The sequence below is a fragment of the Methylocapsa sp. S129 genome (assembly GCF_009765995.1).
Classification (GTDB): domain Bacteria; phylum Pseudomonadota; class Alphaproteobacteria; order Rhizobiales; family Beijerinckiaceae; genus Roseiarcus.
The window spans coordinates 1-53707 of record NZ_LMUI01000030.1 but is presented as its reverse complement, the minus strand read 5'-3'; the positions used below and the strand labels follow the sequence as shown (position 1 = coordinate 53707).

The window sequence follows — 53707 nt, the reverse complement described above, 5'->3', positions numbered from 1 at the left end:
GGAAGATAATCGCGCGCGATTTCAGGCGCAGGCGCTCAAGCTGCACAGATTTTACCGTCACGCGCCGGCCAGCGCCGCCTCGGACCCGTTGAGGGTTCTGGCGCTGGCGACGCCCGGCGATCTCATGGCCAATACGCCGATCGAATTTCTGCTAGAGAGCGCCAACATCGCTCTCGACGTTCTCTACATCGTCCCCGGATGCCCGCTGCCCGAAATCATTCCGCCGCACGATCTGGCCTTTGTCGTCGTGGCTGAAGGGGACGCGAATAAATCGGCGCTCGATCTACTGGCCAGCCGCGTCAAGACATGGCCGCGACCGGTTCTCAATGAGCCGGATCGGATCTCTCGATTGACGAGGGATGGCGCCTGGACTCTTCTGGCCTCCGTTCCCGGCGCTTACATGCCGGTCAATGCGCGCGTCGACAGGGCGAGCCTCATGAGTTTCAGCACAAGCGAAGTGCAGCCTGAACAAATCCCGCCGGACTGCCATTTTCCGATCATCGCGCGGCCGGTCGGCTCGCATGCAGGCGAAGGGCTGAAGAAGATCGACGATCGCGCGGCGCTTGTCGCCTACCTCACCCAATACGCCCAGGCTGAGTTTTTCATCGCGCCGTTTGTCGATTATCGCGGAACGGACGGCCTGTTCCGAAAATATCGCGTCGCCCTGATCGACGGACGGGCCTATGCCTGCCACATGGCGATATCAAGCCATTGGATGATCCATTATCTCAACGCCGACATGATCGATAACCCGCAAAATCGCGCCGAAGAAGCCAAATTCATGCGGGATTTTGACGAAGGTTTCGGCGCTCGTCACCAAAAGGCTCTGCGAGAAGTCGCCCGACGTTCGGGTCTCGACTATCTGATTATGGATTGCGCCGAGACGCGAGACGGCGAATTGCTGATCTTCGAGGTCGGGAGCGCCATGATCGTTCATGCGATGGATCCCGAAGACGTATTTCCGTACAAAGCGAGCCAGATGAAAAAGCTGTTCGGCGCTTTCCAGGCGATGCTGCGAAGCCGCGCGCTTGCCGCACGCACGGCGGCGCCTTCCTAGCGGACAAAGCCAAACGCCTGGCGCCTGGATCACTGGTTCAATCCGGGCGGAAAGCAGAGCCTAGCCTTTGACCCATTCGCGCGAGATCATCAGCGGCTTAAACCCGAGCCGGGCGTAAAGATGCTTGGCGCGTTCCGTCGCACGCGCGCCGATAAAGACGCTGCTGCTCCCCTTGCTGCGGCAATGCCCGACGCAATGGCCGACTATAGCCGATGCAATCCCGCGACCTCTGCATTGGGGCAGCGTGAAGAAATCTTCCAGCATCCCAAGATCATTTGGGCATACAATTGCGGAGCCATAGGCGCAGGGCTCGCGACTTGTCTCTGCGATAAAGAACTGGGCGATCCGGCTTTTTCGCCTGTATCCATCGACAATGCCGCGAACCACATCTTCCGGCAACCGCGTGCGCCCCGCGCGAAGACCCTCTTCGAAATTGATTTCGACCAGCCGGTTGAGATTGGCCCAATCCGCATCCGTGTTGACCGCGTGAAGGACAACGTCCGCCGATGCAACGTGCATCAATTCATCGGCAAGAACCATTTGAACGACCGGCGTTTGTTCTCGATAGTCATCCAATGCAAGCCGGGCGACGAAAGAAGGCGGGGTGAAACAATCCGCGACGACGGCGCGGTACTCACAATGAACGAAACGATCTTCGATTATCGCAAGGACCGCTTCGATCTCGGCCGGGGTCGAAGCGCTGACGCGGCTCACGTGGTTCGCGGACCAGACGCGGGGATGCGCCTCGTTGACGACAAACTTGGCGAGCGCCGTGTCGAAGCTCGCATTGCCGAAAGCGCGATGCCACGCATATGCGAAAGAAACGGCTCCAGTTAGCGCATCAGCGGACACGTGCTTTCAACCTTAAGCGTCGATATGGCTGATCGTCATAGTGCGGCGACGATGGGGAAATCGCAACGGATCGACGACGCCTATCTATCGAACAGGCGTCAAGCGTAGGATTTTTCCTCGACGATCGCGGAGCCAAGCAGCCGATTGATTTCGAGCTTCAACGCAGCGCGCTTGTCGTTGAGCTTATAGACGGCGCGCGCGAGCGCGATGAACGTCGGCCCGAAATCATCGTTCTTCTCGCAGATTCGAATGTTGTCCTCGGTCTCCCACAGCTCCGCATTCACCGCCTTTAGGCTCGTCCTCAGACCGTCGAGAGGCGGAGGATTCAGGTCTTCGTTTTTCTGCAGCGCGAGGAGAAGCCTCAGTTCGTTGCGGACATTGCGCAGTTTTCCCGCATCCGACATCCGCTCGGATTTGATCTCGAGTATCGTGATCTTGTCGATCAATTCGCCGACCGCGCCGGGAATGGCGATCGCTTGCCCGGGGATCGCAGGGCTCTCCTGTCTGACGAGCGGATCGAGAGCGGCCGTAATGCGCGCAAACAAACCGCTCCAGTCGCCCCGCTCGCTCTGGCGGAACAACCGCATGGACGGATACCACGGCGAATCCGCGCGCTCGCGCAGCCAACGCCACTCCGCCACGTGCTTCAAGGCCACCCAGACAGGCGCGCCCAACGCGCCGGCGAGATGGGCGATCGAAGTATCGCAGGTCACGACAAGATCGACATGGGCGATCACAGCCGCCGTATCGACGAAAGCGTCAGGGCCGGCGTCGAAATCCGCCCCCAGCGTTTCCACAGCCATGCCCGGAGGCAAATTGACGAGTTGTTCGGATCCCACGCCCTTCTGAATCGATATCAGACGCACATTGGGCAAAGCGGCCAGGCTGGCGAATGCGGCGAGCGGAACGGAGCGACCGATATCGGCCTCCGGATTGGGATTGCCCTGCCAACTGATCCCGATCTTGAAACCATGTGCGCCGATGCGCGTGGCCCATTTCGCGAGGAGCGCCTCTTCGGGCTTCAAATACGGAACAGGCGCTGGAACGCTCTCAAGCCGCGTGCCAAATGCGCGCGGCATGCTGCTGACCGCGATCTGCGCGTCGAATGTCTCCGACGCCTGTATCTCGTCGACAAGACGGACGCCGTCATAGGCCGCGAACAGGCGATGCAGTTTCTTCGGGCAGAGAAATGTCACTTCGGCGCCGGCCCGCGCCGCCAGCACGACATAGCGGGAAAACTGAATCGTATCGCCTAACCCATGATCGTTCATGACGAGAAGCCGCTCGCCTGCGACAACCTTGCCCGACCAGTCGGGAAATTTGACACCCAAAGCGTCTTTCAGCGACTTGCCCGCGAGCCATCGGCTTTCGTAGCCCTCCCATCCCTGTTCGAAATCGCCCAGCATCAGAAGCAGGCAGCCCCTATTGCTGATGGAGTCGACGTCGCCGAGCCGCACGGCCTCATCGAATGCGGCCAAGGCCTCGTCGAATCGACCGAGCGCTTTCAAAATCAAGCCTTCGCCGCACATAGCGACAGCAAAATCCTGCTTGAGCGCTTTGGCTTTTTGGTAGAACGGCAACGCTTCTTCGTGACGGCCGAGCTTCATCAGCGCGGTGCCGCAATTGAGAGTCGCCTCGGCAAAATCGGGGCGCAACTCCATCGCTTTCCGGCAAGCGAGGAGCGATTCCTCCAGGCGACCCAATTCGCGCAACGCGCCAGCGCGATTGTTCCAGCCGTCGGCGTTGGTCGGCGCGATGGCGGTCGCCTTGTCGAAAGCGGCGAGCGCTTCGTCAAAACGGCGAAGATTGAAAAGCAGTTTCCCCAGATTGGACAAAGCGACGAGATAGTCGGGTTTGAAGCTCAGCGCCTGGCCATAGAAACGCAGGGCGGCTTCAAATTGGCCGGCCTCCCCCAGGATGAAGCCGCCCAGGCACAAGGCCTCGGGATAATCCGGCCGCGCCCGCAGCGCGGCGTCCAGCATTTCGATGGCTTCGGGCGCGCGCCCGCGATTCCACAGAGCAGTCCCGCAATTATAAAAAATCTCAGCCGGCGCGGGCCCATCGAACTTTCCCACGATCGGCGTTTCCAGAAGCTGCTCGATGGAGTGGCGTCGGTCCAGTTTTTCCGGCCACACTGTCTTGTCAGGCACGAAAGACTGGGACGATTGGTTCATCGTTGCATGTATCCAGGCATGAGGAACAGCCCCGAGCCTCTGGGGCGACGGCAGGGGGCGATGAGACAACAAGATGCTTGCGCCAGACTGGCTCCGCGCCACCAAGGGACGGGCCGCCTTTTTGAGCTGGACGCCATTCCGGAAGGAGAGAGCGCCGAATTAACCGCCGAGCGTGAAGCTCTGCAGGCTTTCCAACAGGGCGTTGCTGAAGATGGAGCTGCTGCTGGAACTGTTCGAACTAATAATGCCGCTCAATATCGTGATGGCGGCCGAAGGCGTGGACGACGACGAAGATGACGACGACCCCGATACCGTCAGCGATGTCGTTGACGACGACGAACCCCCATAAGTCATGTCATAGGCGGCGGTGAAACGTTCGGTAAGCTGCTGCAGTTTGGCCGGATCTTGCAGATCCGATATTTTGAAGAGATTGTTGAGAGTCTTGGCCTGGACGTCGATATTCTCCGCGGAAAACGAGGACGGCAGGCCAAAAATCGTTTCGACGACTTCGAGCAAGTTCTGGTTCGCGAGAATGCCATACGCGTTTGTCACAGTCGGCGCGACGCGGTTGAAATAAAGCGCAAGCTGCACGCCAATGTCCTGCTGGCCCTCGTTGCTTTCCAGTTGCTGCTCGTCGTAGTTGCTTTCCGTCGTTGCGATGGCTGTCGACGTAGAGACCGACGAAGCGCCGTTCGCGGCGAAGTTGAAAGCCGTCGCGAAAGCCGTCCATTGCGGCAACGTATTGGCGAGGCTTTTCGAATTGCTGACGCCGCCCTCGAGGACCTGTTTTATCAGCGCCGTCGAATTGATTTGGTCGCCCAGCCCATAAGCGTCCAGGGCGTAGGACAAAAGCCGGTAATTGCCGACAAAATCATCGATCGACGTGACTTTGCCGATATTGGCGGCATAATAGGCGCTCGCCGTTTTGACAGCAGGATTGGCAGCCGTCATCGCCTGCATTTTGGGCAGGTTCTGCATGACCGTCAGATAGGTTGACGTGGTGTTCGTCATGTCAATTCATTCTCATCGCAGCCTCGTTCGCAGGCCCACGCGTCAACCCGCGAAAATCGGCGCTCGCCGCTCGCAAAGAAACAGTCAATAGTTACGCGGTCAAAATTGATGATTTCTTAAGAGACCCGCTCGCGTTCTCCCACGGCGAGACATGCGTGAGGCCTCTTGAGGCTCGCTTCGTCACCAACCCTGAGGCCACGCCGCCGCCCATTGCCCGGCCGGCGCGGCTCCTTTTTGACAGGCGGCTGGGGTCGGCAGTTTTTCCAGGCAATAGCCGAGGTAGCGCTTCGAATCGATCGGATCGAAGCCGAGGCGATGCTTCAGTTTCTTGCGGAGTTTGCTGATGTGGCTTTCCACAACGTTCTCATCGACGTTTTCGTCGAAAATGCCGTAGATCGAATTGAATATTTGCGACTTGGTTATTCTGCGGCCCTTGTTGCTCACAAAATATTCCAGAATGCGCCGTTCGCGCCTGGGCAGCGGCAGCACCTCGCCATTGACCTCCGGATCGCGTCCGTCGAAGTAGACGCACATTTCGCCGATGACTTCATGATCGACCTCGCCTTGATTGCGGCGGTTGATCGCTCCGACGCGGGCGAGGATCTCGCGCACATGAACCGGTTTGCGCAAGACGTCGTCGACGCCAGCGGCGAAAAGCTCCAAAGTCTGATCGAGCGATTGTCTTTCATTGAGGATAATGACAGGGGCTTTTGACCGTTCTCTGATCAGGCGCGGATAGGCCTCGCGTTCCACGCAGTCGCCGATCAGGAAGGCCTCGATGGCGAGAATGTCGTTCTCGCTGACCTTTCCGATCCAATCCCGGAATTCGGCGGGATCGATGCCGGCAGAAGATATCCCTTCGCGATCAAAACTAGAAGCATACCCGCCGGCAACCACTGTTCTTTCATCGACTATAACAAACATGATTAGGCCCCGCCGCACAATGAGCGATATGCGCATTCTTCATCGGCGAGACTGCCTATGCTGACAGTATCGCCTTTAAAGACTCTAATTTTTTGGAGATAATTCGCCCCCAGCGAATCATGAACTCGTTCTTTTTGATTTCCTTAACGTAATATACTGTAAAGCCAGGATGGTTAATTTTCAGTTAAGTAGTTGCCCCAATTTGAAAAAGAACGCCGCGCGCACGCGTTCGCTTCGCCCATGCGGCGTCAGCAGAGGCAGATTGTCGTCGATAGATCAGTGGAATTTGGCTCTTGGCCGCCGCGGGATCGGCGCAGATCGACTTATCGCCGCGAACCCAGCACGCGCGACGGCGCAAATATCGGCCAATCTATCAAGTATCCATGCCAGGATGAGCTCATCGCCAGCCAGCTCATGGGCGACAATCCCGCCGCTCGACAGCGAGAGCGCCGCCGCCGATATGATCGGCGATGAAGCAGCGATGGGCAAGGAAGGGCGGGTCGAAACCCTCGCCGGCCAGCGGCGTTCGAAATGAGCTACAAGGCGCCGACTGTATGATCGACCTGGTCGAAGGCGACAAGGTCGACGATCCGGTATTCACGGGCTTGGACGAATGCACGGCGGCGACCGCGGCCACCTGCATCCAGAAGTGATCGGAAATCTCCTGGCCGCCGTGCATAATGAACGAAATCCGGAGACGCTTCGGCGCCTCTTCTTTTTTAATCCCACGCCGCGGCTGATCTTATGGAGCTTGTCCGATGAAGCGCTACAGAATCGCAGCTATTCCCGGCGACGGGATCGGCAAGGAGGTGATTGCCGCCGGCATCGAGGTTCTCGCCGCGCTCGCCCGGCGCGATGGCGGATTCGATCTCGCCTTCGATCATTTCGACTGGGGCTCGGATTATTATAAAGCGACCGGACTGATGATGCCGCAGGACGGACGCGACCAGATCAAGAACCACGATGCGATCTTTTTTGGCGCCGTCGGCGCGCCCGACGTGCCCGATCACATCAGCCTGTGGGGATTGCGCCTGGCGATCTGCCAGCCCTTCGATCAATACGCCAATGTCCGCCCGACCCGCATCCTGCCGGGCATCGTCAGCCCGCTGCGCCACGTCGCCGGCCCCGAACTCGATTGGGTGATCGTGCGCGAGAATTCGGAGGGCGAATATGCCGGCGTCGGCGGGCGCGTCCATCGCGGCCTGCCCGAGGAAGTTGCGACTGACGTCTCGATCATGACGCGCGCCGGCGTCGAACGGATCTTCCGCTTCGCCTTCGCACTGGCGCGCTCGCGCCTGCGCAAACTTCTCACCATCGTGACCAAGTCGAACGCGCAGCGCCACGCCATGGTGATGTGGGACGAAATCGGCGCCGAAGTGGCGCGCGAGTTTCCCGATGTCGCGTGGGACAAAATGCTGGTCGATGCGATGACCATGCGCATGACGATGAAGCCGGCGACGCTCGACACGATTGTCGCCACCAACCTGCATGCCGACATCCTGTCCGATCTTGCCGCCAGCCTTGCCGGCTCACTCGGCATCGCGGCGACCGCCAATCTCAATCCTGAGCGGAAGTTCCCCTCGATGTTCGAGCCCATTCACGGCTCGGCCTTCGATATCGCCGGCAAGGGAATCGCCAATCCCGTCGGCGCATTCTGGACCGCGACGATGATGCTGGAGCATATCGGCGAGAGGCGCGCGGCCGACCGCCTGATGCGCGCGATCGAGCGCGTCACCGCCGATCCGGCGCTGCATACGCCCGATCTTGGCGGCGCGGCGACGACGCGCGCCGTCACGGATGCGGTCGTCGCCGCGATTCTCGGCGACAACGTGTAGCAAACACTCTCAAATCGCGATCTGCCGTCCGACTTCGACAAGCTGGTCGCTCGGCAGTTTCAGGAAATCGCTGATGCGCGAGGCGTTGCGCTCCATGACGGAAAAGACCGCCTCTTGCCAATGCGGCAGCCCTAGGCCGTCATCGCGCGACACGATGGTTTCGTGGCCGACATAATAGGTCACGTCATCCAGATCGATGTTGCAGCCCATCGCTCTGGTGTCGTGCAGAAGCCTGGGAACGTCGGGCGTCTCCATAAAACCGTAGCGCGCCTCGGCGCGCCAGAAATTCGGCTCCGTTCGCGTCAACGTCAGGCGATCCGCTTGGGCGACGCGCGGCGTCGAAACGACGACCAGTCTGAGCACGAGCACGAACTCATGCAACGCGCGATTGTGCTTCACATGCCACATCAGAACCGGCGGCGCGCCCTGCACCGTGCGCGTGAAGAAGACAGCGGCGCCAGGAACGCGCGGAATGGCGCCCGATTGCACTTTGGCGAGGAACGGCTCGATCGGCGTAAAGGTCTCCAGCATACGCGCGTGAACCGCCCCGGCGCCGCGATGCCATATCCACATCACGCCATAGACCGCGGCCGCCAGCAGTAGCGGCACATAGCCGCCTTCGAAAACCTTGGCCAGATTGGCCGCGAAGAACGCGGCGTCGACGATGAGAAAGCCGCCCGCGACCAGACCGGCCGCCCACAGGCTCCAGCCCCAAATCTCGCGCATCGCGATGAACAGCAGCACCGACGTCATCAGCATCGTCAGCGACACCGCAATGCCATAGGCGGCCGCCAGATTGTCGGACTTGCCAAAGCCCAAAGTCAGCCCGAGCGTGACGAGCATCAACAGCCAGTTGACGACGCCGACATAGATCTGGCCGTAGCCGTCGGACGAGGTCTGCTTGATCGCGAGACGCGGCATCCAGCCGAGTTGAATCGCCTGCCGCGTCATCGAAAACGCGCCGGTGATGATCGATTGGCTCGCAATGATGGTGGCGACCGTCGCCAGCACGATCAGCGGCATCAGCAATGGCGCGGGACACAGGCGGTAAAAGATATTGCCGTCTGTCGGGGCGCCTTCCAGCACCAGCGCCGCCTGCCCGGCATAGTTCAGCAACAGGCTCGGCAGGACGACGAAATTCCAGGCGATGCGAATAGGCACGGGCCCGAAATGTCCCATATCGGCGTAAAGCGCCTCAGCGCCCGTCACGCAGAGGAAGACGCCGCCCAGCACCAGGAAGCTCGCTAGACCGCCCGAGAAGAGAAAGCGCAGGCCGTAAATCGGATTGACGGCCGCCACGATGCTCGGATGCTGCGCGATGCCGTAAACGCCCAGGACTGCCATCACAACGAACCAGGCGAGCATGACCGGGCCGAACGCGCGCCCGATGCGCGCCGTGCCTTGCGGCTGAATGGCGAAAAGCGCGACGAGAATGACGACCGCGGCCGGCAGCACATAGGGCGTGAGGCCCGGCGTCGCCTGCTCGAATCCTTCGAGCGCCGAAAGCACCGATATGGCCGGCGTGATCGCGCCGTCGCCATAGATCAGCGCCGCGCCGAACAGGCCGACCGCGACGATCACCGGACGATTCCCCTTCTTGATGCCGATCAGCGACATCAAGGCAAGAATGCCGCCCTCGCCATCATTGTCGACGCGCATCGCGAAGCCGACATATTTGATGGAGGTGATGATAACCAGGGTCCACAGGATCAGGGACAGCGACCCCAGAATCACGCTGGCGTCGGGATGGGCGCCCGTCAGGTCGAGCACGGTCTTGAATGTGTAGAGCGGGCTGGTGCCGATGTCGCCGAACACGATCCCGAGCGCCGCGAGGCTGAGAGCCGGCAGGGAGCTTTTGTGAACGTCGCGCGGCCGTGTTTCGGAGATGGTCAAAGGCAGCCTCTCACGTTGGAACATTCGACGCGGGGTTTTTGCACTTTATGGATTGAGAGCCCTCCGTCATCCCGGAAAGTCGGATCAAGGGCCCCCGATCCAACTTCCGTGCCATCCATAGCTCTTACGCCCGGCATCGTGACATGCGATTGACGACTTGGCCAAGCAGCAGCGCCAGCGCGCGCGACGCGGTCAGGGAGGAAGAACGGGGTTTGCAAGAATTTGCAGCGACGCGGCCGTCACGACAGGCGTCATTGAAATAACTGAACAATTTTAGCGGCCCCCAAGAATTCTTCGAAGTTCTCCAAATTTCTATCTGGCGGGATTCTTTGATATCAATGGTTTGCAAGTGAAAAACGGAAAATTGCGGTTTTTGGATAGTCGCGGCCGTTTGGTTGAAATAGTCGCCGGGCTTAGGGCGATTTGCTATCAAGGTAACACAGGTTCTGTCTTTCAGAAAGAATTTGTCGCGACTACGCAACTGTGAGACGCGCGCCGATAAAGCCGAGCCGCAATGCGCCGAGGCGGCGCGGAGCGGGATGGCGTCGAGGTCGGAGTCATTTACCGCCGATAATCCGGCAAGCTGCGGGTCGGTATCGGCGTTGATGGCGCTTGCCCATATAACGGAGGGACGCGACGTCACACGGTCGCCACGATTGGCGTTGGCTGTGACGCCAATTCGCATGCCTTGCGCAGGTTTTGACGCGTTCTGAGCGCTTGGCGACGGAATCTATGCGTAGCCTTGGAGATGCAAAGTATATCCAAGGCGGCGTCGCAGGCTCGCTGGATGAGACGGAAGGTTTGGGGCGCTATTCCCGCCGCCCGCGCCAGGACGCCGGAATTGAGGCGAGGCGAATATCGAAATCCGCGTCCCCCGACGTCGCGGACCGCGGGCGTTCCGCAAGCCCGAGCGTGAACAGTGCCTGAAGAGGCCGCGCAGGGCGACGCAGGCCGAGGCGAAGAAGGGCGAGACACAGCGATATCAAGCGGCGCGCGGCTGGATCGCGTCGAGGTCAGGGCTGATTTGCCGCCGACGCGCCATAAGGTCGTAGTCGGCCTGAAGTCCGAGGAAGAAGCCATCGGAAACGCCAAAATATCGCGCCAGCCGCAAGTCCGTATCGGCGCTGATAGCGCGCTTGCCGAGGATGATTTCGTTGACGCGACGCGGCGGCACACGCAGCGCCCGCGCTAGCGCGTTCTGGCTTAGCGCGAGCGGCTTGAGAAACTCTTCCAGCAGGATTTCACCGGGCGTCGGGTTGGGCAACAACTCGGGGTTAGTCATGGTAATCGACGATTTCGACATGATGGGGTCCTCCTTCCCGCCAGATGAAACAGATGCGCCACTGCTCATTGACACGGATCGAGTGCTGGCCTGCGCGATCCGCTTTCAACGCTTCTAGCCTATTGCCGGGCGGCGCCCGTAGATCGGTTAGGACCTGCGCCTGATTGAGAAGGCGCAGTTTCCTCAAAGCCGTCGATTGGATATCCGGCGGCAATTTTCGACTCTGCCGACCAGACCAGATCAACGCGGTTTCCGGATCGGCAAAGCCTGGGATCATGCGCAACTATAACGCATAACGTTATCGGGGGCAATTTCCGAATGTCACGTTGCGGCGTTCACGCTAGCTCAAATATTCCGATCAAGACTTCCCGGAGCGCTCGTGCGGTAATCTGTCCGGTGCTATGTGTCGGTAACTTCTGTTCGACGAGAGCCTTAGCCTTATTTTTATGATCTAAATCTCCGAAGCGAATTTCCAATTCGACAAGACCGATCAAAACCTCCCGGAGGACTCGCGCGGTTATCCTTCCGACCCCATTGGTCGGAAGCATTTCCTCGATCAGCGCTATCGCACGTCTCTTCCGCTCAAAATTCCCGCAAGTCTTCTCAACAGACAACGGGATGAAGGCCTCATTTCCGTCGTCTCGTCGCACTCCTTTTTCGTAATTGATGATGGTGCTGAGCGATAGGTCGAGCATGTCAGCGGCTTGCTGCTGAGTAAGCCCCATGCGAGCGCGCCAATCCCTGAATTCGGTGTTGTCCATCTCGATTGCCTCTGTTGCTTAGCAGACCATTTTGCCTGGCAACTCTGCTTAGCCCTGGTCGCGTCGAGAGCAAGCGGAAACATGCAGAAAGTGCATATAATAAGTGCATATTGTGCATATTTGTATTATTATTGGACTTGCGATCATGTGACACGCATCGCGGCATTTAACGATCCGACCGCGCTTGGAGTTGCCAAAATCCTTGATCGCCGCGTAGCTTTAATGGCGGCGCCCCCCGGCCTCACAGCGCCAGATACGCATCCCGCACATCAGGCCGGGCATCGAACTCCGCCATCGTACCCGCAAAGCGGATGCGGCCTTTCTCGATGACATAAGCGCGGTCGGCGACGAGGCGTGCGAAATGGAGGTTCTGCTCACTCACCAGCAGGCTCAGGCCCTCGCGCTTCATGTCGCGGATCGCCTCGATCATCTGCTCGACGATTTTTGGCGCGAGCCCCTCCGACGGCTCGTCGAGTAGGACGAGCGAGGGATTGCCCATCAGCGTGCGCGCGATCGTCAACATCTGCTGTTCGCCGCCCGACATGCGTCCGCCGGGCCGGCCGCGCAATTCGCGCAGGTTCGGGAAAATCTTGAACAGGCGCTCGAGCGTCCAGGTCGGCGCGCCCGCACGCGGCGCCTGCCGACCGACCAGCAGATTTTCCTCGACCGTCAGATCGGAGAAGATGCGCCGGTCCTCCGGGACATAGCCGAGGCCGCGCCGCGCGATGTCATAGGTGGCGAGCGCGGACACGTCCTCGCCGTTGAATATGACCTTGCCGCTGCGGTTGGCGATCAGGCCGAGAATCGCGCGAAAGGTCGTCGACTTGCCGGCCCCGTTGCGCCCGAGCAGCGCCGTGACCTCGCCCGCGCCGACTTCAAGCGCGACATCGGTGAGAATAAGCGCCTGGCCATAGGCGGCGTTGAGGCCGCTGACGCGAAGCTTGGCGTCGGCATGGGTCATTGCTTGGCCTCATAGAGCGCGCCGGCGCCAAGATAGACCGCCTGCACCTCCGGATTGGCGCGCACCGCCGCGGGCGCGCCCTCGGCGATCAGCACGCCGCGATTGAGTACGAGAATGCGCTGGGCGTGCTCGAACACCACGTCCATGTCATGTTCGGTGAATAGCACGCCGATCGTGCGCTCTTGCGCGATGCGCGCGGTCAGGCTCATCAGCGCGTTGCGCTCCCTCGGGGCCATGCCGGCGGCGGGTTCGTCCATCAGCAGGAGTTTCGGCTCGTTGGCCAACGCGATGGCGAGTTCGAGCCGTTTGAGATCGCCATAGGCGAGTTCGCCGCAAGAGCGCTCGGCCTGGTCGGCCATGCCGACGAGCGCGAGCAGGCGCGCCGCTTCCTCTTCGTAATAATGCGCCGCCCAGCGATTCCACTGCCATTGGCGGCGATGATGCGCGAGCAGCGCCATCTGCACGTTTTCGACGACCGTCATCGAGGCGAAGGTCGCGGTGATCTGGAAGGTGCGCCCGACGCCAAGCCGCCCGATGTCGCGCGGCGCCATCCCGTGCGTGCTCCGGCCGAAAATGTGGATGCGCCCGCTGGTCGGCGCGAGCTGGCCGTTGATCAGGTTGAAACAGGTGCTCTTGCCGGCGCCGTTCGGCCCAATCAGCGCAAGCATCTCACCCGCCTCCAGCGCAAAGCTCACGCCTTTGACCGCCTCGAAGCCGGAATAGATCTTGCCGAGATTCTCGACCGCGAGAATGCTCATGAGCTTTCTCCACCGGTTCGCGGCGCGCGGCGCGCGCGCCAGGATTCGAAAGCGCCGACGACGCCCTTGGGGAAAAGCACGACGAGGACGACGATGAGCAAGCCGAGCGCGAGCTTGGAATAATCGGTGTGGCTGATGATCCAGATCGACAGCGAGCGATAGAGCGCCGCGCCGACAATGCCGCCCGAGACCGTATCGACGCCGCCCAGCAGCACCATCACTAGCCCATCGATGGACAGCGGAATGCCGAGATTGTCGGGAAACACGCTGCCTTTGAGAAACGCATAGAGCGCGCCGGCGAGCGCTGCGAAGCCGCCGGCGATGGCGAAGCTTATCCACTGAATGCGCCGCCGCTCGAGACCGATCGCCTCGGCGCGCAGTTCGGAATCGCGCAAGGCGCGCAGGGAATAGCCAAACGGCGAGAAGAGGATCATGCGCAAGGCGGCGATTCCGGCGGCGACAAGCGCGAGCGTGAGCCAATAGAAATGCGCAGGCGCGGCGGCCCAGGCGCTCGGCCATATGCCGAGCAGGCCATTGTCGCCGCCGGTGACGTCGCTCCATTGATAGGCGACGGACCAGGCGATCTGGGCGAAGGCGAGCGTCAGCATCGCAAAATAGACGCCCGACAGCCGCACGCAGAACCAGCCGAAGAGAATGGCGCCGGCGAGGCCGAGCAGCGGCCCGGCGATCAGCGCCGCCTCCATGCCGAGACCGAACTGCTTGAGCGCAAGCGCAGCGCCATAGGAGCCGAGGCCAAAATAGGCGGCATGGCCGAAGGAGACGAGGCCGCCGGCGCCGATGAGAAAATGCAGGCTCGCCGCAAAGAGGACGAAGATCAGCACCTCCGTCGCGACCGTGAGATAATAGTCGCCGACGGCGAGCGGCGCCAGCGCCAGGACGGCGAGGGCGAGGACAACGGCGAGGCGTCCGCGCGCGGCGAGCGGGCGCCAGCGCAGGATCGCCGCCCCGCCCGCCGCGCGCGCGGCCGCTTCGGCGCGCCCGAGCAGGCCCCATGGCCTGACGATCAGCACCAGCGCCATCACCAGAAACACAAGGACGATGGATATTTTTGGAAAGACGAGAATGCCGAAGGCGTTGAGTTCCGAGACGATGATCGCGGCGAGAAACGTGCCGAGCACATTGCCGAGACCGCCGATGACGACCACCACCAGCACTTCGGTGATGACCTGCAAATCCATCGTATGGTTCGCCGACTGGCGCGGCAGTTCGAGCGCGCCGCCGAGCGCGGCGAGAAAGACGCCGAGCGCGAAAACGCTGGTGAACAGCCATTTCTGGTTGACGCCGAGCGCGGCGACCATTTCGCGATCCTGCGTCGCCGCGCGCACCAGCACGCCCCAGGTGGTGCGGCGAAACAACAGCCATAGCAGCCCAAGCACGAGCGGCCCGAGCGCGATGAGCAAGAGATCATAGGTCGGGAAAGGCAGGCCGAAGAGATCGATGGCGCCCTTGAGGCCGGGCGCGCGCGGCCCGAGCAGCTCGTTCGGCCCCCAGATCAGCAGCGCGAGATCCTCGACGATCAGCGTGACGCCGAAAGTCGCGAGCAATTGGAACAGTTCCGGCGCATCGTAAATGCGTCTGAGCAGGATGATCTCGATGAGCGTTCCGATCGCCGCGACGACGATCGCAGCGAGCAGGATCGCGCCCCAGAAGCCAAAGGCGCCCGAAAACTGCTCAGTGAGCGTGAAGCCGATATAGGCGCCGAGCATATAGAAGGCGCCATGCGCGAAATTGACGATGCGCGTGACGCCGAAAATGATCGAAAGGCCAGAGGCGACGAGGAACAGCGAGCATGCGCTCGCCAGTCCGGTGACGAATTGATCGAAGTAGAAGTTCAACGGGAACACCCGCGCGTGCTGGACGCTGACGCGAAGGGCGAGGGGCCATGAGCGCGAGAACAAGGGCGCCATCGCGCGTCATGACCGGGCTTGTCCCGGCCATCCACGCCGCGAAGCCGCAGCAGACCGCGCCGCTCTTCGCTCTTACCTATTCGCTCTGTTCCAATATGAAGGCCGCCCTCTCGCATCAAGACCAGACGTTCTGCGAAAGCTCGGCGTGGATGGCCGGGACAAGCCCGGCCATGACGGTTGAGGGACATATGAGGCGACGCTCCTTATTTCTCTGGCTGTGAGGCGTCGCATTTTCCTTACGAGATCAGTTCTGCGGACGCAGCGCTTTCACGTCTTCGTCGGAGGGAAGATATTTGCCTCCGTCATTATAGGTCACGTCGACCATCACGCCCTTGCCGTCCTTCAGCGCGGTCTTGCCAACGAAGGCGCCGAGCGTCGACTGATGGTCGGATTTGCGGAACGTGATCGGACCGAAGGGCGTATCGACCGCTATGCCTTCCGCCGCATCGACGAGTTTCTCGCTGTCGGTCGACTTGGCCTTGGCGAGGATGGCGGCCGCGGCCTTGAGCGTGGAATAGCCGACCACCGAACCGAGGCGCGGATAGTCGTTATATTTGTCCTGATAGGCCTTGAGGAAGGCGGCATGGTCGGGAATCGTCACGGCGTTCCAGGGATAGCCGGTGACGATCCAGCCCTCCGGCGTCTCGTCCTTCAGGGGATCGAGATATTCCGGCTCGCCGGTGAGGAAGCCGACCACCGAGCGGTCCTTGAACAGGCCGCGCGTATTGCCCTCGCGCACGAGCTTGACGAGGTCGGGGCCGAAAGTGACGACGAGGATCGCCTCAGGTTCGGTCTTGGCGATCGCTTCGGCCACAGCGCCCGCGTCGATCTTGCCTTGCGGCGGCCATTGCTCGCCGACCCACTGGATGTCGGGCCGCTTCTCCGACAGCAGCTTCTTGAACACGGCGACGGCCGACTGGCCATATTCGTAATTGGGGGCGATGGTCGCCCATTTCTTGGCCGGCAGTTTCGCCGCTTGCTCGGCGAGCATCGCCGCCTGTTCGTAATTGGCCGGCCGCAGGCGGAACGTATAGCGATTGCCCTTCGACCAGGTGATGGCGTCGGTGAGCGGTTCAGCCGCCAGGAACGGGATTTTCTTCTGCTTGGCGAAATCGGATACAGCGAGGCCGATATTCGAGAAGAAGGTTCCCGCGAGCATCACCACCCCGTCATTGGAGACGAGTTCGTTGGCTTGCGTCACGGCGTCGGCCGGCTTGCCGCCGTCGTCCTTGGAAATCACTTCGAGCTTCTTGCCGTCGACGCCGCCCTTGGCGTTGATCTCGTCAAGCGCAAGCTGCCAGCCCTTGCGATAAGGCTCGGTGAAAGAGGGAAGCGCGGAATAGGAATTGATCTCGCCGATCTTGATCGTCTCCTGCGCAACGCCCGGCGCGCTCGAGCCCGCCAGCCCCGCGATGACGACCAAGGCCGAAAATATCGCCGACGAAGTTTTCATGATGTCGCTCCCGATCATTGCCCAAAACGCTGGTTTTCCATCCTTAGCCAGCGTCTATCAAAGCCTGTTGACGCTCTCGATCCCGTTCTTCGTCAGGTCTAGCGGGCGCAAATATCCCGCAGCCAAATTCGTTTGTATACAAATGATCCTGCGGGGCGGAAGTTTTGTCAAGCGCGGGACTTTGGCCGCCGGAAGGCGCCGAATTTCGTTCGGTTGGCCCGCGATCCATGATCAATGACGTTTGGTCTCCGCGATCTCTGATTTCTTGTAAATGTGTGCTACGCGCGCCGCTTCTCTTCCGTCGCCACATGCCGCCGCAGCACGCGGTTGATTTCGGTTTGATAACTGCCGCTCGCGGCGTGCTCCTTGAACCAGGTCAACACGTCGGCATCGAGCCGAATCGTCACGGGCTGTTTGAGCGGTCGATAGAGTTCGCCGCGTCGCGCGTGAATCCAGTTCTCCGCCGGCGCCTCGGGGATATCCGCCGTGTCGATTTGATCGTCTGGGATTGCCGCCAGCTTGACGAGTTCGTCTAATTGCGCGGCGTTACGCTTCTTCCTGCCCATACCAGCACGTATGCATGACAGTGTAATCGGCGAAAGCCCTGAATATAGCGCCAATCCGAGGGTGGGGTGGAAAGCGTCAACGTTTTTGGCTAATATTGAGCGCGACGAAGGAGTCTCCCGCCATGGCCGCCGCGAAGCCTCGCATCACGCTTGATCCGAAAGTTTTGGCTGGCAAGCCCGTCATAGCCGGCACAAGATTGTCGGTGGAGTTCGTCATTGGGCTTATGGCAGACGGATGGAGCGAGGCCGATATCCTGGCCAATTACCCCGGACTAAAGCACGACGACCTCATCGCCTGTCTCGCTTATGCGCGCGATACGTTGAGCTCCGAGAGGGTCTTCCCGAGCGCCGCCTGATATGCGTTTCCTTGCTGACGAGAATTTCCCAGGCGCTGCCGTGGAGGCGGTCAGGGAAGCAGGGCATGATATCGTTCGCGTTACCACCGCGGCTCCCGGAGCGAGCGACGCCGATGTACTCGCTTGGGCGGCGCGCGAGGGGCGCGTTGTCCTGACCTTCGATAAGGACTTCGGCGAACTCGCCAAAGCTTCGCGATTGCCAAATCCGTGTGGCGTTATCCTGTTTCGCATACCCCTTCGTGCGCCGGGCGATGTCGGGCGGCGGCTGGCCGATCTCATCGCCTCCCGCGATGATTGGGGCGGACATTTCACCGTGATCGAGCGGGGCCGGGTTCGGATGCGAAGCCTCGGCTCGCCGACATAGCGGCGAGGGTCGCCAGAGGGAAATCCACCATCCCCACTGGCTTCCCGCCCGAGCTTTGTCGTAGAGATCATTTCATGAACATCCGTGCGATTCGCATCATCGGCATCGATCCGGGCTTACGCAATGTCGGCTGGGGGTTGATCGAGGTCGAGGGCTCGCGGCTTGTCTACATCGGCTGCGGTTCGATCCAGACGCGCGCCGATCTTTCGCTCGCCGAACGGCTGGCGCAGATTCATCGCGGCCTCACCGCTTTGATCGAGGCGCATCGGCCGCATGAGGCAGCGGTCGAGGAGACATTCGTCAATCGCGATCCGCAATCGGCGCTGAAACTCGGCCAGGCGCGCGGCATCGCGCTCGCCGCGCCCGCTTTGCTTGGCCTGCCCGTCGCCGAATATGCCGCCAATGTCGTCAAGAAAACCATTGTCGGCGTCGGCCATGCCGAAAAGGCGCAAATCGCGATGATGGTGAAAATGCTGCTGCCCACGAGCCCCGCCGCCTCGCCCGATGCGGCCGACGCGCTGGCGGTGGCGATCACCCATGCGCAGCACCGGCTGGCCCGGGCGCGAGGCGCGGCATGATCGGCAAGCTCAAGGGCCTCGTCGATTCGGTAAGCGAGGAAACGCTCATCCTCGACGTCAACGGCGTCGGCTATGTCGTGGCGGCTTCGGCGCGCACCTTGCGCAACCTGCCGGCGATCGGGCAGGCCGCCACTTTGCATATCGAGACGCAGGTGCGCGAGGATGCGATCCGCCTGTTCGGCTTCCTCGCCGAGGGCGAGCGCGACTGGTTTCGCCTGCTGCAGAGCGTGCAGGGCGTCGGCGCCAAAGTCGCGCTGGCGATTTTGGGCATTTTGTCGTCTGCCGAACTATCGAGCGCGATCGCGCTGCAGGACAAAGCGATGGTGGCGCGCGCCCAAGGGGTCGGCCCCAAACTCGCTGCGCGCATTGTGCTGGAGTTGAAAGACAAGGCGCCGGCTTTGGGCGTCGCTGATCTCGGCGGCGATATCGCTAGCGCCTCGCCCGCCGGCGCGCTCAGCCGCGGCGCACAGGACGCGGTTCTCGCGCTCGTCAATCTCGGCTACGCCCGCCCGCAGGCGGCGCTGGCGGTGGCCAGAGGCGTCGCTACGCTAGGCGCCGATGCTGAGACGGCCGCGCTGATCCGGCTCGGTCTGAAGGAATTGGCGCAGTGAACGATTTTACGATACTCTGGTCGATACAGATGAGGTAAAACGATGTCCGCCACCACCACGCTTTCGCCAAAATTCCAAATTTCGATTCCTAAGGAAGTCCGCCAGCGGTTTCATTGGCGGGCCGGCCAGAAATTCGTCGTCATTCCGAAAGGCGAGGGCGTGCTGCTTCTTCCCGAACCGGAGGCCAAAGACCTGATCGGCCTCACGCGGGGCGCCGACACCAGCGACTATCGCGACCGCAATGACCGCTATTGATGCGCGTCGTCGATACGTCCGCCTGGATCGAATGGACCAGCGACACGCCCCTCGGGCAGCAGCTTGCGCCGCAGATTCCCAACAAGGATCAATGGCTCGTGCCGACTGTGGTGCAGTACGAACTCGTCCGATGGGCGCGACGCCATTTCGGCGAAGACGCCGCCGACAAATTGCTCGCCTACTCGATGGGCTGCCTCGTCGCGCCACTCGATACGCGTCTTGCAACCCGCGCCGCCGACTGCGCGCGCGCGCACACGCTAGCGATGGCGGACGCAGTCATCTACGCGACGGCCATCGAGTCGGGCGCTGACCTGCTGACATGCGACGCCCATTTCGCCGGTTTGCCGCATGTCGTCCATTTCGCCAAGAGTGCGCCTTGATCGGCGCCCTCGCAAATCCTGCGCCGGGGCTCGGCGCAGAAGCGCTAAGCCGGTCGCTTTGAGGACAGCATGACCACGCCCCCCCGCCGCCTCGTCTCAGCCGAAAAGCGCCCTGAGGACGATGTCGCCCTGCGCCCGCAGGTCCTCGCCGATTTCACCGGCCAGGAGGCGGCGCGCAAGAACCTGAAAGTCTTCATCGAATCGGCCAAGACGCGCGGCGAGGCGTTGGATCACGTGTTGTTCGTCGGCCCGCCGGGCCTCGGCAAGACGACGCTCGCGCAGATCGTCGCGCGCGAGCTCGGCGTCAATTTCCGCTCGACCTCGGGGCCGGTGATCGCCAAAGCCGGGGATCTGGCCGCCCAGCTCACCAATCTGGAGCCGCGCGACGTTTTGTTCATCGACGAAATCCATCGCCTCAATCCCGCGGTCGAGGAAATTCTCTATCCCGCGATGGAGGATTTCCAACTCGATCTGATCATCGGCGCGGGGCCGGCGGCGCGTTCGGTCAAGATCGATCTTGCGCAATTCACGCTGATCGGCGCGACGACCAGGGCGGGTCTGCTCACCACGCCTTTGCGCGATCGTTTCGGCATTCCGGTGCGGCTCAACTTCTACACCGTACCGGAACTGGAAAGCATCGTGCGGCGCGGCGCGCGGGTGATCGGCCTGCAGCTCGCCGACGACGGCGCCAATGAGATCGCGCGGCGCGCGCGCGGCACGCCGCGCATCGCCGGACGCCTGCTGCGCCGCGTGCGCGATTTCGCCGTCGTCGAAGGCGCCGCCAGCGTCACGCGCGCCATCGCCGACGGCGCCTTGCGCCTGCTCGATGTCGATCCGATCGGCCTCGACCAGATGGACCGGCGCTATCTCGACACGATCGCCCTGAGTTTTGGCGGCGGCCCGGTCGGCGTCGAGACGATCGCCGCCGCGCTGTCGGAGCCGCGCGACGCGATCGAGGAAATCATCGAGCCCTATCTGATCCAGCAGGGCTTCGTGCAAAGAACGCCGCGCGGCCGCCTGCTGACGACCCACGCCTTCCGGCATCTCGGCTTGAAAGAGCCCGCGCGCGAGGCGCTACAGGCGGGATTGTTCGAGGAAGAGGAATGAGGCTGCGATTTCCTTCTCCCGCTTCGCGGGAGAAGGTGGCCTCGCGAAGCGAGGTCGGATGAGGGCCTGTCGGCGTGACGGTGCGGAAAAAGGAGCGGCTGTTCGGGTCGGCGTCCTGGGCAACCGCCCTCATCCGACCCGACTTCGTCGGGCCACCTTCTCCCGCCGAAGGCGGGAGAAGGGAAGCGCGGCAGTGCGACTGATTGATCTGGGGACTCTTCTTGCCAAGCCTGTTTCGCTTCCTCTTCGTCCTCGCCCTCATCGCCGGGCTGATCTATGGCGGGATGGTCGCGCTGGTCGCTTTTGTGAAGGTACAGCCGCGCGAAATGACACAGACCATCGCCCTGCCCAAGCCGCCGAAATGAACGCATGAAAACCCCCAGCCCGAGCCGCCGTCTCATCGAAGCCTTTCTCGAGGCGATCGCCGCCGAGCGCGCGGCGAGCCGCAACACGATCGAGGCCTATCGGCGCGACCTTGAGGATTATTCGGCGTTTCTGGCCGGCAGAGGCGTCGATCCACTGAAAGCGTCGAGCGACGACGCGCGCGCCTTCCTCGCCCATCGCGGCGCGGCGGGCCTGAAGGCCTCAAGCCTGGCGCGCCAACTCTCCTCGGTGCGCCAATTCCATAAGCACCTTTATCTCGAAGGACGCCGGACCGACGATCCGACCATGGCGATCGAAGGACCGCGCCGAGGACGCCCGATCCCCAAAGTCCTGAGCGTCATAGAAGTCGATAAATTGCTGACCGTCGCGCGCGAAGGTCTCGATGTGGAAGGACGCCCCGCGGCGGAGCGTTTGCGGGCCGTCCGCCTGTCTTGTCTGGTCGAGCTGCTCTATGGCTCGGGCCTGCGCGTCTCCGAACTGCTGGGCCTGCCCAAATCGACGGCGCGGTCGCGCGAGCCGCTGATCGGCGTGCGCGGCAAGGGCGCCAAGGAGCGGCTCGTTCCGATTTCCGAACCGGCGCGCGCGGCGATCAACATCTATCGCGCCATGCTGGAGGAACGCGCGCCCGGCGCCGCCAAAAGCCCTTGGCTGTTTCCCGCCGATAGCGAGAGCGGCCATCTCACCCGCCAGGCCTTCGCGCGCGAGCTCAAGGTTCTGGCCGCCGCCGCCGGCATATCCGCGTCGCGCATCAGCCCGCATGTGCTGCGCCACGCCTTCGCCAGCCATCTCCTGCAAAACGGCGCCGATCTCCGGGTGGTCCAGGACCTGCTCGGCCATGCCGATATTTCGACGACGCAGATTTACACCCATGTGCTCGACGAACGCGCCAAGGCGATGGTGCGCGACCTGCACCCGCTGGGGGATGAGTAGCGTCCCGCCTTGACTTCCCCGCCCCTTGCCGCCACTTAAGCGCGCCCTCCAGGGGTCGGTTTTGTTAAGGGCCAATGCGCAGCTATCTCGATTTTGAAACGCCGGTCGCCGAAATTGACGCGAGGATCGACGAATTGCGCGCCCTCGCCGCAAAGGGGGATTCGCCGGCCATCCTTGAAGAGATCGGCAAGCTGGAGGCCAAATCCGCCAAAGCCTTGACCGATCTCTATACCGCGCTGACCCCCTGGCAGAAAACGCAAGTCGCTCGCGTTCAGGGGCGCCCCCATTTCCACGATTACATCAAGGGACTGATTGAGGATTTCACGCCGCTCGCCGGCGATAGAAAGTTTTCCGAGGATGAGGCGATCGTCGGCGGCCTCGGTCGGTTTCGCGGCCGCTCGGTCTGCCTGATCGGCCAGGAAAAGGGCGAGGACACCGCCAGCCGCCTACGCCATAATTTCGGCATGGCGCGCCCCGAGGGTTATCGCAAGGCGGCGCGCCTGATGGAGCTGGCCGACCGTTTCGACCTGCCGGTCATCTCCCTTGTCGACACCGCCGGCGCCTTTCCTGGCATCGACGCCGAAGAGCGCGGCCAGGCCGAGGCGATCGCGCGTTCAACCGACATGTGCCTGTCGCTCGGCGTGCCCAATGTCGCCGTCATCGTCGGCGAAGGCGGCTCGGGCGGCGCGGTGGCGATCGCCACCGCCAACAAAGTGCTGATGCTGGAGCATTCCATCTATACCGTCGCTTCGCCCGAAGCCTCGGCCTCGATCCTGTGGCGCGATTCTTCGCGGGCCCAGGACGCGGCGACCAATATGAAGATCACCGCGCAGGATCTGCTGAAATTTGGCATTATCGACGGGATCATCGCGGAGCCGCTCGGCGGCGCCCATCGCGATCCCCAGGCCGCGATCGTCGCCACGGGCGCTGCGATCGCCGGCGCGCTCGAGCAGATGGGCAATATGTCGCGCGATCAGGTGCGCGACGCGCGCGCCGCGAAATTCCTCAGCATTGGCCGAAAAATCTAGGCAGGATTTCGGAAAAGCATCGCGCGGTTTTCCGTAAAAATCCTGCTTCGTCAAAAGACCCCAAGCGGGGACAATCGCGCTTAACGGAACCTTCACCATATTCCCACGACCGGGGCGTTTGCAGTAAGCTCCCGGAAAGGATAAGAGCATTAACTCCGGCAGGGTGAACATTGACGCAATGGCCCGCTCAAGCGGGCGCCGAGAGCAGTGAAACAATGACGAGAAGCTTTTGGGGATCAAGGTTGGCGGCCTTCGCGTTGGCCGCTTCGCTTGCGGCGATGCTGGCCGGTTGCGATGGCGACCAGCTCGCGGGTGGTTCGGGGCGTTCTTTGTCGCCGATTCCGCCCCAGACAATCGCGCTGATGCAGCAGATGGACACGGCGACCTCTTCGCCCGTCCTCATCCGCACCTATAAGAAGGAAGCGGAATTCGAAATCTGGAAGATGAAGACCGACGGGCGCTATGCGCTCTTGAAGACCTATCCGATGTGCCGCTGGTCGGGCCAACTCGGCCCCAAGACGCGCGAGGGCGATCGCCAGGTGCCGGAAGGATTCTATCCGATCACGCCGGGCCAGATGAACCCGAATTCGAATTATTATCTCTCGTTCAACGTCGGCTATCCCAACGCCTATGATCGCGCGTTCGGACGCACCGGCGGCACGATCATGGTGCATGGCGCCTGTTCGTCGGCCGGCTGTTTCTCGATGACCGACGCCCAGATCGCCGAGATCTACGCGATCGCGCGCGACGCCTTCAACGGCGGCCAGCGCGAAATCCAGATGCAGTCCTATCCCTTCCACATGACGGCTGAGAATCTGGCCAAACATCGGCTCGACCCCAACATCGACTTCTGGAAGCAATTGAAAAACGGCTCCGATCATTTCGAAGTCACGAAAGCCGAGCCGCAGGTCGGCGTTTGCGCCAAGCGTTACGTCTTTGGCGCGCCGAATGTTGGCGATTCCAATCCGACCGGAACTTGCCCGGCCCTGCATCGCGACGAGCAGGTGGAGGCGGATGTCGCGGCCAAACAGGCGCGCGACGACGCGGCTGTCGCCCAATTGGTCGCGCAGGGCGTCAAGCCGATCGAGCTCGTCTATGACGACGGCGGCCAGAACCCCTCGTTCATCGGCCAGAAGGGCGACGTCAGCCGTCCGGACGCCATCACGGCCAGCCCGACCGAAGTGGTGCTTGACGACAAGACCGGCCAGCCGGTTCCCACAGTCGTCAAGGTCGCGGAAGCAACGCAGGCGCAGCACGTTGGCGCAGCGCCCGTCGTCGCAAGCGCTCCGGCCCAGACAATGGTCGCGCAAGCGCCCGCTTCGTCTGATGCGACGCCTGCCGGTTCGCCGCTTTCGCCGGTCGGGCTCGTGGGCGGCGCCACCGACGCCAGTCAGTCCTTCGTCAAGAAGTGGTTGAGCTTCGGCGGCGACGCCGCCGATGCGTCCAGCGCCGTGAAAGTCTATGAGCCGGCGCAGCCCGTCCCCTCCGACGTGCCGCTGCCGCCGCGCCGCAACGCAGCCAACGATTCGGCAAGCAAGCCGCAAGCCTCGCTAAAAGTCCAGAGCTTCGCCGCGCGGCCCACCCAGCTCAAACCTGCCCCGGGCACGCTGGCTCTGGCCGCCGCGCCTTCGCAATAAATAAGGGAAGCGAGGCTGCGCGCTAGGCCTGGCGCCTGGCGGCGCGTCTGATACCGTCGCGAAGGAAAGCGAGAAATTCCTGCGCGGCCTGATCGCCTGCGAAGGCATGCGCCGGAATGAACGCGGGCGCGCCCTGGCGGCGCCAGAGATAAATGATGCCGCCGGCCTCCTCGGCCTCGTCGCAATCGGCGAAAGCAAATTGGCGAGACCCGCCGGCGCTCTCCATGCGCAGACCCGAATCATCGAGCCTGACGACGACCTGGCCGGCCTCCTGTAAAGCGGTCATCGCGGCCAGATTGCTCTTTTGCGCGCCGCGCAGGCGCCAATGCGCGGCCATGCGGGCCGCCATGAAGGCGATCGCGGCGAGAATCAGCGCCCCTTCGCCAAAGCGCCGGGCGATCAGGCCGGTCAGGGTCAAGATGACGACAAAGGCGACGAAAAGCGCAAACGCGACCAGCGGCGCCACATGATTGCGCGACAGGCGCCCGGCCAAAACCGAACGCAAGCCGGCGCGCGAAGCGGCGGTCTTTGCCTCCTCCGGCGTCAGCGTGAAGGAATAGGGTCCCAATGCCGTCGGCGCTTGCGCGTCGCTCACGTCTCGCTCGGCGCCAGCGTTTGCAGGGCGAGCGCATGAACGCCGCCAGCGATTTCATCGGCGAGCAGCGCATAAACCATGCGATGGCGCTCGACCCGCCCCTTGCCGGAGAAGCGAGCCGACGCCACCTTAATGCGGTAATGGGTCTCACCGCCCGCGCGCGCGCCGCTATGGCCGGCGTGAAGATGCGATTCGTCGGCGACCTCGAGCCTGATCGGTTCGAGCCCGGCTTCCAGCTTTTCTTTGATGCGGGCCTCGGTGTTCATGCGTCTGCCTTATCTCTCGTATATGGCGCGGGATTGGCGCGCTCCGCGCCGAATTTTCTGTGTCGCATTGTCTTCACGTGAATTTTATCTGCTTCGCTTGATAAGAATACGGGCTTGCCGCTCGGTCGGCGGCCTCTTAAGGTCGCCAGAATGAATCTCAATTCGCGTTTATTCGATCGAATCCGTGTGAAATCAGCGCCGCAGGCCGCCGATCCTGTCGTCGTGCCTTGCAATCACCCGGGATGCAAGGCCGAAGGCGTTTTTCGCGCCCCTATGGGGCGCGAGCGCGAAGGCCAATATTTTTCGTTCTGCAAGGATCATGTGCGCGAATATAACGCGACCTACGATTATTTCAGGGGCATGAACGACGAAGCGCTCGCCAAATTCCAGAAAGACGACATCGTCGGCCATCGGCCTACCTGGCCGCTTGGCGCCCGGCGCGGCTCGCGTCCCGGTCCCGAGCCAAGTGACGAAACGATGTTCGGCGAGGCGCGCGTCTCCCGCCGCCGGGGCGTCGGACGTAAATACAAGCATGAGCCGCGTTATAACATTCTCGCGCTCAAGGCGCTTGGCGCGCTCGACCTCGACGCGCGCGCCGATGAGGCGGCCATCAAGGCCCGATACAAGGAACTGGTGAAACGCCACCATCCCGACGCCAATGGCGGGGACCGGTCGTCGGAAGAAAAATTGCGCGAGATCATTCAGGCCTATAATTACCTCAGATCGAACAAGCTGGTCTGAGGTGAGCGCCAGCTTGTTATGGCCCCAAACTGTCCTTCATCGATGGACGGCTATCGGCCTTTCGCCGCAAGGCGGGATGTCTTTATAATGCTTGAGGCCCTGCCCGCTCGCCGGGCGGGAACGGAGGATTGATGAAAGTCGCATTATCGCAATCGCAGAGCGAAACGGCCGGCGCCATCCCGGGGCCGCCCGACACGCGTGTGTCCGTGCGTAAAACATTCGGCATCGACTCGGATATGGAGGCGCCCGCCTATTCCGCGCCCGACGAGCATGTGCCCGATTTCGACCCCGATTATCTCTTCGATCGCGACACCACGCTCGCCATTCTCGCGGGCTTCGCGTTCAACCGCCGCGTCATGATCACCGGCTACCACGGCACCGGCAAATCGACCCATATCGAGCAGGTCGCCGCGCGCCTCAACTGGCCGCTGGTGCGCATCAATCTGGACAGCCACGTTTCGCGCATCGATCTCGTCGGCAAGGATGCGATCGTCCTCAAGGACGGCAAGCAGATCACCGAGTTTCGCGACGGCATTCTGCCCTGGGCGATCCAGAACAATATCGCTTTGTGTTTCGACGAATATGACGCGGGCCGCCCCGACGTGATGTTCGTCATCCAGCGCGTGCTCGAAGTGTCCGGACGCCTGACGTTGCTCGATCAGCGCCGCGTCATCCGCCCGCATCCGGCGTTCCGGCTGTTCGCCACCGCCAACACGGTCGGCCTTGGCGACACCTCCGGGCTCTATCACGGCACGCAGCAGATCAACCAGGGCCAGATGGACCGCTGGTCGATCGTCGCGACGCTGAACTATCTGCCGCATGACAAGGAAGTCGACATCGTGCTCGCCAAATCGCCGCACCATCGCGCGCGCAAGGACGGACGCGACATCATCAATAAAATGGTGCGCGTCGCCGACCTCACCCGCAACGCCTTCGTCAATGGCGATCTGTCGACCGTGATGAGCCCGCGCACCGTGATCACCTGGGCGGAAAACGCCGACATTTTCAAAGACGTCGGCTTCGCCTTCCGCCTCACCTTCCTCAACAAATGCGACGAGCTGGAGCGCACCCTGGTCGCCGAATTCTACCAGCGCTGCTTTGGCCAGGAATTGCCGGAGAGCGCGCTGAACGTGGCGCTGAGCTGAGAAGGCAGTGGCGGCGTGAATTCCTTCTCCCGCTTCGCGGGAGAAGGTGGCGCGCAGCGCCGGATGAGGGCCTTTCGGCGTGAAGGAGCTCTTCTTTCGCGGCGCCCAGCTTTGAGGCCCTCATCCGACCCGACTTCGTCGGGCCACCTTCTCCCGCGAACGGGAGAAGGGTCAGACGAAAGGCTCCTCCTCTGCGTCTTCTGGCCCTCTCCGGCAGCCTGCGCGCCGCCTCGACCAACACCGCCGCGCTGGAGGCCCTGAGCCGTCTTGCGCCCGCCAGCGTAGAAATCACCCTTTATCGTGATCTCGCCGCCCTGCCCCATTTCAATCCTGACGAGGACGCGCCGCCGCCGGCCGCCGTCGCGTTGCGCGCGCTGGTGGGATCAAGCGCGGGCCTCATCATCGCCATGCCCGAATATGCCCATGGCGTGCCCGGCGCGTTCAAAAACGCGCTGGACTGGCTGGTCAGCAGCGACGTCTTTCCCAGCAAGCCGGTCATGCTGGTCAATACCGCGCCGCGGGCGTTTCACGCCCAATCCGCCTTGCGGGAAACGCTCGCGACCATGTCGGCGCGTCTGGTTCCCGAGGCTTTCGTCTCCTTGCCGCTGACCAGTCAGGCGATCGACGCCCAGGCCATCATCGCCAACAACCGTTTCGCGGCCGCTCTGCGGGAAGCTCTCGATTGTTTCGTCAGAGCCATCCGGGGTGACGGCGGCTAATCGGGTCGGCTATACCTATATTTTGAGAACGATCGCCGCCCCAGACCCAAGCGAAAGCCCTATGCCGCCCGTCGACATCAAAATGCCCAGCAATCGCAAAGCCGCCGGCAAGGCGGAAGCGCCGAACGAGCCGTTCAAGCGCGCGATCGCTTCATGCACGCGGGCGATGTCCAGGCATCCGGAGCTTGAAATCTCATTCGCCGCCGACAAGCCTTCGCTGGTCGGCGGCCCGGACGGCGCCAAGGCGCGCCTGCCGGAGCCGCCGCGTAAACCCAATCCGCGCGAGGCGGCGATCCTGCGCGGCCTCGCCGATTCCATGGCTTTGCGGCTCGCCTGTCATGACGAGGCGGTTCATCGCCGGTTTGCGCCGCAAAATCAGGCTGCGCGCGGCCTGTTCGACGCGGTCGAACAGGCGCGCGTCGAAGCGATCGGCGCGCGCCGCATGGAGGGCGTCGCCTCCAATCTGACCGCCATGCTCGACGATCGGTTCCATCGCGGACCTTACGCCGAAGTCACCGACCGCGCCGACGCGCCGCTCGACGATGCCGTGGCGATGATGGTGCGCGAGCGCCTGACCGGGCTGCAGCCGCCCGCGGCCGCGCAAAAAATCGTCGATCTCTGGCGCCCTTACATCGAGGAGAAGGCAGGCGGCGAGCTCAATCGGCTCGACGCGTCGATCCTCGATCAGCGCGCTTTCGCCAAATCGATCCATAAATTGCTCGCCTCGCTCGATATGGCCAGCGATTCGCCCGCCGACGCGGACGACGAAGAGGGCGAATCGGGCGAGGATGCGCCCCCCGACGACGCAGACGGCGCCGATGGCGAGAGCGAGGAAGAGCAGTCGACCGACAAGATGGATATGGAGGCGTCCGACGATGCTTCCGACGAAATCGAGGAAGGCGCGATGGAGGCGGCCGATGCGCCGTCCGGCGAATTTCCCGATGAAGCGGAGGCTGGCGAGGCCGACGAGGCGGCCGAGAGCAAGCCGTCGCCCTCCTCGGGCAATGACCGGCGCGGCCCCGACTATAAGGCTTTCACCACGAAATTCGACGAGATCACCAACGCCGAGGATCTTTGCGAGCCCGAGGAATTGCAGCGCCTGCGCGATTATCTCGACAAGCAATTGCAGAATCTGTCCAGCGTCGTCTCACGCCTCGCCAACCGCCTGCAGCGCCGGCTGATGGCGCAACAGAATCGTTCGTGGGAATTCGACCTCGAAGAGGGCATGCTCGATCCCGCGCGCCTGTCGCGCGTCATCATCGATTCGCAGCAGCCGCTGTCCTTCAAGCGTGAGAAGGACATGGATTTTCGCGACACGGTGGTGACGCTGCTGATCGACAATTCCGGCTCGATGCGCGGACGCCCGATCACGGTGGCGGCGACCTGCGCCGACATATTGGCGCGCACGCTGGAGCGCTGCGGCGTCAAGGTGGAGATTCTCGGATTCACGACCCGCGCCTGGAAGGGCGGACAGGCGCGCGAAGCCTGGCTGCAGGCCGGCAAGCCGCCGGCGCCCGGCCGTCTCAACGACCTGCGCCACCTCATCTACAAGAGCGCCGACGCACCATGGCGGCGCGCGCGCAAGAACCTCGGCTTGATGATGCGCGAGGGCCTGCTAAAAGAAAACATCGACGGCGAGGCGCTCGACTGGGCGCATCAGCGCCTGCTTGGACGCTCCGAGCAGCGCCGTATCCTGATGATGATTTCGGACGGCGCGCCGGTCGACGATTCCACACTATCGGTCAATTCAGGCAATTATCTCGAGCGTCATTTGCGCTATATCATCGAGGAAATCGAAACCCGCTCGCCGGTCGAACTGATCGCCATTGGCATCGGCCATGACGTGACGCGCTATTACCGCCGCGCGGTCACTATCGTCGACGCCGAGGAGCTCGGCGGGGCGATGACGGAGAAGCTCGCCGAATTGTTCGACGAATCGGCGGCGCAAAGCGCAGCGCCGGTCAAGCAGGGCCGGCCGATGCGGGCGAGAACGAAGGCGGCGTGAGCGATCGATTGTTGCGCGCGGCGTCGTTAGCGCCGCGCCGCGATTTTCTCCCGCGCGGCGCTCGCCAGAAACCCCGAGCGCGTCAATCCGCGTTGATTGGCCGCGGCATCGATGGCGCGTAGGAGCCCGGCGTCGAATGTCAGATTCGCGCGCACCGTACGGCCATCGTCAATCATGACGGGAATGATCACCGCCGCTTCGCCCGCCGCAATGTCGATATCGCCGGACGCGAGAATGTCGGCGGCCGTGCGCGCCGGGGGCAAAGTTTTTGCTCCAATGGTCTGATGCTCGATCCATTCACGCGCGGCCGAGGCGGCATCGCGGATGGCGTCGTCAGCGCTGACGCCCGCGCCGTAGCAGCCGGGTAAATCAGGAAAACGCACGCCCCAGTTTCCCTCGCTCTCGTCGATGATTCCGACATAGTCAGTCATCGTCTTCTCCTGTCAGACCCAACCGGCCTTCTTGGCGATGTCGCGCGCCACGCCCGGCGAAACGACGCGATGGCGCGGCACAATGATCAGCACGCCTTCGCGATTGGGATTTGCGAACTTGTCGTGGTTGCCGCCGCCGACGTTCGACCAGTTCTCACGCTCCAGTCGGACGACAATCTTGCGAGTGTTCGTTTCCAAGGTCGGGCCCGCACATCGTAATGCGTATTATAATGCGCGGTGTTCGACAAAATCAACAGTCGATGTGCTATTGGCGGCGCGCGGATTGGTCGTCATCCCGATGTCTTGACCGGTAATCTGCAGCCGAGGTAGCTTAACGCCGCTGCTGTAGGGCGCATCGGCTTTCGGGCCGGAGGGGCATTGCCCGCCTACGACACATCAACTGTAGCGCGCCCGTGCCAAATTTCGAAAACCTGAAGAAGCAAGCCAAGCTATATCTGCGATGGCATCGCGACGGATATTATCCTGTCGCGGCGCAGATCAGATCGGCGTTGGCTCGATATCGCGACCTGAGCGACCGGCAGATCCTTGAGCGCGATTTCAAGCTCAGCGACGCGCAGGAGCTGGTCGCGAGAAAATTCGGATTCGAGAACTGGCAGGCGCTGAAGAAAGGGATCGACGCCATGACGGCCTCAACCATCCAGGAAACTTCAAGGCCCTTCTTCGCCGCCGCCGAGCCTCAGCTGTTCGTCGCCGACATCAAGAAGTCCTGCGATTTCTATACCGAGAAACTCGGCTTCAAGGTCCGGTTCGTCTATGGCGATCCGCCGTTCTACGGTCAGGTGTTCCGCGATGCGGCGCGGCTGAACCTTCGGCACGTCGACAACCCGATATTCGATGCGCGCCTCAGGGCTTCGGAGCATTTATTATCGGCGACAATCGTTCTCGATGATTCCAAGCCGCTGTTCCTGGAATATCAAGCTACCGGCGTCGCCTTCCATCAAACCCTGAAGACGGAGCCATGGGGCGCCCGCACGTTCATCGTGGAAGACCCGGACGGGAACCTGATCGCCTTCTCAGGCGGCTGAGGGCGAGATATTGCGGCATGCGCAGGCAGCGCAGCGTCTGGCGAAAGACAGGCGCAAGCCTCATCCTTCCGCCCCCGCGCCGCGCAGTCCCGCCACCGCCTCCCCGTAGCGCCGGCTGCCGATCAGGATTTCGCCCGTATCCGTGCGCAAGGCGAAATCGCCTGACGGGCGCGGCTCGACCGCGATGGCATGGTTCAGGTTGGCGAGACGCGTGCGGTGCACGCGCGCGAGGCCGAAAGGTAGAAGCCGCGCCTCCTCGCCCGCCAGCGTGCCGCGCACCAGATGGCGCCGGGCGGCGAGGCTGAACTCCACATAATTGCCGGCGGACGCGACCCAGATAATGTCGCGGGCGTCGATTCGGATGCTCGTCGCCCCGTCGCGCAGCCACAAAACGGGGTTAGGCGCCTTGGCGTGATCGTCCGGCCGTGGTGCGACGTCATCGCGATCCGGCACGGGCGTCGGCGCGGGACGGTCGTGAAACCAAAACGCGAGGCCGATGAGCAAGGCGGAGACGATATCCTTGCGCAATTCGTAAGGCGCGTCGGTCGCGAAATTGAAGCTGTAGCTGTAGCTCAACCCGACGCCCAACAAGGCGAGCTTGCGCAGCGCGACCATGCCGAGGATATGGGCCAGGACGAACAGCGCGCAGAGGCCGCCGACGCGTATGCGTATCGCCATGTCCGGCCATGAACCGCCCTTGCGCACCAGCGCGACGCGCCGGCGCGCGCCTATCTGACCGAAGCGGTGTTTCCCTTCTACATCGTGCATCAGACCACGATCATCGCGACCGCTTTCGCGCTGCGCGGCCTCGGCCTGCCGGCCTGGGGCGAGGCGGCGCTCACGATCGCGGCGACGGCGGCAAGTTGCGTCCTGACTTACGAGACGGTGCGCCGCATCGCGTAGCTGAGGCCGCTGTTCGGCCTCAAGCCCGCCGCACAACGACCGCCGCGTTCGCTCGCCTACGTGGCCGATGCAGACGGCAGGGAAGCGGCTTGACCGGTTCTCATAACCTTATTACTGTGAGAATATGAAGAATATCACAGTAACACTTGACGACGAAACCTACCGCCGCGCGCGCATCCACGCCGCGGCGCACGACACCTCGGTCTCGGCGCTGGTCAAAGAGTTTCTCGTCGAAGTTGCGGCCAGCGAAACCGAGCCGGCGCGTTTGAAGAAGCAAGAAGCGCGAATTCGCGAAGCCATTCAATCCTTCAGAGCCGACGATCGGCTCTCCCGCGAGGAAGCGCACGCGCGCAATTCATGAGCGCGCGGCGGTTTCTCGATACGAACATCCTCCTCTATTCGATCAGCCGCGCCGCCGATGAGGAGCCGAAACGGCGGCGCGCGATAGCGCTCCTGGAACAGGAAGATTGTGGTCTCTCGGTTCAGGTTTTGCAGGAATTCTATGTGCAGGCGACCCGCGCCACGCGCCCCGACGCATTGCCGCACGATATGGCCGCCGGCCTGATCGAGGCGTGGCTGCGCTTCCCCGTGCAGGACAATACAATCGCGGTCATCAGGGGCGCGCTGGAGATTCGCGCCGCGCATGGCTTTTCATATTGGGATAGCGCAATCATAGCCGCCGCGCGCGCGCTCGGTTGCCGTGAACTCTATACGGAAGACATGAGCCACGGCCGCGAAATCGACGGCGTCGCCATCGTCAACCCATTTCGTTGAAAATGGAAGGCGGCGAGGGTGCGACGCGGTCGAAAGCCTCAGGCCGCCGCGGCGGCCGCTTCGGCGATCTTCTTCTTGATTTCGCGCTTCAGGATGATCGCGCCCTGCGACAGATCGCCGTCATGCGCCTTGATCAGGAAGGCGTCGAGGCCGCCGCGGTGCTCGACTGAGCGCAGGGCCGCCGCCGCGACGCGCAGACGCACGGAGCGCGCCAGCGAATCGGAAATCAGCGTCACATTGCACAGGTTCGGCAAGAAGCGCGTGCGCGTCTTATGATTGGAATGACTGACCTTATTGCCGGTCTGAACGGCCTTGCCGGTCAATTCGCAGCGGCGTGACATCTCGCGACTTCCCCTAAGCAAATGGGATTTGGTAAAGAGCCCAACCAATCAACGCCTTAAGGGGCCGCTTGATAAAAGCGTCCCGGCGCCAATCCAATCGTGGCTTCTTGGGTCGGCGGTCTATAGGGGAAGGGGCTTGGGGCGTCAAGCGCGTAAGGAGCGATCTCATTGACCGCAGAAGGTTCATTTGGCGATAGCGACGCTTTATCGCGCCTGCGCCAGCTTCGCCAGGCCATCGCCCGGCGCGCAGCCGATTGCGGGCGCGACCCTGCTTCCGTGCGCCTCATCGCGGTTTCGAAGACCTTTTCGGCCGATGAAGTCTGGCCGACGATCGAAGAAGGCGACCAAAGGCTGTTTGGTGAAAACCGCGTGCAGGAAGCGCAGCCCAAATGGCGTGATCTGCGCACCCGCGCCAACCGGCTCGGCAAGGCAATCGAGCTTCATCTGATCGGCCCGCTGCAAAGCAATAAGGCGCGGGAGGCGGTCGAGGCGTTCGACGTCATTCAGACGATCGATCGCGAAAAGATCGCCGCCGCCCTCGCCGAAGCCATGGCCAAAGCAGGCAAAAGACCGCGCCTGTTCGTGCAAGTGAATACCGGCGCGGAGCCGCAGAAGGCGGGCGTCGCCCCCCGCGACGCCGACGCATTCATCGCGCTATGTCGCGAAAAATACGGGCTGGAGATCGCCGGCCTGATGTGCATTCCGCCCGTCGACGAACAGGCCTCGCCGCATTTCGCGCTTCTGGGAATGATCGCCAAACGCTGCGGCATCGCCGAATTGTCGATGGGCATGAGCGCCGATTGGGAACTCGCAGTGCAACTCGGCGCGACTTATGTGCGCGTCGGCAGCGCGATCTTTGGTTCGCGGGCCTGAGCCCTAACCTATCCACATCGTCGCCCCGGCCGATAATCTTGGCGCCAGCCGGCGCATATCGGCGGCGTGGATCGCCACGCAGCCGGCCGTCGGGGTCAGCCCCGGCCGCGCGAGATGGAAGAAGATCGCGCTGCCCGCGCCCTTCTGGCGTCGCGTGAAATTATAGTCGAGCACGAAGGTCAGATCGTAGAGATGGTCGGCGCGCCACATCGAATCGCAGGCGAGCGAAAAGGGCAGCCGCACGGCTCTATTATAGCAAGGACTGCGGGAATCCTCGCACCAGCCCGCGTCGCGCCGCAAAACGCGCAGCGGAACGCCGCCCGCGGCAGGACGCTTGCGATCCGGGCGATAGAACGCCCATAGCAGAGCAAACCGCCCCGCCGGCGTGCCGCCGTCGCCCTCGCGCTTGCGCCGGACGATTCCGGCCGGGCCGAGCGCGCAGGGAATGCGCAGATCGCCGGCCGTCAGCCAGCCGCGCGCGCGATGGCCCGCCGCGGCGCGGACACGGAGGATCGAAAGGAGACGAGAGGTCAATCGGGCGACTCAAAATGACGAGGGAAAGCAAGGAACCTTCGCGCGAAAAGCCGCCCTGCCGCAAGCCGGCTCCGCCAAGAAAACAAGGCGCGTCGACGCCGGAATTGCGCAAGGGAATTAGTGACTCATTAACCATACTGACCTACTCATGAACGATCGCAAATCTTTCGGTTGTCTCCATGTCCCTTCGCAGTCTGGCCTTTGGCGTCGCGGTTCTTATTGCGCTTCCGTCCGCCGCCATGGCGGGCGGCGAAATCATTGGCGACAGCCTGGGCGTCGGCGTGTCATGGGCGGCCAAACTCCCCTCGCTCGCCAAACTCAGCATCGCCATTCACGGCGGCCAGATTCTCGAACAAATCCGGCAATTGCCGCGCGGCACGACGGCGTTCATGAGCCTTGGCACGAATGACGCCGTCGGCGGCGCGGTCGATGTCAAGAAACCCGTGCAGGACATTCTCGCCGCGGCCGCCGCGCAGGACGTCAAGCTGGTCTGGCTCGGCCCGCCCTGCGTCTTCAAGCCCTGGGACGCTTACGCCATCAAGCTGGACGCCAATCTGCGCCAGGAACTCGAGGGAACCGGCGTCATCTATGTCAGCATGCGCGGCCCCGATATTTGCGACCGCTCCTTGCGCGGCGCCGAAGGCGTTCATTTCAATATGGCCGGCTACACCCTGATGTGGCAGAAAGCGGCCGCGGCGGCTGGATTTCCGGTGGTCACTGTGGCCTCCAATCAAAATCAGCCCGTAATCAGGGACAACAAGAAGAGAAAACCGGTTAAGCATAGACATAGGAAAAAGAACCCGCCCGCCCCTGCCGCCCCCGCCCCAGCGCCGGAGGTCGCGCCAGGGGCCAATTGAAGCTCGTTTGCCATTGGGGGCAAAGAATGAAGGTCAAGTCGCCATTTCTATGGGCTGGCGCGGTTTGCGTCGGGTTTGCGCTATTGATGGGACTGTCCGCGCCCGCGTCGATGGCGGCCGAAACAGCCCCCGTCCACATCGCCTTTGTCGGCGATTCCATGGCCGATGGGCTGTGGGGGGCGCTGTTCCGGCGCCTCGGAAAAGACAAATGTCTCGCCGATAGAATAAAATTGATCCGGAAGGCGAAGAACGGCACGGGGCTGGCCCGGCTCGATCAGTTCAATTGGGTGGCGGAAGTGGGTGCCATGGCCAAAGATGGCGGCCCCGATCTGTTCGTCGGTTCTTTTGGGATCAATGACCGTCAGGCGATTGTCGACGCTTCAAGGGTCAGGACGGAATATGATGCGCCCGATTTTGACACCCGCTACCAGTCGTTCGCCGAAGACCTCGTGCGCAACGCCATCGCTGGCGGCGCGTCGATCCTCGTCGCCGGCCTGCCCGTCATGCTCGATCCCGCCGCCAATGCGGACGCGAGGAACAAGAACCGCCTGTTCGCCGCCGCGGTCGCCGATGTCGGTTCGCCGCTCGCCGCCTATGTCAAACCCTGGTCGTCGCAAGCCGGCGATGACGAATACAAGCCGTATCTGCCCAACGCCGACAATCGCCTTGTCCAATTCCGCGCCAATGACGGCGTGCATTTTACGACGACCGGCTACGATCAGGTGATGGATTATTTCTATCCTTTCATCATGAACAGCCTCAAGCTTCGCGGGCGGGATATTTTGAGCGAGTGCTCAAAATAAGAAAGGAATGAGGTTGCTGCAGCCGAGGGGCATCGTTATCGGGGCCATTGTCTTGCTGGGCGCGATGACCCTTGCGGACGTGTCGCTCATGTCCCCGAATATGCGCGGCCAGGACAGGCCTGCGGCTAAGGTCGCCTCGGAGCAAAGCCGGGCGGAGAAACGACAGGATCCGGCGCCGCCTTCGGCTCTCCGAAGATTGCCGCCCTGGCCTCCGGTCGCGGGACATGTGGCGCCGGTCGAACCGGGAATCGTCGCCAACGCCGCGCCTCCGCTGGCGAGCAACATGACTTTTTCCACATTGCTTTCAAAAGCCGTCTTCGCGCCCCCTCGGCATTTCAGCCCGCAACCCGGCGAATTGCCCTACCGAACCTTCGAATTTGCCGCGCGCGACGTCCAGAATGCGGAGATCGGCATTGATGGAACGCTGGTGCACGGCAGCTTCGCCGGCCATCGCCTGACCATCCTGCAGCTCGGCGACAGCCACACCGCCGCCGATTTCTTCACCGGCCGCGTGCGCGAGCGGCTGCAGGAGGTCTATGGAAACGGCGGCGCCGGCTATATCGTGCCGGGCGTGCCGCATCCGGGCGTCCGTTCGGCCTTGTTCAAGGATGAGGCCTCGGACGGCTGGAACTATGAGGCGCTGCAAAAATCCTCGGAAAACCGCCGCTTTTACCTCTCCGGCTTCAACGCTATCGCCCATCACGCCGGCGCCGTCATCAATCTGACGGCGCGCGACGCGATGGGTTACGACAGCCTCAAAGTGGCGTTCCTCAAACAGCCAGGCGGCGGCCATGCGCAGGTTCTGATCGATGGCGCGCTGAGCGGCGAAATCGATCTTGACGGCGCGAGCGACGAGCGCGCGATCCTGTCGGCGCGGGCGCCCGGCGCCAGCCAGCATGCCATCCGCGACATCGCGGTGCGATCGACATCCGACGCGCCGGTGACCGTCACCGGCATTCATGTCGAGCGCGACGGCGATGGCGTGTCCTATCTCAGCCTGGGTTTCCCCGGCGCTACCGTGCAGGTCCTGCAAAAACTGGCGATGGCCAATCTGTCCGACGACATGCGCCGCCTATCCCCCGACATTATCGTGCTCGCCTTCGGCACCAACGAAGGCTTCAACGACGCGCTCGACATCGGCGCCTATAGCGCGGAATACGAGCGGGTGATCGGCAAGCTGAAGTCCCTGCAACCCAACGCGCATATCGTCCTGATCGGACCGCCGGACGGCGCGCGTCTGCCGGGCGCGGCGCATCCATGCGCGGGCGGCGCCACCGGCCATGATTGCGGCGAGCTGCAGCACGTGGCGGACACGGCGAACGGCTCCCATTGCCGCTTCGAAACGCCGCCCAAACTGGCGCAAGTGCGCGAGGCCCAGCGCGCGATCGCCGAGCGAACCGGCGCGGCCTTCTGGGATTGGTCGGCCATCATGCCCGGGCCCTGCGGCGCCCAGACATGGGCGGCGGCGACGCCCGCCCTGATGGCGCATGACTATGTGCACATGACGCTCGACGGCTATAAGCTCAGCGCGGACAAATTCGCCGATTTCCTCATTCCGCTGATCGACGACCGGCAGAGCCTCAAGCATGTTGTTTCCTACAATTGATTTTGCCTTATTCTTTGCCGGATCATTCGCCCTCGTCTGGAGCCTGAATAACCAAAATCTCCTCAAGAAGCTCGTTCTGCTGGCTCTAAGCCTGCTGTTCTACGCGTCATGGGATTGGCATTTCGTCTTTCTGATTTTGGCGAGCGGCGCGATTTCCTATCTCGGCGGCCTCTACGTCGACGCGGCGCATTCCCGCCCTTTTCGCCGCGCCGTCCTGACGCTCTGCATCGCGCTGGATCTGGGCATCCTCGTCTATTTCAAATATCTCAACTTCCTCGTCGCGCAGATCCTCAACTTCGCGCATATGGTCTCGCTCGATCCCGGCCTGGCCTTTGTCAACGTCACTTTGCCCGTCGCGATTTCCTTCCTGACGTTCCACGCGATTTCCTATGTCGTCGACGTCTATCGCGGTCGCGTTTCGGCGTCGCGCTCGCCGCTCGACGTCATGCTCTATCTCAGCTTCTTCCCGCATCTGGTCGCCGGGCCGATCGTGCGCGCCCATGAATTCCTGCCGCAATTGCAGCGGCCGGGACGAACAGGGGATTTCTCGCTCGGCGAGAACCTGCTGCTGATTCTCGGTGGTCTCTTCAAGAAAATGGTGATCGCCAATTACATCGCGGTGCGCTTCGTCGATCCCGTTTTCACCGACCCCTCGCAATTCGCGCGCTTTGATCTGATCGTCGCGACCTACGCCTATGCGATCCAGATCTACTGCGATTTCAGCGCCTATACCGACATTGCGATCGGCGTCGCGGCCTTGTTCGGCTATCGCTTTCCGCAGAACTTCAACCAGCCCTACCGCGCCTTGGGCTTCAGCGATTTCTGGCGGCGCTGGCACATGACGCTGTCGGTCTGGCTGCGCGACTATCTCTACATTCCGCTCGGCGGCAACCGGCATGGCGAATGGGCGACGACGCGCAATCTCATGATCACGATGCTGCTCGGCGGTCTCTGGCATGGCGCCAATTGGACGTTCCTGATCTGGGGCGCGATGCACGGCCTCGCCCTGACCGCCGACCACCGCTGGCAGCGCTCGAAAGCCTATGCGAAGCTCAGCGGCGCCGGCGCCTATCAGGCGATCGCCTGGATCGTCACGTTTCACTTCGTCTGTTTCACCTGGATTTTCTTTCGCTCTGCCTCGCTCGACGACGCGCTGCAGTTCCTGTCGGGCGTCTGGACCGACAATGGCGCCGACGTCACCGCGCCCTGGATCGTCGCGCCGCTGCTGCTCGCCGGCGCCGTCACCCATCTGATGCCCGAAGCGACACGGCGGATCGCCGGCGCGGCGTTCGACAGGCAGGGCATGCCGGCGCAAATCGCGCTGGGTTTTGCCGCGCTCTATGTCATCCTCGTGATGGCGCCGGCCGCGTCGGCCCCGTTCATCTATTTCCGGTTCTAGGGCATGATGACTTTGATCGAAACGGTCGAGGATGATCCATCGTTTCGCATGGCGGAGCGTGTTTCACCTCAGAAGGTTGGTCAAGTGTCGCCCTTCGGGCGACCGCCGGAGGCGGCGCGCCTTTGGCGCGCACTTGACCAACCTTCTGAGGTGAAAAAAATGCCTCCATGCGAACAATGACTCAATAGCGAAGCTGCCGCTGATGAGCGTTCGATTCAATCAATTCTCATCCCGCTCTAGGGAAGCCTCTCATGACGCCCGACTCCACCGCACCGCCCGCCGCCAACCGCCCCTTGCGCTGGATCATCCCGATCTACGCGATCCTCGCCTTGGCCGCCTTCGCCTTTCCGGCGGGCCTGCGCGGCTGGCTGGAGGACCGCGACACGGACGGCAGGCTCTGGCTGCCGATCGCCATCGCCCGCCAGATCGAAGCCGCCTCCGACGCCGTCGGCGTCAAACCCGTCGGCGCGCATCTCAGAGCCTGGTTCGGCAAGCTGATCGGCGATGACGAATCCTGACGGAATCGCCAAATTTCTGCAAGCTTTTTTCAGGTGCGATTCAATGAAATCAATGGCTTGCAAGAGAAAAAACGAAAAAATGTAACTCCCAAGGTGGGTCAATTCGCCGTAAAACATTGAAGGAAAACGACTTTCTCTCAAAACGGCCGCCGCCGAGACGAACGATTCGTCGGCTTTTCACCCAATTTTAACGATTCCGCCCAACATCGGCTTCGAAAAACCTAATGATATCAGTGCTAAGAAATTCCAGACCACCCACCTTGGGAGTTACTAAAAAATAATGGGACGAAAGGTTGGGCGGTCTTTGCTGGCGCGGTCGCTGGCGGCGCTCGATCATGGCCTGGATTCCTGTTTAATGGGAACAGAAGCCGACTATAGCGCAAATCTTGATTTTCAGAAAGAAATTGCTGCGACAATCCGCAATTTGCCGAGGGTCGCCGCATAGGGATCGCACAGGGTCAGGCGGCCGGCGGGCAACATTGTCAGCGCCAGATTTCCAGAAGTTCGACGTTTAGCGAGAGCTGCGCGGCCGTCGCGTTGCCCATATCGTCGACTCCTCCGATTGAGATTCATTGCGATCCCACCGAACCTCGTATATGTTCTTAGTATGTTCTTACAGTGGAGTATGAATCACGCTTGGTCTCGGAACGGAAAGCGCGCAACGGCGTTAATTGCCGGCGCGGACCGTAATTAGTCGGCGTCTGCGAATCGGTCGTTAAGGAAGCTGTGCGAAACTCTGGTCTGATCAATCCGTAACAAGGAGGCCGTAACGGTCTGTATGCTCCTTGCTTCTGGGCGCCATCTGCCCGCCATCGCACCCCCAATACACATGTTGATCATGGGGTTGCAAGAGCGAAAGCCATGCATTATGACAGACGTATGTATCCAGCCACCGCTGCGAGGGGTCGACATGGCTTGGGGCGATCGACTGAGGGCCGCCGAGCCTTACATTATCGGATTGGGCGGTCCTATCGCGCTTTGCCTATTGGCGACAATCGTGCCGCAGGAGTTCTCGCAGACAGCAAAACTCGCGGCCCTTGAGGAGAAGGCGGCTGCACTGCAGTCACACGTCGACGACCGATTTAGTTCCGCTGAAAAGGTCATATCGACCCAATATGCGGCGCTGGGCAGTCGCTTTGATGACCTCTCCAGGAAACTGGATGATCGCTTCGATGACATCTCCAAGAAACTGGATGATCGGTTTGGCGCGGTCAACCAAATGGTTGCTAAGGATGAAGTACAGCTCGTAGCCATCGACGCTCGGCTCGACCAACAGGAACTGGACCCCAACAAGATTCTCGGCAGATTTGGTGGGCTGTTGGATGCCAATATGCGTGACACGACAGCCTTCGTATATCACGGGCGCGTGTACCTCCTTCCTAGAACAAGGGAAATTGCGGACGCTCTTACGTCGGGCGGGTTTAAGCGTGAGCAGCTCACCCCGGTGATCCAGGCGTTTGTGGTGACCACAGCGAACGCGGTCCAATCGGAGCCAGACACAGACGGACCTGCTCAGACTGGTAAATGAATGGCGCGAGTGGGTGCCGGAAGTCTGCCAAATTGGAATTACAGTGGTGGTGTGGACCGTGCCCACACCGGCATCCGGCTCAAGTGAGAGCCATGCCAAAATGGTTGTCGTTGAAGCGACCATTTACCATTTGAAGGAGCGCCGTCCACACCATCACCGTAACGCGTTCGGTCGACGGCATCCGTGATGCATTGCCGACCTGGTGACGCGCATGCGCGGTGGGGATTGAAATTGGCAACGTCGTCGATACTTCCAGGTCGCTCATGCGGAGAGTGCACCCTCTGCTGCAAGGTTCTGAGCGTTGCAGAACTGGCAAAACCCAAAGACAAATGGTGCTCGCAGTGCGATATTGGTCGTGGTTGCAAAATCTACGACCATAGGCCTGATCAATGCCGCGATTTTCATTGTGGCTACCTCACTTCGCGGGATTTCGGCGAACATTGGTTTCCTGCTCAAAGCAAACTCGTCGCGGTCGCAGAATTGGACGGGGCGCGAATCGCGATCCACGTCGATCCAGGCTGGCCACACGCTTGGAAACGGGAACCGTTTCGTTCGGACATAGAAAAAATGTCAGAGTCGGCAGCCTCAGAAAACTATCAGATCGTTGTGACTATCGGAAAGCACGCGATCGTAATTTTCCCAGGCGAGGAAGTTGATCTCGGAATAATAGGCGACGACGAGGTGATAGCCACAAGGCGATCTCTGACGGCTAGCGGTATCAAACTCGAAGCGTTCAGATTGAAGGCCAACGATCCGATGCTCAGCTAGCGCAGTTTCAGTCGCTGGGCGAGCCATTGACTTCGGATGATCATGGCGCGACGATTCTACGTCTATGGGGGGCCGGCCAATGCGATTGATCGGTTGGGGGGCGGGTTTGGCGATCGCGGCTGTGGCGGCTTCGCCGGCGCTCAGCGAGGACGTCGCCGCGTGCAAGGCAATTCCGGACGCAGCCCGCAGGCTTGCCTGTTACGACTCCGCGGCCACTCCGCCGTCGACGCAAACCACTCCGAATGCCGACGCCACCGCGACTGCCGCGCTCGCGGCGGCGATCACCACGCCGCCATCGGCATGGAGCTTCGACGAGAGCAAATCGCCAATCGACGATAGCCTGCAGGTGGCCGCGAGTAATCAAACCGAGGAAGGGAACGGCAAGAATGCCATGCTCATTGTCCGGTGCAAGGAGCATCAGACCGACCTGTTTATTGGCTCGACAGATTTCTGGGGCATTTTTGTGGGAGATCAGCGCGTGCCTGTTCTGTATCGGGTCAACGAGCTCCCGGCCGTCGAGCAGAAGTGGATTCCGGGGCGCGGCGGCTCAATAAGCAGCAGTTCCGCATTCATGCCAGACGAAAGGAACCTAGCCAGGATCCTCAGTGCACTACCCGATCACGGAAAAATCTTCTTCAGAGTGACAGATTATCAAGGCGTGTATCATGACATGACGTTCAAGCTAGATGGGATTGACGCAGTGCGCCAGCGCGTCGGCGCCGCTTGCAAGTGGTCTTCAATGGCGAACGCTAAGGCGAGCGGGAAATAGCGCCATCCCCAATTTCTGGCGGACGTGTGGACCGAGGTCGCTCAAAGGGGCAGCCACGTCCAGTTCAAGCATCCAACCAAGCCGGCCCGCGTCACAATCGTCAGCCCGAAGAAAGACATCCCGATCGGGACGCTTCGCAGCATCGAAAAGCAGGCAGGACTGAAACTGAGGCAATCGCCATGCGTCCATATATCGCTTTGATCCACAAAGACGCCGACAGCGATTTCGGCGTTTCGTTTCCCGATCTTCCCGGCTGCGTCGCGACAGGGCAAACGCTCGACGAGGCGCGCGACATGGCCGCTGAGGCCCTTGCCCTGCACCTTGAAGGGCTAGAGCAGGACGGCGAAGCCATCCCCGAGCCGTCAACCCTTGAAGCCGTCATGGCGAATGCGGAAAATCGCGACGGCGTGGCGATCCTCGTCGCGGCGCCCACCGCCGCCGTCAAAACCATCCGGATCAACATCGCGTTGCCGGAAGACGTCCTGATGGCCATCGACCGCTACGCGGAAGCCAACGGCTACAGCCGCTCGGGCCTTCTGGTCAAAGCGGCGAAGATGGCGATCGCCGCTTAGGCCTGCTGCGTCAGAAAGTTCCCCTCTCCGCGAAGCGGGGAGGGGTTAGGGGTGGGGTAGTGTGATGTTGGGATGCTCAAGTCCTGCGCCCCTGAACCTCGCCGGCGAATCGACCTTCGCGAGCGAGCCTTGTCCTGGAAAGCCGCTGCGCCGGTTGGCGCCGCCCCACCCCCGGCCCCTCCCCGCTGCGCGCAGGGCTGTCCGGGGAAACTCAAGCCTGCACGGAGAGCGGGAGGATTTTATAATTGTACAACCTGTGGTCGTCATGGCCGGGCTTGTCCCGGCCATCCACGCGGCGCCGTCGCAAGAACTCTCAACGTTGGCCCCCCCGGCACGGCGTGGATGCCCGGCACAAGGCCGGGCATGACGCGTGGAGGTTGCAACGCCGCCCGGCACCACAACCCATTTCGTTTCCCCGGACAGCCCTGCGCTGCGCGGAGAGGGGAGGAGATCGCGGGCATGATTTTCTGACGCAGTAGAATTAGGCCCGCTCTTTGGATCGATGCGTCACGACGGAACGCGAACCGGAAGCCGCGATCGTTTCGAACGGCGGGACAGAGTTCAGGCGTCGAAAGAAGCGGCGGCGATTGACGGCGATAGCGTGATGCCCTCACAGCAATTCATGCTCCAGCGCCGGCTCAGCAACGGCCGGCGCTTTCGCCGGCCTCGCTCGCCGCCGGGCCGGCAGCCATAGCCCGGCGATGGCGCCGGCGAAGGACAGGATCGCGGCGACGCCCATCGCGGCCGCGAATCCTTCGCTGAACGCCTGTGGCGTCGCGCGGCTTCCGGCCTGGGCGAATACGGCGACGGCGAGCGCGATTCCGAACGCGCCGCCAAGCTGGCGGATCATGCTGAGCGCGCCCGACGCCTTGCCGATATCCTGCGCCGGGGCCGCGCTGACGACCGATTTCTGGACGATCGGTATCGCCATCGCAAAACCGGCGCCGGCGGCGATCATCGGCGCGATCATCTCGGCATAGGCCATCCCCGGCCGCGCAAGGAGCGCGATCCCGCCCAAACCGATCGCCTGCAGCAGCAAGCCAAAGACGACCGCGCCCGACTCGCCGAGCCGGTCGGCGATCGCGCTCGCTTTGGGCGCCGTCAGGACGAGCGCGACGCCCCAAGGCAGCAGCCGCAATCCGGCGGCGAAGGGACTCTGGCCAAGCGCGGCCTGCTGAAACTGCGCCATGAAGAATATGGCGCCCATCAGCGCGCCATTGAGCAGGAACATCGCGGCGTTGCCGGCGGCGAATGCGCGGATGCGAAAGAGGCGCATTGGCATCATCGGCGCGGCGCAGCGCCGCTCCCACACCACGAACAACGCAACGAGCACAGCGCCTGCTGTCAACGACGCGACGATCTCCGGGCTCCCCCAGCCCGCCGCGTTGGCGCGCACAAGCGCCCAGACGAGAGCGAAGGCGCCGCCGGTGGCGAGCGTCAGGCCGCCCATGTCCAACGGCGCGCGCGGTCCGAAGGTTTCGCGCAGGCGGGCGAAGGTCAGCGCGACGGCGATCAGCCCGATCGGGACGTTGAGCCAGAAAATCCATTGCCACGCCAGGCCTTGCGTGATGGCGCCGCCGACGGCGGGGCCGACGACACTCGAGAGCGCCGTGACGCTGCTATAGATGCCGAGCGCCCAGCCCCGGCGCTCGGGCGGGAAGGCCGCGCTGACCTGCGCCAGCGCCAGCGGCATGACCGTCGCCGCGCCAACGCCTTGAATCGCGCGCGCCGCGATCAGCCAGCCGATGCCGGGGGCGAGCGCGCATGCGGCCGAGGCCGCCGTGAACAGCGTCAAGCCGGCGGCGAACACGCCGCGGCGGCCGTATCGATCGCCCAGCGCCGCGCCCGTCATCAGCAACACCGCGAAACTGAGGGTATAGGCGTTCACGGTCCATTCGAGCGACTCGATCGAGGCGCCGAATTCACGCCCCATCTCCGCCAGCGCCGTCGAGACCACCAGCGCATCGAGCGCGACCATCAGCGACGCCGCCGACGTGAGGATGAGCGCCCACGTCCTCACCGCCTTGTCATCCCGTTCCATCATAATCCGGCCTTCCGCTGCTCGAGCCCCGGGCCGCGCGCGCGACATCGACGTCGACAGCGCTCGCGAGCCCTGGGAGCAGAGACGAACGGCAAGCCGCATTCGGACCAGCGGACGCAAAATTATTTCGCCCGGCGCCGGCGGCGGTTTTTGAGCGGAATTTGCAGCGATGGGGTCCGCGGCGCTTCGATGGCCGCCAAGCTCGCATCGTCATTGCGAGCGGAGCGAAGCAATCCAGAGGTCGTGACCTCTACCCATTGGTCACGCTCCTCCGCAATTCGATGTTCCGGCGAGCCCCTGGGGCTCACCGGCGCGCTAGGTCTCCAAGCGGCGGAATTGGGGTCGATGACGCCGCGGCGGAATCGTCAAAGTAGCCCTTCGGCCCTCAGCGCATATTTGAGTTGCATCCGCGCGCCGGTGAGCGCGGGCTTGCCGCTGCGATAGGCGACCTCCAGCATCAGCGCGACGGCATATTGCCAAAGGGGCGCGATCTGGCGCGCGCTCGGCAGTGCAAGAACGAAGTCGCGCGCCTCCGCCAGGGTTGCGATCTTCCGACCGTCCTTGAGCGCGATCGGCTTGCTGAATTGATAGGACCAGGACGAGGGTTTCGACAGCACGGGCGGCCTCCTGCGTTCGGGCGCCGCATGCCAGCGGCGGGTTTGTGTCCCCCAAGTCGCCAAGGTCTCACAGCAAAGTTTAATAAAATTTAAACGAGCGCGCGCCGGCCGGAGCCCTGCGCATGCCGCCGCGACAATCAAGGGCGTTTCGAGCTTTGAAGGCATGGCGTCCCGGAAGGGAATCGAACCCCTGACCCCAGGTTTAGGAAACCTGTGCTCTATCCTGCTGAGCTACCGGGACTTAGGCGCCGTTTTGCGCAAGCGAAAACGCCTCTATCATGAAATTTGAGTCTTCGCACCTGCGAGTCGAGACGGATTTCATGAATCGGCGCGCGCCGCATCTTATGGCCCCCTTGCTTGCCGCGGCCCTTCTGCTCGCCGGCCTCACGCGCGCCGGCGCCGCCTGCCCCGCCGCCGGCGGCGAACGCGCGATCGTCGCATCCGTCACGGAGCGCGGGGAAATCACCCTCGCCGACGGGCGCGTGGCGCGCCTCGCCGGGCTCGACATTCCCGACGCCAGCCGCGGCGACCCGGAAAGCGCGGCAAAAGCGCGCGCCTGGCTGTCGTCGCAGCTTGTCGGCCGCGAAGTGGATTTACGCGCCCTCGCCGCCCGGACCGACCGCTGGGGCCGCCTCCTCGCCGACATGTCTCTGACAGACCAAAGCGAGGCCGCCCCCGCGTCGATATCCCTGGCGCTGCTGTCGGCGGGCCTCGCGCGGGTGCGGCCCGAGATCGAAGCGCGCAATTGCGAGACCGAACGGCTCGCCGCCGAAGATACGGCCCGCGCCGACGGCCTTGGCCTGTGGACCGATCCATATTATGGGGTGGTCGAGGCGACCGACCTCGATGATTTGCGCCAGCGCGACGGACAATTCGCCATCGTCGAGGGCGTTGTGCTACGGGTCGGCGCCGGCCGCGATCGGACCTGGCTCGACTTTGGCCGCCGCGGCAGTTTTACGGCTGTCGTCGTCACGCGTCAGGCTAAGGCTTTCGAGCGCGCCGGCCTCGTCCTGTCGGCCCTTGCGGGCGCCAGAATCAGGGTGCGCGGCGCGATGGACAACAGATTCGGGCTCAGAATGACGATTTCCGAGCCCGAACAGATCGAACAATTGTCCCAGGGCGCTGGGGCCAGCGAGGCGAAGCCGGGCAAATGAGGTTGGGCGAGAAGCATTGGCGGCAGGGGGGGTCGGGCGGCCGCCCCCCAAAATTCCGCGCTTCGGGCTTTTGGCGCCGGGCGCGCATGGGCGTCGTTTGTCTTTTGCCGCTGCTCGCCGCCGCCTGCTCGGCCATGGATGCGCCAGCGCCTTCTTCGGCCGGCGCGGCGCCGGCGGCCGCCCCCCGCACCACCGGCGGCACGCCCGCGGGCACCGAGCGCAAGCATCTCATCGCGCTGTTTGGCGGCGAATATAGCGCGCCGACGACCGAGCGCTATCTCAACGAGATTCTGACGCGCCTCGCCCCCGCCACCCAGACGCCTTCCGAGACCTATCGCGTCACGATCCTCAATTCGCCGATCGTCAACGCTTTCGCTTTGCCGTCGGGCGATATTTTCGTGACGCGCGGCCTGCTCGCCCTCGCCAATGATTCCTCCGAGATCGCCGCCGTCATGGCGCATGAAATCGCCCATGTCACCGCCCAGCACGCGGCCAAGCGCGCCGAGAAGGAGAAGACGGCGGCCTTGTTCGCGCGGGTTTCGACCGCCGTGCTCGACCGGCCCGACGAGGGGCAGGAGCAGGAAGCCAGGGGACGGCTCGGCCTCGCGCAATTCTCGCGCCAGCAGGAATTCGAAGCCGATCAGATCGGCATCAAGACCATCGGCCAGGCCGGCTACGATCCTTTCGCCGCGTCGCGCTTCCTCTCCTCGCTCGGCCGCTGGACGGCGATGCGCGCCTCGCTGCTGGGCGAAAACGCCAATGCCGGCAAGCCCGACATGATGTCGACCCATCCCTCGACTCCCGAACGCATCGCCCAGGCGGTGGTCGAGGCGCGCCAGATCGGCGCACCGGGCGTCGGCGACAGCGGACGCGACGCCTATCTCTCGGCGATCAGCGGCCTGTCGTTCGGCGATGATCCCTCCGAAGGCCTGGTGCGCGGCCCGCGTTTCGTCCATCCCAAGCTCGGTTTCTCCTTCGCCGCGCCCGAGGGCTTCGTGCTCGAGAACCAGTCGGTGGCTCTGATCGGCGTCGGCGAAGGCGGCGCCCAGGCGCTGCGGCTCGACAGCGTCAATGTCGATCCATCGACCGCCCTGGAGACGACGATCGCCTCGGGCTGGATCGACGGATTGAAGACCGCCTCGGTCGAGACCTTGAAGATCGACGACCTTCAGGCGGCGACGGCGGTGGCGCAGGGCGATCAATGGAGCTTCCGCCTTGGCGCCGTGCGCATGGGCCCGAAGGTCTATCGGCTTATTTTCGCGGCGCGGTCGCTGACGCCGGCGGTCGACGCGCGTTTTCGCGCCTCGATCAATTCATTCCATCGCCTGAGCGCGCAGGAGGCGGCCAGCGCGCATCCCTTGCGCGTCGAGATCGTCGAAGCGGGCGCCAGCGACACGCCCGAGACGATGGGCAAGCGGATGGCGATCGCGGATCGTCCGGTTGAGCAATTTCTGCTACTGAACGGGCTGGAGAAAGACGCCGCCCTGAGACCGGGCGCGCGCTACAAGATCGTCGTCGAATGAATGAGGCGCGCCGCGTGCATCGGAAACTGACCGGACCGCTCGTCGCGGCGACCCATAATGCGGGAAAGCTGCGCGAATTTCGCGAGCTTCTCGAACCCTGGCGGATCGCGGTCGTCAGCGCCGGCGATCTTGGCCTGCCCGAGCCGGAAGAGACCGGCGACACCTTCGAGGCCAACGCCAAACTGAAAGCTTTCGCCGCCGCGCGCGCCGCCAAAATGCCGGCGCTGGCGGACGATTCCGGCCTTTGCGTCGAAGCTCTGGACGGCGCGCCCGGCATTTATTCCGCGCGTTGGGCCGGCGGCTCCAAGGATTTTTCCGCGGCCATGACGCGGGTTCAACAGGAGCTTTTGGCCGTCAAGGCGCCGCGGCCCTGGCGCGCGCATTTCATCAGCGCTCTGGTGATCGCGTGGCCCGACGACCATGTCGAATATTTCGAAGGGCGCGTCGACGGAACGCTCGTTTTTCCGCCAAAGGGGAACAATGGTTTCGGCTATGATCCGATCTTCCTGCCGGACGGACATTCGCGCGGCTTTGGCGAGATGAGCGCCGAGGAAAAGCACGGGATCCCCGCCGACGGTTCGCTCGCATTGTCGCATCGCGCGCGCGCTTTTCAGATGCTGGCGCGCGCCTGCCTATGAAGACTGGGGCGACTGGGGGAAGGTCGCCAGTGCGCGGTCGGCTGGCCGTTGAGGGGAATGATCATCGCTTGTAAACGATGCGCTCCTATGATTCGATTGGATGAATGTCAGGAGGCGAACATGGTGGAGCGTGCTTTGGAATCTTTGCTGGAAGCAGCAAAAAAAGCCCAACCCTCCGCGCGGCAGCGAGAAGAGCAGCGTCGTAGTTTCGCGTACGGCAATACGGCCTTCGAAAACAAGCTGATCACGCGCGAAATGATTAACCAGCAGGCGGAATCGATCGCTCGTGAACGCGATGCCGGAAAGCGCTGATCCGCGACGAGAGAGCAGGGCTATCGAGCCTGACTTGATTCGAGATGACTTGGCGCGCGCTGAGGCCGAAGCGAGAAACGGGTTAAGGCAATATGACGCAGGCGTCGCCATATCTCAGTCAGCTTTGGAGCAAGGCTCCTTCAAGCTGCGCCTCTCCACCGTCTTAACGCTCCAACGGGAGGCGCTTGCAGGGATCAGCTTGTTCGCCGGCAATTTCCGACCTGGGCCGGTCGAAATAAGCCATAGCAAACATCGGCCGCCCGAAGCTCACCTCGTTCCTGAACTCGTCGAGCAAATGTGCGACTACGTCAACGACAATTGGGCGCATTCCACCGCTATCCATTTGGCCGCCTATGTCATGTGGAGACTCAATTGGATACATCCTTTTGCAGATGGAAACGGCAGGACATCGCGGATTGTGTCTTACGTCGTTCTGACGGTGCGGTCGGGTTTCATGTTGCCTGGATATCCTACTATTCCAGATCAGATTGTCTCCGACAGAAGGGGTTATTTTGACGCGCTTGATCGTGCAGACGCGGCGTGGCGCAATAACGACACCGTCGATGTTTCGGCGATGGAAGAGTTGCTCGGCGGAATGCTCGCGAGACAACTCGCTGCATTCTATGAAAGCGCTGGCGGAAAGATGGCCTGACCAATGCGTCTATGGTTTTCTTTCTGCTGCCGACATCCTCTTCCAAGGTGGTTTGGCGCATCGAAGCGTCAAAAATCAAGTTAACGCAGCGTACGAGGCGAAGAACCAACCGGGAGGACGCCATGAGCGAGTTCGACAATCGCGAAGAGGCCTTCGAGAAGCGTTTCGCGGTCGATGAGGAACTGGCCTTCAAGGCGCTCGCGCGCCGGAACAAGCTGCTGGGATTATGGCTCGCGCAATTGCTGGGCCTGAGCGGCGCGGAGGCCGATTCCTACGCCGCCGCGCTCGTCGCCGGTCAGGTCGGCGTCGCCGACCCGGACGGACTTTTCAAGATCATCCAGACCAGCCTTGCGCAGGCCAGGGTCGAATTATCAGGCAACCGCATCCGCCGCAAAATGGCCGAGACGATGGATCAGGCCAAAGCCGAGATCATGGCCGGGCGATGAGGTTTTTGAACGCCGCGACAACCGCCTCGTAAACCGGCCGCTTGAAGGACACGATCAGCCCCGGCAAGGTCTCCAGCGGCGCCCAGCGCCAGGCCTCGAATTCCGGCTCGAAAGCGCCCCCGCCCGGCCGGTCGATGTCAATCTCGCTGTCATCTCCTTCGAAGCGGAACGCGAACCATTTCTGCGTCTGGCCGCGATAGCGCCCCTTCCACCGCCCCGCCAGGGCTTCGGGCGGCAGGTCATAGCTCAGCCAGTCCGGCGCCTCGGCGAGCAGCGCAACGTGCGAAATATTGGTTTCCTCGAAAAGTTCGCGCCGCGCCGCCTCAAGCGGCGCCTCCCCTTCGTCGATGCCGCCCTGCGGCATTTGCCATTCATGGCCCGCGACAAGCTCCATGCCGCCGCGCCGCTTCTTGCGGCGACCGAGGAATACTTCGCCCGCGCGATTGAAGACCGCCGCGCCGACATTGCGGCGATAGGGCAATTCGTCCTTCGTCATCACCCGCTCCGTTCGCCGCGATCAGGGATTGGCTTGCGCGGCGGGGCCGGGCGCCCGCGCTGCGATCGACGAGAGCGGGACCAGCGCGAGGCCCCGCGCTTCAAGGCCTGCCGCCCAGCGCCCGATATGGTCGACGCTGACCGGCAGCGCCGTGGCGACGCCGATCGCCGCGCCATTGGCGCGCGCCAAAGCCTCGAGCTTGATGAGCGCCGCCTCGATCGCCTGCGGCGACTGGTCGGCGTCGATCACGACATCGGCGGCCGCGGCGCGAAGATTGAGGCCCGGCGCGATGTCCCGCGCCAGGCTGCGCGGCGACGACCCGTCGTCCAGATAAAGAAGCCCGCGCATCGCGATTTCGCTGAGCACGGGCGACAGCGCGCCCCTGTCGGCGGTGAATTTCGCGCCGAGGAAATTCGTCACGCCGACATAGCCGGTGAAACGCGCCATCAGCCAATGCAGATTGTCGAGATTCTCGCCTTGCGAAAGCGTGCTGAGCAGCGTGTGCGGGCCCGGATTATTGGCGGGATAGTCGAAGGGCTCCATCGGCGCCTGCAGGAACGCCTCATGGCCCGCCTCGCGCGCCTGCGCGGCGTCCTGTTCGACATCCGCGCCATAGGGCGCAAATCCCAGCGACACGGCGCCGGGCAGTTTGACGATCGCGTCTTGCGTGCCGCTTTCGCTCAAGCCGAGACCGCCGACCAGCAGCGCAATGCGCGGCGCGCCGGCCTTGAGCTTGCCCGCTATCAGCGGCGGCCTGGCGTAAGCCTCCGAGGGGCGCGTTCCATCGGCGCCAATGCGCGGCAGCAGGCCATATCGGGATTTGTCGACCAGCCGTTTGTCCGGCGCCGGCGTCAGATGCAGCCCGATCGTGTCGGGCACCTGGATAATCAGCGAGCCCGGCGCGGCCATCCCGCCTCCGCGCACCACTTTGACGCCGCTCGACATCTCGACCTGGCTGGCCGAAGAGGGCGCGAACGGACCGGCAGGCGCCACCGCGGGGGCATTTGGCGCGACCGCCGGAGGGGCCGGCGGCGCTGGGGGGTGCATGTCGACGGAGGCGACGGCATAGGGTTCGCCGCCCAGATGATCGTCCGTTTCCACAAGGAAAACGCCGAGGCCGACGACAAGCGCCGCCCCGGCCAGCAAGGCGAGCCGTCCATAGGGCGCAGCCCGCCTGGATGGCGGCGCGGCCAGGCCCAGCGGCCTGTGCAATTCGTCGCGCTCGTGAAGGCCCGCCATCGATCCCGCTCCGCCCGGCCGTCTGGAGCCAAATCCCTCAAACGAATCAACCCGCCGCGCGGCGCCATTGTCGGCCTGTCCCGACGGCGGGTCGAGCGGAAATTTTGACGCGGCGGCGGAACTCTGTCCGAGGTTTGCGCCGCCCCTCATCCGTCATGCTTCGCATGACGCCTTCTCCCCGCTATGCAAGGAGAATGGGTGCGCGTTTCCCTTCGCCCCGCGTGGCGGCTACGGCATTCACACGAGTGATTCCCATTAGGGTCGATGTGTGATTCAAGCGCCTTTTGTTGCGGGGCGCGATGGGTCATGGC

At 62.8% G+C, this 53707-nt stretch carries 63 protein-coding genes, 1 tRNA gene and 1 pseudogene (1 of these 65 cut by a window edge); 38 read left to right on the top strand and 27 right to left on the bottom strand.

The features are described from left to right. Positions 1–1057: the 3' portion of a RimK family alpha-L-glutamate ligase gene (locus GSQ90_RS17905; protein WP_210254924.1), read on the top strand. 203 nt of this gene lie to the left of the window's left edge; 1057 of the gene's 1260 nt are visible here — the last part of the coding sequence; its start codon lies off the left edge, out of view; its stop codon occupies positions 1055–1057. Positions 1058–1117: 60 nt separating this feature from the next. Here GSQ90_RS17905 and GSQ90_RS32890 read toward each other — a convergent pair whose 3' ends face one another. From GSQ90_RS32890 to GSQ90_RS17885, 4 genes are all read right to left on the bottom strand, one after another. Then, positions 1118–1576, bottom strand: coding sequence for a GNAT family N-acetyltransferase (locus tag GSQ90_RS32890; protein WP_371418408.1), 459 nt, complete (start codon positions 1574–1576; stop codon positions 1118–1120). Positions 1577–2007: 431 nt separating this feature from the next. Continuing rightward, positions 2008–4083: a DUF6165 family protein gene (locus tag GSQ90_RS17895; RefSeq protein WP_158816239.1), complete on the bottom strand. Its 2076-nt coding sequence runs from the start codon at positions 4081–4083 to the stop codon at positions 2008–2010. Between the two features lie 159 nt (positions 4084–4242). Then, on the bottom strand, positions 4243–5094 hold the full coding sequence (locus tag GSQ90_RS17890) for a DUF1217 domain-containing protein (protein ID WP_158816238.1): 852 nt from the start codon (positions 5092–5094) through the stop codon (positions 4243–4245). Positions 5095–5274: 180 nt separating this feature from the next. Further along, a complete protein-coding gene (locus GSQ90_RS17885; RefSeq protein WP_158816236.1) occupies positions 5275–6018 on the bottom strand; it encodes a response regulator transcription factor in 744 nt (247 codons plus the stop codon). Between the two features lie 451 nt (positions 6019–6469). Between GSQ90_RS17885 and GSQ90_RS17880 the strand changes: the two are divergent. Further along, positions 6470–6671: pseudogene (locus tag GSQ90_RS17880) on the top strand (sugar ABC transporter substrate-binding protein); the annotation flags it as partial. Positions 6672–6776: 105 nt separating this feature from the next. Further along, complete coding sequence (locus tag GSQ90_RS17875) at positions 6777–7853, top strand: tartrate dehydrogenase (protein WP_158816234.1); 1077 nt, start codon at positions 6777–6779, stop codon at positions 7851–7853. A gap of 9 nt (positions 7854–7862) precedes the next feature. On the opposite strand, the gene GSQ90_RS17870 is transcribed toward GSQ90_RS17875, so the two are convergent. The 10 genes from GSQ90_RS17870 to GSQ90_RS17825 form a co-directional block, all read right to left on the bottom strand. Beyond that, positions 7863–9740, bottom strand: a complete 1878-nt coding sequence (locus GSQ90_RS17870; RefSeq protein ID WP_371418407.1) for a potassium transporter Kup — start codon at positions 9738–9740, stop codon at positions 7863–7865. Between the two features lie 130 nt (positions 9741–9870). Continuing rightward, positions 9871–10431 carry a hypothetical protein gene (locus GSQ90_RS17865; protein ID WP_158816230.1) on the bottom strand — a complete coding sequence of 187 codons (561 nt, stop codon included), beginning with the start codon at positions 10429–10431 and terminating at the stop codon, positions 9871–9873. 297 nt (positions 10432–10728) lie between these two features. Beyond that, positions 10729–11049 carry a HigA family addiction module antitoxin gene (locus tag GSQ90_RS17860; RefSeq protein WP_158816228.1) on the bottom strand — a complete coding sequence of 107 codons (321 nt, stop codon included), beginning with the start codon at positions 11047–11049 and terminating at the stop codon, positions 10729–10731. Beyond that, complete coding sequence (locus GSQ90_RS17855; RefSeq protein ID WP_158816602.1) at positions 11021–11305, bottom strand: type II toxin-antitoxin system RelE/ParE family toxin; 285 nt, start codon at positions 11303–11305, stop codon at positions 11021–11023. The genes GSQ90_RS17860 and GSQ90_RS17855 overlap by 29 nt, the downstream gene beginning before the upstream one ends. 58 nt (positions 11306–11363) lie before the next feature. Continuing rightward, on the bottom strand, positions 11364–11789 hold the full coding sequence (locus GSQ90_RS17850; protein WP_158816227.1) for a DNA-binding transcriptional regulator: 426 nt from the start codon (positions 11787–11789) through the stop codon (positions 11364–11366). 241 nt (positions 11790–12030) lie between these two features. Beyond that, the gene (locus GSQ90_RS17845; RefSeq protein WP_158816225.1) at positions 12031–12750 is read right to left on the bottom strand and encodes an ABC transporter ATP-binding protein; all 720 of its coding nucleotides are present in this window, start codon (positions 12748–12750) and stop codon (positions 12031–12033) included. Further along, on the bottom strand, positions 12747–13508 hold the full coding sequence (locus GSQ90_RS17840) for an ABC transporter ATP-binding protein (protein ID WP_158816223.1): 762 nt from the start codon (positions 13506–13508) through the stop codon (positions 12747–12749). Before GSQ90_RS17840 ends, GSQ90_RS17845 begins: the two co-directional genes overlap by 4 nt. Further along, positions 13505–15364 carry an ABC transporter permease gene (locus GSQ90_RS17835; RefSeq protein WP_158816601.1) on the bottom strand — a complete coding sequence of 620 codons (1860 nt, stop codon included), beginning with the start codon at positions 15362–15364 and terminating at the stop codon, positions 13505–13507. The genes GSQ90_RS17840 and GSQ90_RS17835 overlap by 4 nt, the downstream gene beginning before the upstream one ends. Before the next feature lie 316 nt (positions 15365–15680). Then, positions 15681–16889, bottom strand: a complete 1209-nt coding sequence (locus GSQ90_RS17830) for an ABC transporter substrate-binding protein (protein WP_158816221.1) — start codon at positions 16887–16889, stop codon at positions 15681–15683. Between the two features lie 278 nt (positions 16890–17167). After that, positions 17168–17455 (bottom strand): BrnA antitoxin family protein, encoded by a 288-nt coding sequence (locus tag GSQ90_RS17825; protein WP_158816219.1) that lies wholly within the window; start codon positions 17453–17455, stop codon positions 17168–17170. Between the two features lie 122 nt (positions 17456–17577). On the opposite strand from GSQ90_RS17825, the gene GSQ90_RS17820 reads away from it, so the two are divergent. The 11 genes from GSQ90_RS17820 to GSQ90_RS17770 all read left to right on the top strand — a co-directional run bounded on the left by GSQ90_RS17820 (position 17578) and on the right by GSQ90_RS17770 (position 25085). Next, positions 17578–17811, top strand: coding sequence for a DUF433 domain-containing protein (locus GSQ90_RS17820; RefSeq protein WP_158816218.1), 234 nt, complete (start codon positions 17578–17580; stop codon positions 17809–17811). A 1-nt stretch (position 17812) separates the two neighbouring features. Next, complete coding sequence (locus GSQ90_RS17815) at positions 17813–18175, top strand: DUF5615 family PIN-like protein (protein ID WP_158816216.1); 363 nt, start codon at positions 17813–17815, stop codon at positions 18173–18175. 74 nt (positions 18176–18249) lie between these two features. Continuing rightward, the gene (ruvC, locus tag GSQ90_RS17810; RefSeq protein ID WP_158816214.1) at positions 18250–18753 is read left to right on the top strand and encodes a crossover junction endodeoxyribonuclease RuvC; all 504 of its coding nucleotides are present in this window, start codon (positions 18250–18252) and stop codon (positions 18751–18753) included. Further along, complete coding sequence (gene ruvA, locus GSQ90_RS17805) at positions 18750–19364, top strand: Holliday junction branch migration protein RuvA (RefSeq protein WP_158816212.1); 615 nt, start codon at positions 18750–18752, stop codon at positions 19362–19364. Before ruvC ends, ruvA begins: the two co-directional genes overlap by 4 nt. Positions 19365–19406: 42 nt before the next feature. Further along, positions 19407–19619 (top strand): AbrB/MazE/SpoVT family DNA-binding domain-containing protein, encoded by a 213-nt coding sequence (locus GSQ90_RS17800; RefSeq protein WP_158816210.1) that lies wholly within the window; start codon positions 19407–19409, stop codon positions 19617–19619. Beyond that, on the top strand, positions 19619–19999 hold the full coding sequence (locus GSQ90_RS17795; protein ID WP_158816208.1) for a type II toxin-antitoxin system VapC family toxin: 381 nt from the start codon (positions 19619–19621) through the stop codon (positions 19997–19999). The genes GSQ90_RS17800 and GSQ90_RS17795 overlap by 1 nt, the downstream gene beginning before the upstream one ends. 69 nt (positions 20000–20068) lie before the next feature. Then, entirely contained in the window at positions 20069–21106 is a 1038-nt protein-coding gene (gene ruvB / locus GSQ90_RS17790) for a Holliday junction branch migration DNA helicase RuvB (protein ID WP_158816206.1), read from the top strand. Positions 21107–21327: 221 nt separating this feature from the next. Continuing rightward, a complete protein-coding gene (locus GSQ90_RS17785; protein ID WP_158816205.1) occupies positions 21328–21471 on the top strand; it encodes a histidine kinase in 144 nt (47 codons plus the stop codon). A gap of 4 nt (positions 21472–21475) precedes the next feature. After that, positions 21476–22420: a site-specific tyrosine recombinase XerD gene (locus GSQ90_RS17780; RefSeq protein ID WP_158816203.1), complete on the top strand. Its 945-nt coding sequence runs from the start codon at positions 21476–21478 to the stop codon at positions 22418–22420. Between the two features lie 74 nt (positions 22421–22494). Then, the gene (locus GSQ90_RS17775; protein ID WP_158816201.1) at positions 22495–23448 is read left to right on the top strand and encodes an acetyl-CoA carboxylase carboxyltransferase subunit alpha; all 954 of its coding nucleotides are present in this window, start codon (positions 22495–22497) and stop codon (positions 23446–23448) included. 215 nt (positions 23449–23663) lie between these two features. After that, positions 23664–25085: a murein L,D-transpeptidase family protein gene (locus tag GSQ90_RS17770; RefSeq protein ID WP_158816199.1), complete on the top strand. Its 1422-nt coding sequence runs from the start codon at positions 23664–23666 to the stop codon at positions 25083–25085. A 22-nt stretch (positions 25086–25107) separates the two neighbouring features. Here GSQ90_RS17770 and GSQ90_RS17765 read toward each other — a convergent pair whose 3' ends face one another. Both GSQ90_RS17765 and GSQ90_RS17760 read right to left on the bottom strand, forming a co-directional pair. Next, positions 25108–25680 (bottom strand): hypothetical protein, encoded by a 573-nt coding sequence (locus tag GSQ90_RS17765; protein ID WP_158816198.1) that lies wholly within the window; start codon positions 25678–25680, stop codon positions 25108–25110. Beyond that, positions 25677–25946, bottom strand: a complete 270-nt coding sequence (locus GSQ90_RS17760) for a BolA family transcriptional regulator (protein ID WP_158816197.1) — start codon at positions 25944–25946, stop codon at positions 25677–25679. Before GSQ90_RS17760 ends, GSQ90_RS17765 begins: the two co-directional genes overlap by 4 nt. Before the next feature lie 186 nt (positions 25947–26132). Here GSQ90_RS17760 and GSQ90_RS17755 point away from each other — a divergent pair, with 186 nt between their 5' ends. The 4 genes from GSQ90_RS17755 (at position 26133) to cobT (ending at position 30556) form a co-directional block, all read left to right on the top strand. Next, the gene (locus GSQ90_RS17755) at positions 26133–26687 is read left to right on the top strand and encodes a J domain-containing protein (protein ID WP_371418399.1); all 555 of its coding nucleotides are present in this window, start codon (positions 26133–26135) and stop codon (positions 26685–26687) included. Positions 26688–26818: 131 nt separating this feature from the next. Next, positions 26819–27832: a cobaltochelatase subunit CobS gene (gene cobS, locus GSQ90_RS17750; RefSeq protein WP_158816193.1), complete on the top strand. Its 1014-nt coding sequence runs from the start codon at positions 26819–26821 to the stop codon at positions 27830–27832. 122 nt (positions 27833–27954) lie between these two features. Further along, entirely contained in the window at positions 27955–28551 is a 597-nt protein-coding gene (locus tag GSQ90_RS17745) for an NADPH-dependent FMN reductase (RefSeq protein ID WP_371418406.1), read from the top strand. Positions 28552–28612: 61 nt separating this feature from the next. After that, positions 28613–30556, top strand: coding sequence for a cobaltochelatase subunit CobT (gene cobT / locus GSQ90_RS17740; protein ID WP_371418398.1), 1944 nt, complete (start codon positions 28613–28615; stop codon positions 30554–30556). 26 nt (positions 30557–30582) lie between these two features. Here the strand turns inward: cobT and GSQ90_RS17735 are convergent, their stop codons facing one another. Continuing rightward, positions 30583–30987, bottom strand: a complete 405-nt coding sequence (locus GSQ90_RS17735) for a type II toxin-antitoxin system HicB family antitoxin (RefSeq protein WP_158816192.1) — start codon at positions 30985–30987, stop codon at positions 30583–30585. A gap of 12 nt (positions 30988–30999) precedes the next feature. Next, a complete protein-coding gene (locus tag GSQ90_RS17730; RefSeq protein ID WP_158816191.1) occupies positions 31000–31185 on the bottom strand; it encodes a type II toxin-antitoxin system HicA family toxin in 186 nt (61 codons plus the stop codon). A 215-nt stretch (positions 31186–31400) separates the two neighbouring features. Here GSQ90_RS17730 and GSQ90_RS17725 point away from each other — a divergent pair, with 215 nt between their 5' ends. Next, positions 31401–32033, top strand: coding sequence for a VOC family protein (locus GSQ90_RS17725; RefSeq protein ID WP_158816189.1), 633 nt, complete (start codon positions 31401–31403; stop codon positions 32031–32033). A 60-nt stretch (positions 32034–32093) separates the two neighbouring features. Here the strand turns inward: GSQ90_RS17725 and GSQ90_RS17720 are convergent, their stop codons facing one another. Continuing rightward, on the bottom strand, positions 32094–32801 hold the full coding sequence (locus GSQ90_RS17720; RefSeq protein ID WP_158816188.1) for a LytTR family DNA-binding domain-containing protein: 708 nt from the start codon (positions 32799–32801) through the stop codon (positions 32094–32096). Here GSQ90_RS17720 and GSQ90_RS17715 point away from each other — a divergent pair. The 3 genes from GSQ90_RS17715 (at position 32778) to GSQ90_RS17705 (ending at position 33710) form a co-directional block, all read left to right on the top strand. Then, on the top strand, positions 32778–32936 hold the full coding sequence (locus GSQ90_RS17715; protein WP_158816186.1) for a hypothetical protein: 159 nt from the start codon (positions 32778–32780) through the stop codon (positions 32934–32936). The genes GSQ90_RS17720 and GSQ90_RS17715 overlap by 24 nt on opposite strands. Positions 32937–33060: 124 nt before the next feature. Beyond that, positions 33061–33297, top strand: coding sequence for a DUF6364 family protein (locus GSQ90_RS17710; RefSeq protein ID WP_158816185.1), 237 nt, complete (start codon positions 33061–33063; stop codon positions 33295–33297). Further along, positions 33294–33710 (top strand): PIN domain-containing protein, encoded by a 417-nt coding sequence (locus tag GSQ90_RS17705; RefSeq protein WP_158816183.1) that lies wholly within the window; start codon positions 33294–33296, stop codon positions 33708–33710. Before GSQ90_RS17710 ends, GSQ90_RS17705 begins: the two co-directional genes overlap by 4 nt. Positions 33711–33748: 38 nt before the next feature. Here GSQ90_RS17705 and rpmB read toward each other — a convergent pair whose 3' ends face one another. Continuing rightward, positions 33749–34051, bottom strand: a complete 303-nt coding sequence (gene rpmB / locus GSQ90_RS17700) for a 50S ribosomal protein L28 (protein ID WP_158816182.1) — start codon at positions 34049–34051, stop codon at positions 33749–33751. A 168-nt stretch (positions 34052–34219) separates the two neighbouring features. Here rpmB and GSQ90_RS17695 point away from each other — a divergent pair, with 168 nt between their 5' ends. Beyond that, on the top strand, positions 34220–34924 hold the full coding sequence (locus GSQ90_RS17695; RefSeq protein ID WP_174247499.1) for a YggS family pyridoxal phosphate-dependent enzyme: 705 nt from the start codon (positions 34220–34222) through the stop codon (positions 34922–34924). Positions 34925–34927: 3 nt separating this feature from the next. Here the strand turns inward: GSQ90_RS17695 and GSQ90_RS17690 are convergent, their stop codons facing one another. Next, the gene (locus tag GSQ90_RS17690) at positions 34928–35458 is read right to left on the bottom strand and encodes a L,D-transpeptidase (protein ID WP_246731657.1); all 531 of its coding nucleotides are present in this window, start codon (positions 35456–35458) and stop codon (positions 34928–34930) included. 179 nt (positions 35459–35637) lie between these two features. On the opposite strand from GSQ90_RS17690, the gene GSQ90_RS17685 reads away from it, so the two are divergent. From GSQ90_RS17685 to GSQ90_RS17660, 6 genes are all read left to right on the top strand, one after another. Next, positions 35638–36315, top strand: coding sequence for an SGNH/GDSL hydrolase family protein (locus GSQ90_RS17685; protein WP_158816181.1), 678 nt, complete (start codon positions 35638–35640; stop codon positions 36313–36315). A gap of 26 nt (positions 36316–36341) precedes the next feature. Further along, positions 36342–37118 (top strand): GDSL-type esterase/lipase family protein, encoded by a 777-nt coding sequence (locus GSQ90_RS17680; RefSeq protein WP_158816179.1) that lies wholly within the window; start codon positions 36342–36344, stop codon positions 37116–37118. Positions 37119–37125: 7 nt separating this feature from the next. Further along, on the top strand, positions 37126–38724 hold the full coding sequence (locus GSQ90_RS17675) for a GDSL-type esterase/lipase family protein (protein ID WP_158816178.1): 1599 nt from the start codon (positions 37126–37128) through the stop codon (positions 38722–38724). After that, positions 38705–40123, top strand: a complete 1419-nt coding sequence (locus tag GSQ90_RS17670; protein ID WP_158816177.1) for an MBOAT family protein — start codon at positions 38705–38707, stop codon at positions 40121–40123. The genes GSQ90_RS17675 and GSQ90_RS17670 overlap by 20 nt, the downstream gene beginning before the upstream one ends. Positions 40124–40374: 251 nt before the next feature. Next, entirely contained in the window at positions 40375–40641 is a 267-nt protein-coding gene (locus tag GSQ90_RS17665) for a hypothetical protein (protein WP_158816176.1), read from the top strand. Between the two features lie 910 nt (positions 40642–41551). Beyond that, the gene (locus GSQ90_RS17660; RefSeq protein ID WP_158816175.1) at positions 41552–42169 is read left to right on the top strand and encodes a hypothetical protein; all 618 of its coding nucleotides are present in this window, start codon (positions 41552–41554) and stop codon (positions 42167–42169) included. Between the two features lie 79 nt (positions 42170–42248). On the opposite strand, the gene GSQ90_RS17655 is transcribed toward GSQ90_RS17660, so the two are convergent. Beyond that, positions 42249–42434 carry a hypothetical protein gene (locus GSQ90_RS17655; RefSeq protein WP_158816173.1) on the bottom strand — a complete coding sequence of 62 codons (186 nt, stop codon included), beginning with the start codon at positions 42432–42434 and terminating at the stop codon, positions 42249–42251. A 582-nt stretch (positions 42435–43016) separates the two neighbouring features. Here GSQ90_RS17655 and GSQ90_RS17650 point away from each other — a divergent pair. The 3 genes from GSQ90_RS17650 to GSQ90_RS17640 are packed head-to-tail and all read left to right on the top strand — an operon-like array spanning position 43017 to position 44278. After that, positions 43017–43706 (top strand): type VI secretion system-associated protein TagO, encoded by a 690-nt coding sequence (locus tag GSQ90_RS17650; protein ID WP_158816172.1) that lies wholly within the window; start codon positions 43017–43019, stop codon positions 43704–43706. Positions 43707–43721: 15 nt separating this feature from the next. Continuing rightward, entirely contained in the window at positions 43722–43907 is a 186-nt protein-coding gene (locus GSQ90_RS17645; protein ID WP_158816596.1) for a type II toxin-antitoxin system HicA family toxin, read from the top strand. After that, entirely contained in the window at positions 43886–44278 is a 393-nt protein-coding gene (locus GSQ90_RS17640) for a type II toxin-antitoxin system HicB family antitoxin (RefSeq protein WP_158816171.1), read from the top strand. Before GSQ90_RS17645 ends, GSQ90_RS17640 begins: the two co-directional genes overlap by 22 nt. A gap of 610 nt (positions 44279–44888) precedes the next feature. On the opposite strand, the gene GSQ90_RS17635 is transcribed toward GSQ90_RS17640, so the two are convergent. The 3 genes from GSQ90_RS17635 to GSQ90_RS17625 all read right to left on the bottom strand — a co-directional run bounded on the left by GSQ90_RS17635 (position 44889) and on the right by GSQ90_RS17625 (position 47177). Then, the gene (locus tag GSQ90_RS17635; protein WP_210254923.1) at positions 44889–46322 is read right to left on the bottom strand and encodes a DHA2 family efflux MFS transporter permease subunit; all 1434 of its coding nucleotides are present in this window, start codon (positions 46320–46322) and stop codon (positions 44889–44891) included. A 362-nt stretch (positions 46323–46684) separates the two neighbouring features. After that, a complete protein-coding gene (locus GSQ90_RS17630; RefSeq protein WP_158816170.1) occupies positions 46685–46936 on the bottom strand; it encodes a hypothetical protein in 252 nt (83 codons plus the stop codon). 164 nt (positions 46937–47100) lie between these two features. Beyond that, positions 47101–47177: transfer RNA gene (locus GSQ90_RS17625), tRNA-Arg, on the bottom strand. 79 nt (positions 47178–47256) lie between these two features. Between GSQ90_RS17625 and GSQ90_RS17620 the strand changes: the two genes are divergently transcribed. The 6 genes from GSQ90_RS17620 (at position 47257) to GSQ90_RS17595 (ending at position 51661) form a co-directional block, all read left to right on the top strand. Next, positions 47257–48090 carry a thermonuclease family protein gene (locus tag GSQ90_RS17620; protein ID WP_158816168.1) on the top strand — a complete coding sequence of 278 codons (834 nt, stop codon included), beginning with the start codon at positions 47257–47259 and terminating at the stop codon, positions 48088–48090. After that, positions 48087–49613, top strand: a complete 1527-nt coding sequence (locus GSQ90_RS17615; RefSeq protein ID WP_246731656.1) for a M48 family metalloprotease — start codon at positions 48087–48089, stop codon at positions 49611–49613. Before GSQ90_RS17620 ends, GSQ90_RS17615 begins: the two co-directional genes overlap by 4 nt. Positions 49614–49627: 14 nt before the next feature. Beyond that, a complete protein-coding gene (rdgB, locus tag GSQ90_RS17610) occupies positions 49628–50251 on the top strand; it encodes an RdgB/HAM1 family non-canonical purine NTP pyrophosphatase (RefSeq protein ID WP_158816593.1) in 624 nt (207 codons plus the stop codon). 120 nt (positions 50252–50371) lie between these two features. Continuing rightward, a complete protein-coding gene (locus tag GSQ90_RS17605) occupies positions 50372–50563 on the top strand; it encodes a hypothetical protein (RefSeq protein WP_158816166.1) in 192 nt (63 codons plus the stop codon). Next, positions 50547–51215: a Fic family protein gene (locus GSQ90_RS17600; RefSeq protein WP_158816592.1), complete on the top strand. Its 669-nt coding sequence runs from the start codon at positions 50547–50549 to the stop codon at positions 51213–51215. Before GSQ90_RS17605 ends, GSQ90_RS17600 begins: the two co-directional genes overlap by 17 nt. Before the next feature lie 122 nt (positions 51216–51337). Then, complete coding sequence (locus tag GSQ90_RS17595; RefSeq protein ID WP_158816165.1) at positions 51338–51661, top strand: ATPase inhibitor subunit zeta; 324 nt, start codon at positions 51338–51340, stop codon at positions 51659–51661. Here the strand turns inward: GSQ90_RS17595 and GSQ90_RS17590 are convergent. Together GSQ90_RS17590 and GSQ90_RS17585 are read right to left on the bottom strand one after the other, a co-directional pair. Further along, positions 51645–52157, bottom strand: coding sequence for an RNA pyrophosphohydrolase (locus tag GSQ90_RS17590; protein WP_158816164.1), 513 nt, complete (start codon positions 52155–52157; stop codon positions 51645–51647). The genes GSQ90_RS17595 and GSQ90_RS17590 overlap by 17 nt on opposite strands. 21 nt (positions 52158–52178) lie before the next feature. Next, entirely contained in the window at positions 52179–53396 is a 1218-nt protein-coding gene (locus GSQ90_RS17585; protein ID WP_158816163.1) for a divergent polysaccharide deacetylase family protein, read from the bottom strand. Positions 53397–53707 lie beyond the last annotated feature (311 nt).

Bases quoted from the DNA above. Each gene is read 5' to 3' on its own strand.
- GSQ90_RS17665 (WP_158816176.1), top strand. From the start codon at position 40,375: ATGACGCCCGACTCCACCGCACCGCCCGCCGCCAACCGCCCCTTGCGC.
- GSQ90_RS17620 (WP_158816168.1), top strand. From the start codon at position 47,257: ATGAATCGGCGCGCGCCGCATCTTATGGCCCCCTTGCTTGCCGCGGCC.
- GSQ90_RS17615 (WP_246731656.1), top strand. From the start codon at position 48,087: ATGAGGTTGGGCGAGAAGCATTGGCGGCAGGGGGGGTCGGGCGGCCGC.
- GSQ90_RS17890 (WP_158816238.1), bottom strand. From the start codon at position 5,094: ATGACGAACACCACGTCAACCTATCTGACGGTCATGCAGAACCTGCCC.
- GSQ90_RS17660 (WP_158816175.1), top strand. From the start codon at position 41,552: ATGGCTTGGGGCGATCGACTGAGGGCCGCCGAGCCTTACATTATCGGA.
- GSQ90_RS17640 (WP_158816171.1), top strand. From the start codon at position 43,886: ATGCGTCCATATATCGCTTTGATCCACAAAGACGCCGACAGCGATTTC.
- GSQ90_RS17635 (WP_210254923.1), bottom strand. From the start codon at position 46,322: ATGATGGAACGGGATGACAAGGCGGTGAGGACGTGGGCGCTCATCCTC.
- GSQ90_RS17650 (WP_158816172.1), top strand. From the start codon at position 43,017: ATGCGATTGATCGGTTGGGGGGCGGGTTTGGCGATCGCGGCTGTGGCG.
- GSQ90_RS32890 (WP_371418408.1), bottom strand. From the start codon at position 1,576: ATGCACGTTGCATCGGCGGACGTTGTCCTTCACGCGGTCAACACGGAT.
- GSQ90_RS17850 (WP_158816227.1), bottom strand. From the start codon at position 11,789: ATGGACAACACCGAATTCAGGGATTGGCGCGCTCGCATGGGGCTTACT.
- GSQ90_RS17875 (WP_158816234.1), top strand. From the start codon at position 6,777: ATGAAGCGCTACAGAATCGCAGCTATTCCCGGCGACGGGATCGGCAAG.
- rpmB (WP_158816182.1), bottom strand. From the start codon at position 34,051: ATGTCACGCCGCTGCGAATTGACCGGCAAGGCCGTTCAGACCGGCAAT.
- GSQ90_RS17600 (WP_158816592.1), top strand. From the start codon at position 50,547: ATGCCGGAAAGCGCTGATCCGCGACGAGAGAGCAGGGCTATCGAGCCT.
- GSQ90_RS17585 (WP_158816163.1), bottom strand. From the start codon at position 53,396: ATGGCGGGCCTTCACGAGCGCGACGAATTGCACAGGCCGCTGGGCCTG.
- GSQ90_RS17885 (WP_158816236.1), bottom strand. From the start codon at position 6,018: ATGTTTGTTATAGTCGATGAAAGAACAGTGGTTGCCGGCGGGTATGCT.
- ruvB (WP_158816206.1), top strand. From the start codon at position 20,069: ATGACCACGCCCCCCCGCCGCCTCGTCTCAGCCGAAAAGCGCCCTGAG.
- GSQ90_RS17770 (WP_158816199.1), top strand. From the start codon at position 23,664: ATGACGAGAAGCTTTTGGGGATCAAGGTTGGCGGCCTTCGCGTTGGCC.
- GSQ90_RS17710 (WP_158816185.1), top strand. From the start codon at position 33,061: ATGAAGAATATCACAGTAACACTTGACGACGAAACCTACCGCCGCGCG.
- GSQ90_RS17590 (WP_158816164.1), bottom strand. From the start codon at position 52,157: ATGACGAAGGACGAATTGCCCTATCGCCGCAATGTCGGCGCGGCGGTC.
- GSQ90_RS17735 (WP_158816192.1), bottom strand. From the start codon at position 30,987: ATGACTGACTATGTCGGAATCATCGACGAGAGCGAGGGAAACTGGGGC.
- GSQ90_RS17655 (WP_158816173.1), bottom strand. From the start codon at position 42,434: ATGAGCGACCTGGAAGTATCGACGACGTTGCCAATTTCAATCCCCACC.
- GSQ90_RS17775 (WP_158816201.1), top strand. From the start codon at position 22,495: ATGCGCAGCTATCTCGATTTTGAAACGCCGGTCGCCGAAATTGACGCG.
- GSQ90_RS17820 (WP_158816218.1), top strand. From the start codon at position 17,578: ATGGCCGCCGCGAAGCCTCGCATCACGCTTGATCCGAAAGTTTTGGCT.
- ruvC (WP_158816214.1), top strand. From the start codon at position 18,250: ATGAACATCCGTGCGATTCGCATCATCGGCATCGATCCGGGCTTACGC.
- GSQ90_RS17705 (WP_158816183.1), top strand. From the start codon at position 33,294: ATGAGCGCGCGGCGGTTTCTCGATACGAACATCCTCCTCTATTCGATC.
- GSQ90_RS17830 (WP_158816221.1), bottom strand. From the start codon at position 16,889: ATGAAAACTTCGTCGGCGATATTTTCGGCCTTGGTCGTCATCGCGGGG.
- cobT (WP_371418398.1), top strand. From the start codon at position 28,613: ATGCCGCCCGTCGACATCAAAATGCCCAGCAATCGCAAAGCCGCCGGC.
- GSQ90_RS17605 (WP_158816166.1), top strand. From the start codon at position 50,372: ATGGTGGAGCGTGCTTTGGAATCTTTGCTGGAAGCAGCAAAAAAAGCC.
- GSQ90_RS17760 (WP_158816197.1), bottom strand. From the start codon at position 25,946: ATGAACACCGAGGCCCGCATCAAAGAAAAGCTGGAAGCCGGGCTCGAA.
- GSQ90_RS17825 (WP_158816219.1), bottom strand. From the start codon at position 17,455: ATGGGCAGGAAGAAGCGTAACGCCGCGCAATTAGACGAACTCGTCAAG.
- GSQ90_RS17685 (WP_158816181.1), top strand. From the start codon at position 35,638: ATGTCCCTTCGCAGTCTGGCCTTTGGCGTCGCGGTTCTTATTGCGCTT.
- GSQ90_RS17840 (WP_158816223.1), bottom strand. From the start codon at position 13,508: ATGAGCATTCTCGCGGTCGAGAATCTCGGCAAGATCTATTCCGGCTTC.
- GSQ90_RS17720 (WP_158816188.1), bottom strand. From the start codon at position 32,801: ATGCACGATGTAGAAGGGAAACACCGCTTCGGTCAGATAGGCGCGCGC.
- GSQ90_RS17865 (WP_158816230.1), bottom strand. From the start codon at position 10,431: ATGCGAATTGGCGTCACAGCCAACGCCAATCGTGGCGACCGTGTGACG.
- GSQ90_RS17595 (WP_158816165.1), top strand. From the start codon at position 51,338: ATGAGCGAGTTCGACAATCGCGAAGAGGCCTTCGAGAAGCGTTTCGCG.
- GSQ90_RS17800 (WP_158816210.1), top strand. From the start codon at position 19,407: ATGTCCGCCACCACCACGCTTTCGCCAAAATTCCAAATTTCGATTCCT.
- GSQ90_RS17680 (WP_158816179.1), top strand. From the start codon at position 36,342: ATGAAGGTCAAGTCGCCATTTCTATGGGCTGGCGCGGTTTGCGTCGGG.
- GSQ90_RS17780 (WP_158816203.1), top strand. From the start codon at position 21,476: ATGAAAACCCCCAGCCCGAGCCGCCGTCTCATCGAAGCCTTTCTCGAG.
- GSQ90_RS17670 (WP_158816177.1), top strand. From the start codon at position 38,705: ATGTTGTTTCCTACAATTGATTTTGCCTTATTCTTTGCCGGATCATTC.
- ruvA (WP_158816212.1), top strand. From the start codon at position 18,750: ATGATCGGCAAGCTCAAGGGCCTCGTCGATTCGGTAAGCGAGGAAACG.
- GSQ90_RS17815 (WP_158816216.1), top strand. From the start codon at position 17,813: ATGCGTTTCCTTGCTGACGAGAATTTCCCAGGCGCTGCCGTGGAGGCG.
- GSQ90_RS17860 (WP_158816228.1), bottom strand. From the start codon at position 11,049: ATGTCGAAATCGTCGATTACCATGACTAACCCCGAGTTGTTGCCCAAC.
- GSQ90_RS17675 (WP_158816178.1), top strand. From the start codon at position 37,126: ATGAGGTTGCTGCAGCCGAGGGGCATCGTTATCGGGGCCATTGTCTTG.
- GSQ90_RS17895 (WP_158816239.1), bottom strand. From the start codon at position 4,083: ATGAACCAATCGTCCCAGTCTTTCGTGCCTGACAAGACAGTGTGGCCG.
- GSQ90_RS17855 (WP_158816602.1), bottom strand. From the start codon at position 11,305: ATGATCCCAGGCTTTGCCGATCCGGAAACCGCGTTGATCTGGTCTGGT.
- cobS (WP_158816193.1), top strand. From the start codon at position 26,819: ATGAAAGTCGCATTATCGCAATCGCAGAGCGAAACGGCCGGCGCCATC.
- GSQ90_RS17795 (WP_158816208.1), top strand. From the start codon at position 19,619: ATGCGCGTCGTCGATACGTCCGCCTGGATCGAATGGACCAGCGACACG.
- GSQ90_RS17845 (WP_158816225.1), bottom strand. From the start codon at position 12,750: ATGACCCATGCCGACGCCAAGCTTCGCGTCAGCGGCCTCAACGCCGCC.